The organism is Trichocoleus sp. FACHB-40 (assembly GCF_014695915.1).
In the GTDB taxonomy this organism is placed as follows: Bacteria; Cyanobacteriota; Cyanobacteriia; order Cyanobacteriales; family FACHB-T130; genus Funiculus; species Funiculus sociatus.
This window is the reverse complement of sequence record NZ_JACJPF010000048.1, coordinates 1-57,671: the sequence shown is the minus strand read 5'-3', so window position 1 is coordinate 57,671 and position 57,671 is coordinate 1. Positions and strand designations below refer to the sequence as shown.

Below are 57,671 nucleotides of genomic sequence, written 5' to 3'. Positions count from 1 at the left end.
TTCGCAAGGCTTCAGTGTAATCTTTTATTGCATCTTGGTAAGCTCCCAGGATATGACGAGCATAACCCCGGTTGTAGTATGACTCTACATCGTTGGGAGCAAGACGGATAGATTCGTCAAAATCTGTGATCGCGCCTTTGAAGTCACCTGCATCTAGTTTGTCAACGCCCCGATTATAGAAATCGACAGCACTCATTTGAGTCTGGGCGATCTCATTGACATTCAGTAACTGACTAGAGGGATTGGCACGGACAGCAGAGGGAAGCCCACCGATTAGTGTTGAGATTAAGAGAATGGCGATATTTCTGCAAATGGATTTCATAGCTTGATCTTCTCGCCCAACTAAAAAGAACTGAGTGTTGAATAGAAGTTTTGAGTTATTAATTAGTTCCTCGTTACTCCTGAATCAACATTCAGAACTATTTTAAGTTGCAGCTGGCTGAACTTCTTGATCTACCAACTGCCGAAACTGGATCACATCTTGCCGAGGATCGGAGTGGCTGACACTAACGGACAAGCGATCGCCCAATTTCACCGACTTGGTGAAACGCATTGCCAACTCTAAGCCCAAATCCTCTAACAAAATTAATCCCAACCTGTCGTCTTCTCGCAGCCAGCGCAACATCAACGCCTGCCAAACCTGATCGGCGTGACGGCGCAGATACTCCAGACCCCAATAACGATTTGTCTGGCGTTCCACTAATCTTGCTTCTTGGGCCGCAGTGCCGATACCCAGCATGACTTCTTGCAACTCTTGGGCTGAAAATGGGGTTGGTTCGCCGCGCAGGTGTGCCTTAAGCTGGAAGTGAGCCAGCAAGTCGCTGTAGCGGCGAATTGGCGATGTCACCTGAGTGTAGGTTTCCAATCCCAAACCTGCGTGTCTTCCTGGCGTGGTACTCATTTCACTGCGAGGCATACGCCCGCGCATGGCACAATACCGGACTGGGCCTGCTGGCAGTTGCAACAATTCCTCTTCTGAGGGAAGTTCCGGTTGGGGTTGACTCCGGAAAGGCAGGGGAATATCGTGAGCCTTGGCGTACTTAGCTGCAACTTCCCCGGTGAGAATCATCATCTCTGCCACGAGTTGCCGTGCTGGGGAGTCTTCCAGAATGTCAATGGTGATTTCGTCACCATTAACTTTAATCATCGCCTCTGGCATATGGATGTTAATCGCCCCTTGAGACTGTCGCCATAACTGGCGCAGTTTAGCCCACTTAGCGATCGCTGCTATCTCCGGTTCTCCCTGGATACCCAGTTGCAGCATCTCATCCACGTCTTCATAAGTCAGGCGATAAGTCGGCTTGATTATACTGGCTTGGATGCCATATTCTTGTACTGCACCGACTTCATCCAAAATCACCCCAAACGAGAGCGCACTACAAATTTTTCCCTGAACCAAACTCATTGGCCCAGTTGCCAGTTCCGGCGGGAACATCGGAATCATCCCCGTCGGTAAATACACCGTAGTGGTGCGCCGCCTGGCTTCCAAATCTAATTCGTCGCCTGGAGAAACCAAACGCGAGGGGTCTGCGATGTGTATCCAAAGCTTTTGACGACCATCTTCGAGGTATTCAACACTCAAACCGTCGTCTATTTCTTTGGTACTTTCATCATCAATCGTATAAACCTTCAAATGAGTCAGATCCAGTCGGTTGTCTTCCAGATCGCTCGGCGTTTCTTTAGCATATTGCTTCGCCACGTCTAACACCTTATCGGAAAAGTGAACTGGGATCTGACTGCGCCGCACATACAGGTTTTCGTGCGGACTCCACAATCCCAAATCTACCAGCAGTTGAAAAGCAGCTTGAGGAGTTCCGGGTCGTCCTAGATCGTTCATGGTTTCTAGAACGGGGGCTGGCGGGGGATAGGCGCGGTTCAGAGATTCTTGATTTAAGCCAGCACGAAGCATATCTGCTAGCACTGCGGCATACTTTTCTATTGCTTCTAGGCGTTGGCGATCGCGGCGATCCCACTCCACCTGCTCGCCTGCGATCGCTTTCGTTAAGCGTGCCATAAATTCTTGCCGCGAGGTGCGCCGCTCTTGCTCGACTTCTACTTGATGCTTTAGGTCGGCTACTTGAGTTGCGCTCCGAGGCTCATAGCGATCGCCCTTTTGCTTGAAATACAGTTTATCTTCAGACAGCAAACAGTGAGCCGCGTACACCAGTGGCGGACTTTGGTCGGAAAACAGCACTGATGCCATTTCCATTGGAGTAACGGTCGTCCCATCCTCTACCAACAGTTCCCATGCTACTTCTATACTTGTTGGGTCTAGATAGCGCTGCACCTCTTGCAGGAAACTGGAAATCTGTGCAGGCTTATAGCTTTGACCTGCCACCTCATAGGTAATTTGTCGGGGATGGATGGTGTGGGATTGATTTTTGTCGTCTACCACAATCCAGTGCGTTTTCCCCTCTGGACGTTCTGTGACAGCAAGACGCCGCTCTCCATGCAGCCTAAACTCTATTAACGTTCCCTTCTCCACAAGTTTTTTGGCTTACCCTGTAATCGTTCATCGGACAGCCTATCTTCGATTTTAGCGGCGTAGCGATTTTAGATTTTGTGGGGGCGAAGCAGTTTCTCCGCCTCCGATGATTTTAGATTCATTCAATCCAAAATCCAAAATCCTTGTATCCTAAATTTATTTACCCTTCGGCGTTGATAAAAGGTAACAAAGCTAGAATGCGAGCGCGTTTGATAGCCACAGTCAGGTCTCTTTGTTGCTTTGACGTTAGACCTGTAATGCGACGTGGCAGAATTTTACCCCGTTCGGTGATAAATTTCCGCAACAGTTCGACATCTTTGTAGTCAATTGGATCGTCAGGTTTAATGGGGGAAAGGCGGCGACGGAAGTAAGTCATCGGTAATTTTATTTGTTAGTGGTCAGTTGAAATCAAGGATTGTTTTCTTCCGATTAGCCAAGGATTACTTGATTTCCTTGTGAATCGTGTGTGTGTTGCAGTGGGTGCAGAACTTCTTCAGTTCCAGTCTTGCCGTGGTGTTACGGCGGTTCTTCGTGGTTGTGTAGCGGGAAACACCTGGCGATCGCTTCGCTTGGTTTGTGCGACACTCGGTGCATTCCAACGTCACAATCAGTCGAACCCCCTTCTTACTTGCCATAATGCTATTTCTACAAGATCCAGAGTTTGAACAAATTTAACCACAAATTACTATTATTTCATACGATTCGTCACTTTAGCAACTATTTTTTTTAGTCGGATATCTAGTGAGAAACCTCGACGTGTCTGCACTATGCAGGTTCGCGCTACCCGGTCATGGAATGCCTGTTGCCACTCGGCATCAGCAACAGCCACCCCAAAATCGACTGCTAGGGGAGTAACCAAGAGCAGCAAAGATAGTCCGTTAGTTACGCCAATGCTCAGTCCAATCATAGCCAAAAGACTAGCAAGTCCCAGAATGCCTTCCCGCTTGGTTAGCTCAAAAAGTCCGGGTGTCTTACGGAATTTGGGGTCGAGAACTTTCATATCCATTGCCCAACGTCCCAAACTCTGCCCTTTATTTTTGGCTGGCAGAAGCACCCGCAGACCCAACCATGCCACAATAAAAACTACTATCTGTGCGATCGGGACTAGGCCGGGAGTGTTTCCGCCGAAGGGCAAACTAATCAGCCAAATAGCCACAAAATCAATCGCGTAGGCAGCACACCGTCGCTCAATCGGAACTTTGGGTAATCGGCTGGTGGCTAGTTCGTTTGGCATGAAAAGAAGTGCTGACTGCTGAGAAGGGGACAAAGCAAGCAGTTCATGCTGGCTATTTCTATATTAAGCTTTTGTCCGTTGTGCTTCCTAGACAACTAATCCATTATGGCAATGCTGTCGGTTAAACAAGCAGAGACAATAATTTTCCATTTAGTGCAACCTCTGGATAGAGAGATGGATACTGAGGTTGTAGATTTATTAGCTGCTAATGGTCGCATTTTAGCGGCGGCGGTAACGAGCGAGTTGGATTTTCCCCACTGGGACAATTCGGCGATGGATGGGTATGCGGTGCGATATGCTGATGTCGCTGGTTGTAGCGCCGAACAGCCAGCCTTGCTGGAAATTGTAGAGGAAATTCCGGCTGGATATCAACCACAGCGATCGCTCGAACCCAGACAAGCTGCCCGAATTTTGACCGGGGCGGTTATGCCTGACGGTGCTGATACAGTGGTAATGCAGGAAGTGACACGGCGAGAGGAAAACCGAGTCTTTATTTTAGCTTCCCCAGAACCGCAAGCTTTTGTGCGTCATCGCGCATCTTTTTACCAGGCGGGAACGCCGCTTTTAACAGCGGGAATAATTCTCAACGCTCCAGAAATCGCTATTCTAGCAGCTGCTCAATGTTCTGAGTTGCCAGTTTTCCGGCGCCCTCGTGTGGCAATTTTGTCCACTGGTGACGAGTTGGTGACACCAGACCAACCCCTGAAACCCGGTCAAATTGTAGACTCAAATCAGTATGCCTTGGCTGCTTTGGTAGCGCAGAGTGGCGGAGAACCGCTGATGCTGGGAATTGTACCGGATGAGCCAGAAGTTCTTAAGGATGCGATCGCCCAAGCTGTCTCTAGTGCTGACATGGTACTATCTTCCGGCGGTGTATCGGTGGGCGATTATGATTATGTGGATGAAATTCTCGCTCAACTGGGTGCAGAGATTCATCTTCGTGCTGTTGCAGTTAAACCTGGTAAACCGTTAACTGTCGCGACGTTTTCTAATAACCAACATCCGATTTTGTACTTTGGTTTACCGGGAAATCCCGTGTCATCTTTGGTGAGTTTTTGGCGGTTTGTACAACCTGCCATCAAGAAACTTGCAGGTTTAGCCGCAGGATGGGAACCTGTATTTATGGAAGCGCGATCGCGTCAGGACTTGCATTCAGACGGCAAGCGAGAAACCTACCTTTGGGGCAAACTACATTTAGTAAACGGTGCCTACGAATTCCAGAAAGCAGGTGGTAGCCACAGTTCTGGTAATTTAATTAACCTAGCTCAAACCAACGGTCTTGCAGTTCTAAGAGTAGGTCAAGCTTCCATAAAAGCTGGAGAGCCAGTGCAAGTTTTACAAATTAACTAAACTGACATTGTGTAACTTTATTTGAGCAGTCAGGAGGCGGTCGCCTCCAGCTTATTGCGAATAGTGCAAAATATCAGTTTACCAAAACCCTCGTTTCCCACTCGGTAGCACTGTTGCCCAATTCGTCTTCGCCTGCGCCAGCTGCTCCTCGGTAATTTTTGCCCCGGTGAGATTAGCACCGCATAGATTTGCCCCTCGGAGATTAGCATGGTTGAGATAAGCAAAGCTCAAATCTGCGCCACGCAGGTCAGCTCCTTCCAAATTAGCAGTGCTAAAGTAAGCCCTGCCTAAATTTGCCTCCTTCAGAATTGCCCCAGTTAAACTCGCCCTACCAAAATCAGCATTAGACAGGTCAGCTCCCTGAAGGTTGGTTTTATTCAACTTTGCCTGATGAAAAATCGCTCCCGATAGATTGACCCGCTGAAGATTAAGCAAGCTCAAATCTTGCGAAGCAAAGTCTCTTCTACCTTTTGTGTAGTAATTTAGTACGCTGACTGCATCCAGCTTCGCCGGAAGTTTTGCCTTAGAACCACCAGTAGCATCGCTGTTTTTCAGCGTAGTTGTATAACCATTACCAGGCAAAGCCCGACTATGAATACCGCCCCCCGTTTGCTGGTCATTCGCTTCTAACCTGGCTCGACGCGCTTTAATTGCCATAGCCAGACGTTCTGAGGTTGACGTACCAGCCGAAGGGGATGAGGAGTAAGTCGGAGAGCTTAAATCTCCGGTGTTGAAGCGGCCGCCTGGTTGTCGCTGCGGGGTAGCTTTACCTGTTGTCAAGCCTTGAGCCAAAGTGTCAAGATAAGGTTCAAGGTCAAGCGCTCTCAAGACTTCTTCGGAAGACTGATAGCGATGACGAACTGAAACCTCCAGCATTTTCTTGAGGACGTCGGTGAAATGAGGGCTGATATGAACGTGCTTTTGCCAGAGCATTTCGCCCGTTGTCGGATTGTAGTCTAAGTCTTTTGGCGATTTTCCGGTCAGCAGATAAATGCAGGTGACACCCAAAGCATACAAATCGCTGGCATAAACTGGGCGCATCGCCATCTGTTCTGGTGGCGCAAATCCAGGTGTGCCAATTGCGTAAGCTGTTAAAGCTGTTTGCTCAGAACTGCTTGCTGCCTGGTTGACTTGGTTTTTCACCGCTCCAAAGTCAATCAGAACCAGTTTGCGGTCTTGTTCGCGGCGAATCAAGTTAGCTGGTTTGATGTCTCGGTGAATTACCTGCTGGCTATGGATATATTGCATCACAGGCAGGATTTCGCTCAAGAATTGCTTGACCCCAGCTTCGCTCAAGGGGCCAGATCCTTTCACTTCCTGCTGTAGAGTTAAGCCGCTAATATACTCCTGTACCAGATAAAACTGCTGATTGTCTTCAAAGTAGTCCAATAGGCGAGGTACCTGGGGATGATTGCCAATCTTTCCCAGGGTTCGTGCCTCTCTTTCAAATAGCTCGCGTGCCATTTGTAAGACTTGGGCTACGGTAGTTGCTGGTCTCAGTTGCTTGATGACGCAACTTGGCTCACCAGGCAGAGACTCATCATGAGCTAAGAAGGTAGCTCCAAAACCTCCTTGCCCTAAGGCGTCCAGCACTCGATAGCGCTTTCTCAGCAGGAGTTTGGAACCACACGCCCGACAGATTTCGGCGTGTTTGATGTTTTGAGGACTAGGACAAGCGGGATTAAGGCAGTAGCTCATTCAGACTCACCGGGATGCTGCAACCGGATATTGCTACCCTAACTTAAATTATCCAGGCATTAAAGGACAATAAGAATGTTGATTATACGGACAATTCTTTAAAGAGTGCCTGAAGATGGTTTATCTTCCTATAAAGAATTTGCTAAGCGGGGGTAGCTGCAAATTTCAGGATGTTTTTCCATCATTGCAGAAGAGGAGGTATAAAAATGTAATCAAACCAACGGGCTAATAAAGGTTAGGGTGCATGGCAACAAGAACTGTTTCCATTTCTTTGATAGCACATCCGGAAGCAGTCTTAGGTGAATGGTTTTACCCTTCAAACTTAATCAAGATAAGGTAATGAGGGTAGTTATAGGGTTGAGCGGTAAAATGATCGGGGTGAACTAGGTAAAAACATAGAGTAAATGCGTATCTCTCTCAACTGGCTGCGAGAATTAGTTGATTTGACGATGACCCCAACCCAGTTGGCGGACACGCTGACTATGGCTGGGTTTGAGGTGGAAGACATTGAAGACCGCCGGACTTGGGCTGATGGGGTGGTGGTGGGGAAAATTGTGGAGATTCAACCCCACCCGAATGCGGATAAGCTCCGGGTCTGTACTGTGGATGTGGGGGCAGCGTCTCCTTTGAATATCGTCTGCGGGGCATCGAATGCGCGGGTTGATATTTATGTGCCTGTGGCAACTGTGGGGACTTATCTGCCTGCTGTTGAGTTGAAGATTAAACCGGCTAAACTCCGAGGTGTGCCTTCGGCTGGGATGATCTGCTCTTTGGCGGAGTTGGGTTTGGCGAAGGAATCGGCTGGGATTCATATTTTTGAGCTGGAGAATCCGCAGTTGGGTAGCGATGTGCGATCGCTTCTCGGTTTAGATGATGTAATTTTAGACTTGACTTCTACAGCGAATCGTGCTGATGCTCTGAGTATGGTGGGCGTGGCGCGGGAGGTGGCGGCGCTGACTGGTGCGGCTCTCCGACTACCAGAAGTTAGCTCTGTGTCTATCCCAGAGGGAAGTGCAGGTTTAAGTGTGCGAATTTCGGAGCGGCAAGCTTGCCCCGCCTATATTGGGACGGTAATTGAAAAGGTAAAAATTGCGCCTTCTCCGGCGTGGTTGCAGCAGCGATTACAAGCGGCTGGGGTGCGCCCGATTAACAATGTGGTGGATATTACTAACTACATTTTGCTGGAATGGGGGCAGCCGCTACACGCTTTCGATCGCGATCGCTTACAACAGATTGCAGGGGGCGACACCTTGACTATCGGCGTGCGCTTTGCCAATGGCGGAGAATCCCTGAAAACGCTGGATGGACAAACTCGCACCTTGCAACCCCAAAATCTGCTGATTACTGCCAATGACAAGCCTGTGGCTTTGGCGGGGGTGATGGGCGGTGAGGAAACAGAAGTTTATCAGGGTACTGAGAATTTAGTTTTAGAAGCGGCTTTGTTTGACCCGGTAGCAATTCGACGATCTGCTCGCAACCAGAATTTAAGGACGGAAGCCTCTGGACGCTACGAACGGGGGGTGAATCAGGCAGAATTGGGGGTGGCTTGTCAGAGGGCGATCGCGCTTTTGACCCAGTTCGCTAGTGGCACTCCTGTGGCTCAGGAAGTTGCCGATACTCGTCCTGACCCTTCCGCTTGGATGCGTTCGATTGAGCTGCGTCTTGACCGGATAAACCAGGTTCTAGGGCCTGTAGAGTTGGGAGATGCTACTGGTGAAATTCAACCGGAAGATGTGCAGCGGATCTTGACTGCGCTGGGATGTGAACTAACGCTGGGGACTGGGGACAAGGGACTGGGGACTGGGGACAAGGGACTGGGGACTGGGGAAGGGAGACACGGGAGTCCCAATCCCCAATCCCCAATTCCCAATTCCCAATCCCCAATCCCCAATTCCCAATCCCCAATCCCCAATTCCCAATCCCCAGTCTGGATGGTGAAAGTACCACCCTATCGTTACCGAGACTTAGAGCGGGAAATTGACTTGATTGAAGAAATCGCCCGTCTTTACGGCTACGATAATTTCTGCGACACTCTACCAGATAAAACTGAACCTGGGTATCTTTCCTCCGACCAAATGCTGACGCGCAAGCTGAGGGAAGCTTTGCGGGGAGCAGGATTGACAGAAGTAATGCACTACTCTTACTCTGTGGCGAAGACAGAGGACGATCGAGACGTAGCGATCGCTAATCCGATGTTCGCAGAATACTCATCGCTGCGAACTGAGTTGGTATCTGCCTTAATTAATGCTTTCCAGTACAATTTGGAGCAAGGCAACGGTTCCTTGAACGCCTTTGAGATTGGTCGGGTATTCTGGCGGGAAGAGGACGGACTAATAGAAGCTGACTCGGTGGCGGGAATTATCGGCGGCGACCCCACTCAAGGTACTTGGACGCGGGGAGGCGCATTACAACCGATAACTTGGTTTGAAGCTAAGGGAGTGCTGGAAAGTTTGTTTGCACGGCTGGGAATGCCTGTAGAATATCAACCAGACCGACGCGATCCGCGCCTGCATCCGGGACGCACAGCTTCTTTGTGGTTGCAGGGTGATCGTTTGGGTACGTTTGGGCAACTGCATCCCCAGATGAGGCAACAGCGGGGTTTGCCAGATGCTGTCTACGTTTTTGAGATGGATTTGGATGTGGTCTTAGACTACCTGGATCGGGATGAAAACCTGATACCTGTGTTCAAACCTTTCTCGACTTTCCCTGGTGCTAACCGGGATTTGGCTTTATTTGCCTCGACTAAAATTTCTGTAGCGGAAATTAAACGAGCGATCGCGTCTGCTGGCGGTGCTTTACTGGAATCGGTGGAATTGTTTGATGAATATCGCGGTCAAAATGTCCCAGAGGGACAGCGAAGTTTGGCGTTTCGGTTAGTTTACCGCGCCAGCGATCGCACTCTCACCGATGAAGATGTCGAACCAGTACATCAAAAAATTCGAGAAGCCCTGGTCGAGAAATTTAGTGTCAGTCTGAGAAGTTAAGTTTTGCTAATGGCTAATTATTTATATTAGCCATTAGCAATTAACCATTAGCCATTAGCCATTAGCCATTAGCCATGACTAAATATGTGATGTGGGGAAGTTATTGCGAGGATGTTTTAGAGAAGCGATCGCCTTATCGCCAAGCACATCTAGATGGTCTTGCAGCCCAAAAAGAATCCGGTGTTTTAATTACCATTGGCCCTACTAAGGATCTCACCAAAGTCTTTGGTATCTACGAAGCCGAAGACGAAGCCACTGTCCGTCAGTTAATCGAAGCCGATCCTTACTGGCAAAACGGCATTTGGACAGAATACGATGTCCGCGAATGGATTCAAGCTTTTTAAATACAGGACTTACGCAGTTAATTAGTGAATGCCTGATTCTGTTGTAAGGGCATCGCAATGCCCTTACAGCGTGTTGACGTGCGTAAACCCTAAAATAGTCTTTCGTTAGTGCGTTTACCCTCCGATGGTGGCGCTACGCGAACAAAGCTTGCTTTACGCAGGCTTTCAAGGTTTTAATCCGCGCAGGCGGACGAAAGTTTCTGTAGCCGCAAATTACATTCACAGGAGCTTATTTTAATAAAATTTTATTTAAACGCTGCAATATTTTGGGCAATTGATGTTAGTTCACCCAAATACACAATTATTTCTAAAACTAAGTTCCTATACCATAGCTTTACCATTTCTGAACACTGCCTTAAGGCAGATATACAAAAAAGGACATAACTCGTTAAATTTAAAAAACGTCTATCGAAAGGCTAGACTCTTACTCTTACAGTACCACTAAAATTTATGGTATCAACTCCTCCATCTCAAGCTTCATCAAGTCAATATGAAGTTACCGATCCAACAGCAGAAGTTGAAGTTATAGTCTCGGAAACTAAACCGGACAGCGAAATAGATTTAGAATTTCTTTATACCAGAGATATTGAATTTCGCCAAGAAACCATTTATTTCATCGTTGTAGACCGCTTTTATGACGGTGATCCTGACAACAGCGAAGGCCCAAATCCTGAACTTTTCGACCCAGAATCAAAGGATTGGGGAAAATATTGGGGTGGAGATTTACAGGGAATTATTGATAAACTCGATTATTTAAAAGATATGGGAGTTACAGCACTTTGGCTGACTCCCTTATTCGAGCAAGTTGAAGCATTATTTGTTGAACAAGCCGCAATTCATGGCTACTGGACAAAAGATTTTAAACGCATCAACCCTCGCTTTATTGGCAAAGATGAAGAACCTTCACTCAACAAGACCCAAGAAACTAGAAATACAATTTTTGATAAATTAGTTGCTGAATTACACCTCCGGAAAATGAAACTGGTGCTGGATATTGTGTGTAACCACAGCAACCCAGACTTCAGCGGTAAGAAGGGTGAACTTTACGACGATGGAGTGAAAATTGCTGATTTTAATGATGACAAAAATGGCTGGTATCACCACTATGGTGAAGTAAAAAACTGGGAAGATGAGTGGCAAGTTCAAAACTGTGAACTGTCTGGTTTAGCCACCTTCAACGAAAATAATGTCGAGTACCGAAACTACATTAAATCAGCAATTAAACAATGGTTAGACCGGGGAGTTGATGCTTTGCGGGTGGATACCGTTAAGCATATGCCTATCTGGTTTTGGCAAGAATTTAACGCTGATATTGTAACCCACAAGCCGGATGTTTTCATCTTTGGCGAGTGGATTTTTAGCGACCCTCGAAGTGAACTTTCGGTGGAATTTGCCAATGAGTCTGGGATGACAATTCTAGACTTTGGTCTTTGTTTAGCAATTCGAGCAGCTTTGGCGCAAGGCGCTGAAGGTGGATTTCACCTGATGCAGGATGTTCTAGATTTGGATCATCGCTATTACGGGGCGACTGAGTTGATTACATTTATTGATAATCACGATATGCCCCGATTCCAGTCTTTGAATCCCCATCCAGAGATGCTCAGGGTAGCGATCGCTTTCATTATGACCTCTCGCGGCATTCCCTGCATCTATTACGGCACAGAACAGTATCTCCACGACGATACAAACGGCGGTAATGACCCCTACAATCGCCCCATGATGACTCAGTGGGATACCAATTCACCCCTTTATCGAGATATCCGGTTACTCTCAGGTTTGCGACGACTAAATCCTGCGGTATCTATGGGGAGTCAGTGGCAAAAATATCTGACACCTGATGTTTATTGTTACGTTCGTCGTTACCGAGATTCTATACTTTTTGTGGCGATGAATCGTGGTGAAGCTGTTAAGCTGGAATCAGTTGATACAGAATTACCAGAAGGAGAACATACCGATATTTTGTCGCGGCGCAAATTTGAAGTTAAAGACGGAGAGTTACAAAACTTAGAACTAGAAGCACAGGATGTAATTGTCATCAGTCACGTTGGGGAACGCATCAAAGGGCAAACCATTGTGCGCGTACAACTCAATGCTGTAGAAACAAAGCCTGGAGAAACTGTTGTGGTAATGGGAGATTGTCCGGAGTTAGGTAATTGGGATATATCCAAAGCTTACCCTCTGGAATACATCAACACTAACACTTGGTTTGGGGAAATTCCCTTTAACGAAAGTGCTGGAAAGTTGATTACTTATAAATACGCGCTGTGGCGTGAAGGTCAGTCACCATTACGCGAAAATAACGTCGGTCGTCGTTGGGTTATTGCCAACGAAGGGACGGTAAAATGGCGCGACAAATGGGCGACAGGACGCGAGTCTTAACAAGATAAAGAGTAAGAGGCAAAAAGGCAAAAAAAGGTACATTTGCTACTTAGAACGATTACCTTAGCATACCTTTTCTCCTTCTCAGGCTGTGGCCTGGGAACGCATGAATAAAGCTCTGTCTCTCGTTTCCAATCCAAACAGATTTCAGCTCAAGAGGAGGCTCCAGCCTCCTCTTTACATTTCCAGTTCTGGGAATGAGAGAGTAAGTAGAATAAAACCCTATTCCCTCAGCCTTAGCATCATAGCTTAACAGCTTTGCCGATATAGCATACAGAAGTGTCATCGTTAATTTGGATGTTAAATAACTCTGCCCTGTCCCCATGTCTGCGACTATTTAACCCTTTAAATACCATATTTCTCAGCGTTTTAAAATTAGTGCCATCAGTCAGATCAAACCCCTTAATTTCAAGATTTTTGAAACCAGTTGTTTCCATTAAATCAATTAATTCATTGGGTTTAATAAATTTATTCCAGTCGTGAAGCCCTCGCGGTATTTGCTTTAAAATATCCTCCAAAAGCCAAATCATTATCACTTTTGACTTAAAAGTTCTGTTGATTGTATCAAATAAAAACATTCCATTTTTCTTTAATACTCTGTAAGCTTCTGAGATAACTTTTTCCAAATCGGCGATATGCTCTAAAACATCAAAACACACAACGGCATCAAATGTATTTTCCTCATAAGGGAGGTCTTCAGCAGTTCCCCATTTGTAGTCAATTAGTAGGTCGCTCTTTTGGGCGTGTTCTTGTGCTGCTTTAATTGAGGTGAAAGATAAATCTATACCAGATACATTAGCTCCTCGCTTGGCTAGGAATTCGCAGGCTAATCCACCTCCGCAACCCACATCCAAAACTTTGAGTCCTTTCCAATTGGGGACATAGCTATTAAAAAATTCAAACCTAGATTTGTTTAAATGGTCAGGCAGATATAATACCTCATCTTCCTTCCACCATTTATCAGCATTCAAGTTATAGTATTCCAAATCATTTTTAATCATGGTCTATCCCCTGTTCTAACTCAATTTCTCAATCTACAGCTCTAATCAAAGCGGTTAGCTGTAGATTGTTAATTGTTATGCTGATGAAAACGCAACGCTTTGCGATCGCGTTTCCAGCACTGCCCTAACAAACACTTTGTTTATATAATTTCAAGTTAGCTACTAATGTTGGTGGCTTGCTTGTACCTGAAGAGTTGATTTATTGTTAAATCAGTCGGTTACAAGTTATACACGCTGCTGGTATTTGGTTTGTAAAGATAAAGACATACGCAGTGAAGGCAGGGTTGGCTAATGCAGAATAAGTATTTTTTCTTAGTAATAACTACCCTTTATAAAATTTTTTAGCTTCTTTACCTAACAGACAGAAGCTTTTCTTTATCTTCAGAAACTCCCTTCAGGGAAAGGCGCGATCGCACCTTTATTAAAAAGGCAAACAAAAAACAACGCAGAGAAATATTTAACTCTGCGTCCCTTTACGTACCGAGAGCGTTTTAATCCAAAATGGCTAATAGTTCCAGAAAAACTGCATTTGTCCAACCAAAACCAATTTCATTGGAACTGTAGCCGAAGTGGATTTCATCAGAAACATCGGCTGAACAGTTATAAACGTCGTATTTCTCTAGGAGTGTTCCAGTTCTTTCAAACTCTTGAACTAACAAAGATATAAAGTTTCGCGCTAAACGTTTAGCATCTTCTTCGTAACCATATCGCAGCAATCCTTGAACTGCAATTAATTGTAATGGCGCCCAACCAAAGGGAGCATCCCATTGACTTCCGGTGACGCGGGTACTGGTGAGTAATCCTCCGGGGGCCTCAAAGTCGGGCAAATTTTCTACAACTCTTTTTGCTTGTTCTTCGGATGCGATACCTGCCCACAAAGGATAAAATGTTGTGGCAAATTCATAGTTGCGACGTTTGCCAGTGTGAAAGTTGTAATCAAAGTAAAGTCCGGCTTCTTCATCCCAGAGAAATTTGTCAATTAATTGGCGGCGGGATGCAGCGCGATCGCGCCATTGATGGGCAATTTCTTTGTATCCTAAAATATCGTTAATTTCTGCTATATCTTCCTCCATTTTGTAAATCAAAACGTTCAGGCAAACGGGAGCATAATGAATAATATCTACATTGAAAGGGCCAAAACGATAAGATGGGTCGAAACCAGACTCTCGCATTGTCCTATCGCCTTTGTAGAATAAATCAGTTAAGCGATCGCTCTCTCGGTCGTAATACAAACTAACATCATAAGCTTCGACTTCAAATTTACGATAATATTCTCGTACCCGGTCATAATGAGTTCTTCCCTCCTCATCCCGTTCGGAAATAAGCACTTCTGGGGCTGGCCCTTCACCTAAAGCAAAATAGCGAGAAAGTCCTGTCGCCTGATTCAAGTGTGGTGGCAAAGTCCAGTAGTAATAAAAACTTTCTGTTGCTGACAATACAGATTGCAGCCACTCCTTATCCTGAGTGTGTTGATAGAGTGCCAGAATCATTGGTGTTAATACAGGTGGTTGCGATCGCGTCAGCATATACGTCCGATTTGCATTTAAAATCGTCCCGTAATGCACAATTTCATATATTAACTGTTCCACCAAACTTTTCGCTAATTCTAGTTCTCCATCCCGTAGTAATCCTAATTGGATGAAATAACTATCCCAGCCATACATTTCATTAAAGCGACCGCCAGGAACTACATATTCATGAGGTAAATAGAGCAACCCATGTTCTTCAATTTGCTCAACTTCGGCTGGTAAAGTTCTAATTTCGATTTGATTAAATTCTTCCTGACTGAGGACTTTTCGTAGAGATGCTTCTATTTGCGATCGCTCTTCTTTTTGCGATATATATATAGGCCACTTTTTTCCTGGAAAATGGTCAATTTTTGGATCGCGGGCAGCATCTAAAATATGTTCGTGAGAACGAGATAGTGTCTTCCAAGTTTCCTTGATATAGGCTCTCACTGCCTTAATTTTTTCTGGAGCTAGAAAAGCTTCTTTTTGAGTTAAATCTTGACTATTCACGGTTTATCCTTAACTTTTAATATTTCTTGTAGCGTGGGCATTCTGTCCGCCCTGCGGCGGAAGTCTACTCACTTTCGAGCTAGTACAAAGAAAGTTGTAATATCATTCCATATTCCTTGGTCTGTTGCTAACACCTCAACTTCTGCCATGTATTCCGGCTCAAATTGTTTTAATTTTTGGGGTTCCATCTGCAATACCGGATTACCGCCAGGAGTCTTCCAGTTTTCTTTCCATGCCTTTTCCACATGACTGCGATTAAGATATCCACCAAACTGCTCAATTTTGACTTCAATATCTACAAATCCTGCCTCGTGTAACATTTTGTGACACTTACCAGGGCTACCAAGCGGTTCTTTCACATCTGAAATAAAAATGCCATATTTTTGAGCTATTTTTTTAATCAGTGCATATGTAGTAAAGGATGTGTCAGAAAAAGTAGAGAATACTACTACCCCACCTTTTTTTAGAAAGCGATGCCATAAGCGCAAAACACTAGGTATGTCAGTAAACCATACTATCGCTGAAGAACATAATATCGCATCAAAGCTATTATTACTGAAGTTTAACTTGTCGGCATCTGCTTCAATAAGTTCTATATTCTGCAAACCTTCGGCATCAATTTTTTGTTGCGCTTGGCTGAGCATTCCTGTGGAAATATCTACCCCAATTACTTTGCCTTCAGGAGCAACGATTTTTGCAGCAGGGATGGCAACTAAACCAGTACCAGTTGCCACATCCAGTATCTTTTGCCCCCTGTGTAGCTGGGAAATTTCAAGCAGTCGATTAGCAAGACGAGGGTGAAAATCACTTTCTTTATCGTAGTTAGTTCTCCCATTGAAGAAAGCAGCCAATTGCTGCTTGAAATTATCTTTTTCCGCCAGACTGAGCATTTAAGATATTCTCCTCAATTTGGTTGAGAAACTGTTTTTTTTGTACTCAGTTGTTGCGTGGCTAATAAGTAAAGCCACAGGAAAATATTTCTAGGTTTCCCAAACTAACAACGTAGCATTAGCTCTGAGTGATTTGGATGCTCGCATCATCTAAAGGGTGGTTAAATGCTCCTAATCAAAGGCTGTAGGCCAATCTGGATGTCGAGAATACTCGAAGACTTTGGCTATCTGAGTAGGTGTAACGCGACTGAGAGATAACTCTGGAATTTCGTTTTCAGCAAAGAATGCCACGTCACTTGTCTCTATACTCAATGATGGAGAGCCGCTCAATAGCTCGCACTGAAAAAAGAGTTTGTAAACATACTCTGGAATGGGTGGATGCGGGTGTCTGTTTCTGTCATAGACAGCTAATAATTTGACAGCGCGAGTATGAAATCCAGATTCTTCATACACTTCTTTTTCAATACACTCACTGGGACTTTCGCCCACATCAGCCCATCCACCAGGTAGCGTCCAACCACCATCCGAGCGTTCTTTCACCAGCAAGAGAGTATTATCGCGAAATACGGCTCCTCGTACATCAACTTTAGGAGTGGCATATCCTACTTCGCCTGCAAAAAGATTGAGGACATATTGTGGATTCCCCTCTGAATAAGTAGCCACTATCTCAGCAGCAATCTCGCGGATTAACTTGTACCGCTCAATGTCAAAAGGGTTTGTAGTGTATGTCAGACCCGTTTGAGCGATCGCTTGTAGTTTCTTTGCCCATTCAAGCCACTTCAGATCCACAATATTTTTCCTTTTTATTTTTTACGATTGTACGATTGCTTTAGTTAAGAAGTAATGCCACAGGAAAGTATTTCAAGGCATCACCAATTAACACTGTACCATTAGCTTTGATGGATTGGGATGCGATCGCATCTTTCCACTCAGACGGCATTCCTTGCGCCAACTTAATCCGGGTATCATCCCATTGTTCGCCAAGCGGATATTCTCCTTGCTTGACAACACTTGTCAAAAATCGTGGCGCAATAGTAATTGCCACACTATTTTCATACTTCCTCGCAAAAGCAACAATACAATCTTTAAACTTTCCAACTACCTCTAGAGGCAAATAATCCCCTTCTTTGAAGAGTTCAAAATTTTGTTTTCTCGCCTCTAGGATTCTAGCGGTTAGGAAAAGCTTAACCCTGCCATCTTCCTTATTGGCTAATAATTCCTCAATCAACTTTAAGATATCTGTCTGCGCTCTTTGTTTGATGTCTTTCAAAAACTCTAACCGCCGCTCAAAATCAACCGGACGACGGTTATCAGGGTCTACCAAACTCAGCTCCCATAATTCCGTTCCCTGATAAAAATCAGGTACGCCAGAAGCCGTTACTTTCAGGAGTGTTTGTGAGAGTGAATTGAATATTCCATAATAAGATATCAACTTTTGAAAAGGCAGAAATTCCTGCAAAAATTGGTTATCTTTCGACGGTTTCATCGCCTCTTCAATAAAGGCAACAAAACCATTTTCATAATCGGTGTCTGGCCTGAGCCAAGCTGTATGGACTTTAGCTTCTCTGACAGCCTTAATCGCATACTCTTTCACCCGATCCACAAATTCTGGAAGTTCGCTCTCCTCAAACGGAAAAGCTCCAACAAGCGTCTGATAAAACAAGTATTCATCATTCTTCTCAGGAACAGTCCGAGTATCCAATTTCCGCTTTTTCGAGGCGTTAATCTCGCTCCAAGTTTTTACCTGTTTTTCCCACACTTCGGGAATTTCTGAAATTACATTAATTCGTGTCCTGACATCTTCACCGCGTTTGGTGTCGTGAGTTGCGGTAGCATTCATTTTATAAGGCCAGCGTTCTTGCTGTCTTTTATTAAACTCGTGAAAGTCTGCAACTGTAATTCCAAATTGGCTAGGATCGCCGCCTACTTCATTGAGCGATATCAGGCGATTATACACATATAAAAGTGTATCCTCAATTCCTTTCGCCATCAGCGGCCCAGTTAACTGCTGAAGCCGCATTACAAAGTGACGCTGTAACTCTTTTTGTTCTGGGGTTACAAACTCTTCATCTTCCAGAAGAAGTAACTTTTCGATATAATTAAGTTCCTTTAAAAGCAATGGGACTTGCTCTTTGGCTTTTTGGATAACTTCCTTGACGTAGGAGCGATCGCTTTCTCTCAAACCCTCTTGATTGATGTAAGTTCGGTACACTGGGAAGAGCGTTAGCACCTCCGTCAAGGCTCTTTGTAGACCGTGCTGGGTAAAATCACTCCCTACTCTGGAATGACCTGATACTCTTTTCAAAAGGTAAGCTAAATTATCTACATCCCCTGCCATATTTCTCTCTACAATCAGCTTCTTTTTATCCCGAAAAAGCTGTTCATAGGGAGCCTCAAAACCCGTCAATCTGGAATAAATTTCTTTTAGCTGCTGTTCGCTTTCAGTTTTACAGAAAATACCGTTAACGTAGTTTAAGAAATCATAGCCACTGGTTCCCTCAATCGGCCAGTAATCAGGCAAATCTTCTTTATGTTCCAAGATTTTCTCGACCGTGATGTAAACATCTCCGGTTTTGTCTCTGAGTCTTTGCAGATACTCGGTTGGATCGTAGAGTCCGTCTATGTGGTCAATTCTGAGTCCGGTTATCTTTCCTGATTCAATTAATTGACCGATTAAAGTATGAGTTTTATGGAAAACTTTTAGTTCTTCAACTTTGACAGAAATCAACTCATTAACAGTAAAAAATCTTCTGTAGTTAAGTTCTTCCGCTCCTACTTTCCAGAAAGAAAGACGATAAAACTGTTCTGAAAGTAAACTATCTAAAGGATTAAAACTTTCAGGCTTGCCCTTTTCTCCATTAAAAAACTCTATGTTGCTGTCAATAAATTCTTTGACTTCCGGATTTTGTGTATAAAGTTCCCAAAGCAGTCCTTTAACAAAAGCTATCTGGTCGTATCTTTCTTTCCCTCTTGGTTCCTCAGAAGGATTTTTAAGCAGATAAAGAATACCAAGTAGCTTTACGAAATCTGGATGATACCTTCCCAACGCTTTAGTTAATTTACCCAAATTAAGAGTGACAAACTTAGCATAAGATTCTATTTTTACGGGTAGTCTCAGGCTATAGTAATTAACGCTTAGTCCAGAGTGATCATACTTTAGTTGAATTTCGCCATTTTCCAAGCAATCTCCATAATAATTTCCTAGTAGAGGCGTAAGCACTCTTCCTCTGATAGCTTCATAAGGGTGATTCCATTCAATGTCGAAGTAGTCGAAAGATTCGGAATTAGAACCATTTTCCATCACGTCCATTAACAACTGGTTTTGGCTATCATAAGCCATATGATTAGGCACAATATCTTGCACCCATCCCATGTCGTAATGCTGTACTTCATTCACCAGCGCTTCAAAGTTTTCTTGTGTTCCTAGTTCAGGATTTATTTGGTTATGATCAACGACATCATAGCCGTGAGTGCTGCCTTGTCTGGCTTTAAAAATAGGCGAAGCATAAAGATCAGAAATTCCTAATTCAGCCAGATAAGCAATAATTTTTTTTGCTTCTTCAAATTTGAAACCAGAATTGAATTGAAGTCTATATGTTGCTGTTGGAATCCGCATGATTTAGTTTTTACTCCTAAATAACCTGTTCGATTAATCCTCGTTACCAGGCTCAGCCTAGTAACGAGAACAGTAGAGACTCTGCCTCCCAACTGCATTCCCAGGCGACTGCCCCGAAGAATTGCGTTATCCTGCTATTTCGTAGAGGGCGAGACTTTGGGGTTTGATTGTCAATTCTCTCTCTAGTGTGAGTTTATCAGGTAATGTGGAACCAGAACCCATCCACTTTGTATCAGCAGAATCTAAAATCTTTTGCCAGTTGCCACTCGGCGCAGGAGGCGTAAAAGCGACATCTTTATCGTTAAAATTCATAATGCAAAATATCTGATTATCATCATTCCATCGCCGTAGGAACAGGATTTTATCCGATTCTACGCTGGATACTTCTAGACTTTTCTTATCCAGCTTTCTTAATGCTGGAATTGTCCGACGTAGCTGAAGTAGTTGTTGATAAAATTCCCACAAAATTTTGTGTTTTCCTTCTTTTCGTTGTTCCCAGTTAAGCTGGCACTTATGGAAGGTGTCAGGACTCTGGGGGTCTTGCATCTCGCCTCGTCCGGCAAATACTTTAAATTCTTCTTCTTTACTCTTGCGGATGGCTTCAATTAAGTCTTGGTCTGAGTGACTGACAAAGTAGAAAAAAGGTGCTTCTTCACCGTATTCTTCCCCCATAAAAAGAAAGGGAATGAAGGGAGAAAAAAAGACAGCACCAGCAGCAAGCTTTAGCCCTTCAAGAGAAACAAGCTTAGATAATCTTTCCGCCAGAACGCGATTTCCTATCTGGTCGTGAGTCTGGGAAAAGACAATGAATCGATATCCGGGTTCCTCTTTAGAATTACTACCATAACGGCGTTTTCTATGAGGGGCGTATTGTCCGGAATAAACGAAGCCTTCGCGGAAGGATTTTTCTAGTTGTTCAATCTTGCCAAAATCTTGATAATACCTGTCATTTTCCCCTGTTAGTAAGGTGTGTAGTGCGTGATGGAAATCGTCATTCCACTGGGCATCTATTCCACATCCACCTAATTCTTTGGGTCGAATTACTCGAACATCATTTAAATCGCTTTCGGCTGTTATATAACATTTACGGCCATTAGCTTGAGAGAATTCATCAACTAATTCTGCTAGTTCCTGTAAAAAGTGTTTAGCACCCAAATCGTAGATGCCTTGGATTGCATCTAATCTCAAGGCATCTACGTGATATTCTCTAAGCCAGAAAAGGGCGTTTTCTAGACAAAAATTCCTCACCCCGTCGCTATATTTATCATCCAAATTCAAAGCGTCTCCCCAATGACCATGATATTTGGATGTGAAGTAGGGGCCAAATTCAGATAGGTAATTGCCTTCGGGGCCAAGGTGGTTATAGACGACATCAAGAATTACTGAGATCCCATGTTGGTGACAGGCATTGACGAGTTTTTTGAATCCTTCCGGCCCACCATAAGAATCCTGTGCAGCAAAGAGATAAACGCCATCGTATCCCCAGTTTCTTTCACCTGGAAATTGGGCAATTGGCATAATTTCAATGGCATTAACTCCCAAATCTCGCAAGGTACTAAGTCGGGGAATCATTGCCTCAAAGGTGCCTTCCGTGGTGAAGGTGCCAACGTGCAATTCATAGATTATCGTTTCATCTAGGGGTATGCCAGACCAATTAGTATCATCCCAGGCGAAAGTATTGGTATCAATTACTTGAGAAGGGCCATGTACTCCCTGTGGTTGAAATTTTGAGGCAGGGTCTGGTCTATCTTTGTTTCCTTCAAGTTTATAGAAGTAAAGCGTTCCTGGTTCAATGCCTGATGCTTTTACTTTCCAATAGCCTTCCTCATCTTGTTGCATGGGAATGAGACGTTGTTCCGGAGCAACAATTTGTACGGCTACTTCTTTGAGAGTGGGAGACCAAACGGTAAATTCACAATTTCCGTTGCCCAAGTAACAAGCGCCAATTCTCACTTTAAATTAGCCTCACTGTTAATAAACACCTGGCTTTTTAAGAAAATGCACTGGCATTATTCAAGCCTAATTTTATAGGTAAATTGAATAATACCAGTACCCACAATTTTTCCTGTGACAGTTATTAGATTATTCAGAATTTAGCCTTTTACATATCAGATTTTTTAAGATTATTCTGAATTATGGCTTCTGGCTCTTAACTACTGAAGTTTTAAATAATAACCGTTCCAAGGATATATTTAATTTTGGTTACGCAGACCTGCCATAAGGTGTATTTTTTTGCTCTTAGCAAGGTGCAACAGATCCTTTTACCAGCTGCCGCCTGCCCCGCCGCCGCCACTACTCCCGCCGCCGCCACTACTGCCACTGCTGCTACCGCCGCTGCTGCTACCTCCACTGCTAGGGGGTGGCGGTGGCGGAAGGCGAGGGATAATTTCTTCTTCCTCCCGATGATCGGAACAATATTGGCAGTCGTAAGTAATCAGGCGTATACCATCAGAAAAAGTTGTAGCGTGCCTAAGAGTTTTTTCGTTGCGGATGACTGTGTATTCTTGACACTTGGGGCAATTGCTAAATTCACCTAAGTTGTTAATATCGGCGCGGATATGAAAAGCTGGTTCGCTGAGAGTTTTACTACAGGTTGGACACTGCCAAGCTTCAAATTGGATGCTGCCAATATTTTGTGCAACTTGCTCACCTTTACTCAAATAAGGTAACAATAAATCTGGCTTTAAGTGTTGCAACGGTTGTTTGCAATTAGCACAATGAAAACGTCCTGGAAACCAACTGTCACTTTGCGATCGCCCTTTCGGTTCGATGTACACTGGACGGCGAGATAGGGTATACGCGATCGCGCCTATACCGCCTATACCGCCTATCCCCGCTAACAACCAACCGGGTGTACCAGCGTTATCGTTATCAGTCAGTGCATCAGCGTTATAAGCTGTTTCGGGTACGTTCGTGTTAGGAGAAGTTGTAGACGGTTCATTTGTTTGCAAAGCTACAATTATCGCTTTGGTTCCAGCCAGCGTACCGCCATCAAAATTGTTTTCTTTGAATCTTGGGGTGATTTCTTGTTGGATAATGCTACCCGCTTTTGCATCCGGCAATAGGGATTCTACGCCGTATCCAGTTTCAATTTCTACTCGGCGATCGCCCTTAGAAATTAACAACAACACGCCGTTATCTTTTCCCTTTTTCCCAATTTTCCAGCGATTAAACAGGGATGTAGCAAATTCTTTGGGCGTAGCAGAAGGTGCTGTTTCTGCCACTGTCACAAGGACAATTTCACTGCCATTGTCAGCTTCTAATTTGGAGATAATTTCGTTGACTTGTGCTTCCGTCTGGGGAGTCAGCACCTGCGCCATATCTGTCACCCAACCGCCATTTACTTGTCGGGGGTTGGGAACTTCTTCTACCGTTATGGCTAAACTCGACGGTGCGAAACCCAGAACTGCGACACTCAAGCCGCACGCGCACAAACTTTGCTTTAGTTTAAGTGCTACCCATTGCATAACTGCTTTCTTTTTACGCCTGTTGTTAGGTATGCTTTTCTCCCCCGACTACCTCATTGTATCAACTCCTCTCCTCTACTTGTCCTTCCTTTCCGTCGTTGCAGTTCATTCTTTTTTTTAGTATATCTTTAGATAGTAGAGAATAGGTAAAATAGCATTTAACACTAAAAATGTTGAAAAAAAATTAACTGCCAAGGCGCACTAGCTCTCGCCATGCGCGTTAGGGTTATAGAACGTTAAGGAAGAGAAGAAGTTTTAAGTTAATTATATTTATGTAAATTTATGAACCAATCAAACCCTAATATTCCTGAAGAAATTGCACCGGAAGTTTTGGAAATTGCTTCTCGCTTGTATGCAGAGAAAAATCAAAGTTATTCGATGCAGGAATTAAAGGAGGCGGGTGCAGAGGTAGACATTCCACCAGAGTTTATTGAACAAGCGGTACAAGAGGTACGCCAAAGAAAGATACAAGAAGAAAAGCGGCAAAAAAGGGTGAAGATAATTGGCGCTGCTGTGGCGGGCGCGATCGCACTCTGGGGAATCGTGACTTACAATATTCTTTCCGGTGCTGAATCTAGAGTAGATGCAGCCCAGGCGCAATTAGAAAATCAGCTTTCTCGACGTGCCGATTTAATTCCTAATTTAGTGACCATTACTCAAGCTTACGCTAAACAAGAATATCAACTTGCAGATTTACTGACAAAATCTCGACAAAACTATCTACAAGCTGATACCTCCACCGAAAAAGCCGCAGCGGCGGCAGAAGTTTCTCAAGCTATAGAACGTTTCCGAAGTTATGCGGCTAAAAATCCTCAGTTGCAATCTTCTCAAGCTTTTATTAATTTACAATATGAGATAGCAGGAACAGAAAATCGCATTGCTGTTGAAAGGATGCGTTATAACCAAACTGTGCAAAATTACAATCAGAAAGTTAACCAATTTCCTAATGTTTTGTTAGCCCCGATTTTTGGGTTTAAGACAAAGCAATTTTTTCCAGCAAAAGCTACCTAACAATTCAATGATTGGGTGTAATACATCTGTAGGGACATGGCAATACCATGTCCTTCCCAAGGTAGCGCGAACGTCAGAACCGCGATATATTCACCCAACTTGAGAAACGCTATAGCAATCCTAAATGATTCGTGAACCTCTGTTGGGACACGGCACTGCCCCGTGTCCCTATACCAGGGCGAATACTCGTTCACAACTTAAATAGGGTTGCTATATAATACTCGATTTGTAGCCGCACCTTTTAGGGTATCGGCTACACAAATTATCGTCCAGATGGTGTGCGGACTTTATTAAGACTTTCCCTTGACAAGTTTTGTTTGTGTAGCCACAGACTTAATGTGGGGATTTCCTTAGAGATGATTAGGATAGAAATAAGTATAGGTAAACATAAGAAATATGAACTTTTGCAGCGATAATGTCAGCGGAGTTTCGCCGGAAATCATGGAAGCAGTAGTTGCTGCCAACGAAGGTGCAGCTATGCCCTATGGTGATGATGAATATACTCAGCGCTTGTCAACACAGTTACAGGAATTATTTGAGACAGATTTAATTGTTTTTCCCGTAGAAACGGGTTCTGCTGCTAATGCCCTCGCATTGTCTGTAATGACACCACCTTTTGGGGCAATTTACTGCCACAGCCAATCCCATATTAATGTCGATGAATGCGGCGCACCAGAATTCTATACTGGGGGTGCGAAATTGGTGACACTTCCAGGCGCAGATGGCAAAATTTACGCTGCTGACTTGGCAAATGTGCTAAATAAAGCTGGTGCTGGCGTTGTGCATCACGTACAACCTGCCGCTGTCAGTTTGACTCAGGCAACTGAAGCGGGATGTGTGTATAAACCAGAGGAAATTTCTCAAATTGCCGAGATTGCCCGTACCCATAATTTAGGATTACAAATGGATGGGGCGCGTTTCGCTAATGCTGTGGCAAGTTTGGGTTGTTCTCCTGCCGATATTACTTGGCGAGTTGGGGTAGATGTGCTGTCGTTTGGGGCAACTAAAAATGGCGCGATCGCAGCGGAAGCAGTGATATTTTTTAATCAAGAATTGGCAAAAACTTTCGGCTATCGTCGTAAACGCAGCGGTCATTTATTTTCCAAGATGCGTTTTTTGTCAGCACAGTTAGAAGCTTATATTAAAGATAATTTGTGGTTGAGAAATGCTGCCCACGCTAATAATATGGCTCAAAAATTAGCACATAGTTTATCAGATTTGCCAGGGGTGAGATTGTGTCACCCAGTTGAGGCAAATGAAATTTTTATCGAGCTGCCAGAGTTAGTTACTCAAGGGCTTATTGCTGAGGGTTTTCGGTTTTACCGTTGGGAGGAAGAATCTAAATCTACGGTGCGGTTGGTGACTGCTTTTAATACGAAAGAGGAGGATATCTCTGCTTTTATTGAGGCAGCACGGAGGTATTGTGAGAACGCGAAAGAAGGAGTTTATGGATCTTGAAGATGTAGGGCAATATTTTAGGTAGCCTATCATATCTATAGCAATCCTAACTTATTTATGAACTTCTCCCTTTCCTCCTAAGCCTTGGTGAAAGCTTTTACAAATACCAGTTGACAGATAATATTGCTATTACTCCCGGTATTATTTGGCTCACCGCACCGAATCACAACGAAAACAATTTAAACATTGTTCTTGGCACCATCCGAACTACCTTTAATTTCTAAACTAAAACCTCCTTCAGCTTCTCTACAATCCACGGGCGAACCTCCTGGTGAACTTCTTCGGCAACTTCATCAAGACCATGATCGGCACCATCGTAGAGGATGAGGTGCTTGGGTTCGCGGCTGAGGCTGTAGATGTACTGTGAACAGGACGGTGAAAGTACCTTGTCGCGTTTACCGTGAATCAGCAAGATTGAGCATCGTGGTGCTAACTGGGAAGCAGGCGCAGCACCGTAGCTTTGGCTGGCGAGTGTCACGATGCTGCGAACAGCTTGGGAGAGGAAAGCCGCTTGAATAACGACAGCACCGCCAAAGGAGTGACCTATCAAAGCAACGGTATCAATACCTTCGCTTTCTAGATAGCTGATGCCTGCTAGAACGTCGAGAACTGATTCCGCAAGTATTGTGGGGTGCCGGAATCGCACTCTTAAAGAAGCGATCGCTTCACCGGTGAGTTCTTGGCACAACTGGGGATACAGCCCCTTGGCTGGTGTATCCCAACCACCGCCAACACCGCCGACGTAAATCGCACCGCACTTCGCACCATCCACTGGGTAGTAGCGACACTCTACCTTGCCACGGCTTGTCACCAGTGCGATTGGGTAATAGTCTTCTTGAATCGCTCCCACTTCCAGACCACTAACTACCATCTCGAAGGGATCGTCTTCATCGTCTTTCACATCATTCTTTGTGTGTAGCATCAATTATTATATTCCCTAAAGCTTTTATGGAAAGTAAAGCACCCTTTTCTATTCCATTTCACTAATTAATACAGCTTGACTCCTTCTATCCCTAGGCTGGCATTTTAAATGGCGCATTTGAGTGAGCTGTTATACATTAGACTCCCAGACAAAGATGTCTGCACTTCGTACAAGCAATTTAAAAAATTAGGATGATACCCTAACTTTTAACTACTAACTATTAATTAATCGCCAGATTCAGAATCAATTGATTCTGTGGGTATGGGCATCACTAGCACTTTATCAACTCGGTTGCCATCCATATCCATTACTTCAAAGCGGAAGCTGCCTAATTCAAAATGGTCGGCAGCAGTAGGAATTTTCCCTAGATGCGTCATTACGAAGCCGCCCATTGTGTGATAGTTACCCTTTTGTTCTCCAGGCAACTCCTCGATGTCTAACAGTTCAAACAATTCTTGCACAGGCAACATCCCATCCACCAACCACGAACCATCCTCACGTTGTACGATTGGGGGATCTTCTGCCTCATCGGCTGAGGGAACGTCACCAACGATTTCTACAAAGATGTCGTTGAGAGTGAGCAATCCCTGAGTGACACCGTATTCGTCTACAACTAGCGCCATGTGAGTGCCAGTTTGCTTGAACAACTCTAGGACTTTCAATCCTCCCATGCTTTCTGGCACAAAAACGGGCTGTTGCAAGGAAACTGTCAGGTCAAGCGGTTGTCCCGATAGACTGCGGGCTAATAAGTCTGAGACTGGAATCACTCCCAGAACGTGGTCAAGGCTATCCTGGCAGACTGGAAATCGAGAATAGGTACTATTTATAATCTTTTGTTGGTTTTCGTCCGGGGAGTCTTCCAAATCGAGCCAGGTAATATCCGGTCGTGGTGTCATCAAGGCGCTTACGGGTTTGTCTCCTAAGCCAAAAACTCGCTCTACCATGTCTTGTTCGGCTTCCTCAAAGGTTCCCGCTTCGGTGCCTTGCTCGATCAAGTCTGTGATATCTCTTTCTGTAACCAATGGCTCTGTGGAGGGTTTGATGCCCAACATCCGCACCACCATATCAGTAGAAGCGCTCAATACATAAACGATCGGGGAAGCAATGGCAGCTAACATCCGCATTGGGATAGCAACGGCAGATGCAATACGTTCTGGGTAGTTTAACGCCAAGCGCTTCGGCACCAGTTCGCCAATAATCAGCGTTAGATAGGTAATGATCAAAATGGCGACCGCGGATGCGATCGCTTCTTTATATGGTGCTAACCAGGGGATTAAACCTAACGCAGGTACCAGTCTTCTGGCGATCGTTCCTTCGCCAAAAGCACCGGACAGAATGACAATCAGCGTAATCCCCACCTGAACGATAGCTAAAAATTGATTCGGAGCATTAGCTAGTTCCAACGCAGCGCGAGCTTTGACATCTCCCCGATCGGCCAGCTGTTGCAGTCGTATTTTCCGTGCGGAGACGATCGCCAACTCTGACATAACAAAGATGCCATTGAGGATGGTAAGCAGGAAAATAATTAGAATTTCGGTAGTTGGGGACATTTGTATTTGTAATGCCAGTAGTATTGGCTAACGGTGCCTAAGATGGACGCCAGCTTTGTATGGGAACATCGGTTCCCCGAAAAAAACGGTGGCTATAGAGAAATTAGCAGATTCGGTAGAGCAGAAATCTGCCTGTAGACCAGTCTCGATTTGATCTGCCTTCTAAAATGATGAAGGTAGGGAGATATACTCCTGCTGTTTTGTCAGAACGAATTAAGTATTTCCTCCAACTAATGGCATTTTCTTCTATTATTCGTGCCTTGGGGCGATCGCCTCTCACTACAGAACTGGTCTCTAAGCTAAACCGTCAGCGCTATCTCCAGCTCAACGGTATTCCTCGCCTGCCAAAAAATTTAGTGGCATCCGCCCTGGCACAAGCCTCTGGGCAAAATTTGTTTGTGGTGTGTGCCACCCTTGAGGAAGCTAGCCGTTGTTGCGCGGCTCTGGAAGCGATGGGCTTCGCGACGGTTCATTTTTATCCAACTTCGGAAGCGTCACCCTACGAGCCTTTTGACCCAGAATCCGAGATGATTTGGGGGCAGATGCAGGTGTTGGCAGATTTGGTCAACGGTCAGCCGTCAGTGCCAACGAACAACGGACAGCTGGCAACTGACAACGGACGATTAGCAATTGTAGCAACGGAACGCGCCCTACAACCGCATTTACCGCCCCCTGAAGCTTTTAAGCCTTACTGCGTAACGATCTCCGCCAACTCCCCCTTAATAAGGGGGGATCAAGAGGGGATCGGGGATTTGGGAGCGTTCAGTAAGAAGGTGGCGACTCTGGGTTATGCGCGGGTTCCTTTGGTGGAAATGGAGGGGCAATGGAGTCGGCGCGGGGATATTATTGATGTGTTCCCGGTTTCGGCTGAGTTGCCTGTGCGTCTGGAGTGGTTCGGGGATGAGTTAGACCAGATGCGGGAGTTCGATCCGGCTACTCAGCGATCGCTTGATAAGATTGAGCGTCTGGTTTTGACTCCTACTGATTTTAGTCCGATTGTGCAGGCGGCTTTGGAAGGGAAAAACCACTCTTTAGACGCGGGGGAAGACCAGAGGAGTACGCGGCGGTTGCTGGGGGTAGCTTTTGAGCAACCTGCTTCTTTGTTGGATTATTTGCCTGAGAATACTTTAGTTGCGATTGATGAACCGGATCAGTGTCGCGCTCATAGCGATCGCTGGGTGGAACATGCTCAGGAACAGTGGAAATTGGCTGAGGAAGATTCTTCCCCATTACCAAAAATTCACCGTTCTTTTGATGAATCTCTGGCGGCGACAGAAGCTTTTCAGCGGTTGTATTTATCGGAGTTGGTTGAGGAAGGTCAGGGGTTAAATCTTGCTAGTCGTCCAGTTCCGGTGACTCCTCATCAGTTTGCGAAAATTGCTGAAACTATGCGTCAGGAACGCGATCGCGGTTTTGCGGTTTGGATTGTTTCTGCTCAACCTTCGCGTTCTGTGGCTTTGCTGCAAGAACACGATTGTCCGGCGCAGTTTGTCCCTAATCCTCGCGATTTCCCGGCAATTGATAAGTTGCAAATTCACAAGACTCCCATTGCACTTAAGTATTCTGGGGTTGCGGAACTCGAAGGTTTCATTCTGCCAACTTTCCGGTTGGTCGTGGTGACGGATCGGGAGTTTTTTGGACAGCATTCTCTGACAACTCCCAGTTATATCAGAAAGCGTCGCCGCGCTGCTTCTAAGCAAATTGACCCCAACAAACTGCGTCCTGGCGATTATGTGGTTCACAGAAATCACGGCGTTGGCAAGTTTGTCAAGTTGGAAAGTATGACTGTCAGCAACGAAACCCGCGAATATTTGGTGGTGCAGTATGCTGATGGTTTGCTGCGAGTCGTGGCGGATCAGCTGGGTTCTCTATCCCGGTTTCGCGCCACGGATGGGAAAGCGCCGGAACTTAATAAAATGTCCGGTAAGGCTTGGGAAAATACTAAGAATAAAGTCCGCAAGGCGATTAAAAAACTCGCGGTTGATTTGCTGAAATTGTATGCTCAAAGAGCGCAACAGCAAGGTTTCACTTATCCAGCTGATTCGCCTTGGCAAGAGGAAATGGAGGATTCTTTCCCCTATCAACCAACGCCGGATCAGTTGAAGGCGACTCAAGATGTGAAGCGGGAAATGGAAAGCGATCGCCCAATGGATCGTTTGGTGTGCGGTGATGTCGGTTTTGGTAAAACGGAAGTCGCTATTAGAGCAATTTTTAAAGCTGTTACCGCCGGAAAGCAAGTTGCCTTTCTCGCCCCTACTACTATCCTGACTCAGCAACACTACCATACTTTAAAAGAGCGTTTCGCTCCTTACCCGATCGAAGTTGGCTTGCTTAACCGTTTCCGCAGCGCTGAGGAACGTCGCAACATTATTAAGCGGCTGGCGACGGGTGAACTAGATATAGTCGTTGGTACTCACCAGCTACTTAGTAAGGATATTCAGGTGCGAGATTTAGGGTTGTTGGTGGTGGACGAAGAACAGCGTTTCGGCGTTAATCAAAAGGAGAAAATAAAGTCTCTCAGAACTCAAGTTGATGTGCTAACTCTCAGCGCCACTCCGATTCCCCGCACACTTTATATGGCACTTTCGGGAATTCGGGAAATGAGTTTAATTACCACGCCGCCGCCTTCTCGTCGTCCGATTAAAACTCACCTAGCTGGATACGATCCTGATGCGGTACGCACTGCAATTCGCCAAGAACTTGACAGAGGGGGACAAGTGTTTTACGTGGTTCCGCGAGTTGAGGGAATTGAAGAAACTGCCACCGCTTTGCGGGAAATGGTGCCGGGAGTTAAACTAGCGATCGCGCACGGTCAGCTAGACGAATCTGAACTAGAAGCGACGATGCTTGCTTTCAGTGCTGGCGAAGCAGATATCCTCCTGTGTACCACCATCATTGAATCCGGTTTGGATATCCCCAGAGTCAACACAATTTTAATAGAAGACGCGCAGAAATTTGGTTTATCGCAACTTTACCAATTGCGAGGAAGAGTTGGACGTGCGGGAATCCAAGCTCACGCATGGTTATTTTATCCCAAACACAAGGCCCTATCTGATGCCGCCCGGCAACGCTTACGAGCAATTCAGGAGTTTACTCAGTTGGGTTCTGGTTATCAACTGGCGATGCGGGATATGGAAATTCGCGGTGTCGGGAACTTGTTGGGTGCAGAACAATCTGGTCAAATGGATGCAATTGGTTTCGACCTTTACATGGAAATGTTGGAAGAATCCATTAAAGAAATTCGCGGACAGGAAATTCCCCAAGTTGATGATACTCAGATTGACTTGGCTCTGACTGCATTCATCCCCGCTGACTACATCACAGATTTGGATCAAAAGATGAGTGCCTACCGCTCTGTTGCTGCGGCTCGTTCTAAGGAAGAATTAGTAAGTATTGCCGCAGAGTGGAGCGATCGCTATGGTAACATCCCTAAATCTGCTACTCAGTTGTTGCGGGTAATGGAACTTAAACAAATAGCCAAGTCTCTAGGCTTCAGTCGCATCAAACCCGAAGGCAAACAACACGTTATCTTAGAGACACCAATGGAGGAACCCGCCTGGAACCTTATCCGAGCAAATCTGCCAGAACACCTGAAAACTCGTTTTGTCTATACCCCTGGTAAAGTCACTGTTCGCGGTTTAGGTGCCTTAAGCGCCGATCAACAGATGGAAAGTCTGATAACTTGGTTGGGTAAAATGCAGGGAGCATTGCCAGAACCCGCACTCGTTTAAATTTAACCCAAATAGTACATTCTGTAGGTTGGCTTGAGGAACCTCACCCAACCTACAATAGAGTGTTATAGTTATCTAGTAAAAATTGACTTTCCTAATAATTGTCGGTAATTTCTAGAGAATTGTAGCTTTGGATACAGCTATCAATCTTTAGTCATAAAATGCACCAATTGAGGTAAAAAAAATTACTCCGTTGGGTACTTATGATTTCGCGGCTTGCCACGTTTGAATAAACTTATAGACGCAATAAATAAAAGCTAGTGGCTAACTGAGGTTAAATAAGTGTCTTCTCAACTCTCATTTAACTGACGCTAATTTTAACGTAGCTATAAATAGCGCTTATCAATATTAACCACTCCTGAAAATAAAAGCAGAAATTTGCTAGGAAAAGCTTGCCTTAGCTATTTTTATGTGTCATATTGAATTTCTGGTTACTTCATTAAAACTTTATGAAATTATCAGAAACTTTGTTCAGACTTTTACCACACTATTCTTTAAGGTTTGTACCGTGGTAAATAGAGATGAGCAAATCACTCAACTAACCGGATATCAACAAGGTGAACTTATGAGTAGGATATGCACGAAAGAAGAACCTAGCGCTCTACAAGCTTTAGCAATAGCTTCAGCACAAAGCGTACACGCCGCTAAGCCGGCGAAATTACAAAAGCGACAATTTGATATCTTGCAACCATTGCGTCAATGGCTGGATGGGATAGAGATTCGTACCCCTAAGATGGCTCATTTCCTCGCCAAGGCTATTCCTGCACAGTGTCCTTTTGAACGCGATATCAAGATTTTTGGTCGCATAATCGCGCATATTCCCCCACTGTGCAAGCTGAATCCACTTTACGAGCAACTAGTAGGCTTGCGTTTTCGCGCTCTGTGCTATTTAGTAGATCGGTGTGGGCTGGATATTCAGTCGTATTGCTAAATAGAATTTGCTACTTTTAAGAAGGCAAAAGTTGGATTATACGACTTGAGGGCTTTTTTGGCTAGAATGTCTTGCACCTAGAAGATTCAACAGAAATATTTGCAAGCATTATCTAAGCAATCGAATAATTTATGGCAGTAGCGATCGCTTATCGGGTTAACAAGAGTAAGATGTGGTGGATGCGATCGCTTACAATAAATTTCACCCAGCTAATGCTGCCAACTGCGATTCAATTTCAACTTGATTGAGTTTTTGACCAATAAAGACTAACTGAGTTTGCCGATTCTCTTCTGGTTGCCAAGGTCTATCGTAAAATTGATCAAATCTTGTTCCCACACCTTGCAATACTAAGCGCATCGCTTTATTGGGAACAGCAACAAAACCCTTGATTCTGTAAATTTCCTGTTGTTGCACCAGTGCTTCTAATTGTTTTTGCAACTGCTGGGGATCAAAAGCACGGTTTAAAATAACGTGAGCAGAAGAAATTTCCTCATCGTGGTCGTGGTCTTCTTCCGTGTCGTGATGACTGGGACGCGCATCTAAGTTGTCTTCTACAGCCGCTTGCAAGCCAAGAATAACAGAGGGATCGAGTTGCGATCTATTGCTTTCCACAATCTTAACAGCTCTCGACAACTCTCCTTTAATCAAATCCACCACCCCAGCTTGCTGCGTAGCATCCACCAAATCAGTTTTATTCAACACCACCAAATCTGCACACGCCAGCTGATCTTCAAACAATTCTTGCAAAGGCGTTTCGTGTTCCAAATTCGGATCTGCTTGACGCTGTACATTTACCGCATCTGGATCACTAGCAAAAGTTCCAGCAGCCACGGCCTCACAATCAACGACTGTAATTACAGCATCCACAGTAGCCGCATTGCGAATTTCCGGCCAGCGAAACGCCTTCACCAACGGCTTTGGTAACGCCAGTCCCGATGTTTCAATTAAGATGCAATCGAGTTTATCTCGCCGCTTCAGCAACTCTAGCATCGTCGGCAAAAATTCTTCCTGCACCGTGCAGCACAGACAACCATTCGTCAATTCAACAATATTACTGCTGCTGTCCCCATCTTCTGGACAGTAGCCACAAGAACGCAGTAATTCGCCATCAATACCTAATTCACCAAATTCATTCACCAAAACGGCAATGCGTCGTCCTTGGTTATTTTGTAGTAGATGGCGAATCAAAGTTGTTTTGCCACTGCCTAGAAAGCCAGTGATTACTGTTACGGGGAGTTTTGTAGCCATTTTTTGAAAAAGTTTAAATTAGTAACTTGTAATCAATAGCTTTCTAAATTAGCACAATTGGGATTATTAACACAAGCTTAAAATACTGTCTGATCAATTAAGGCGGGCCAAAAGCCCACCTTAGAGTTCGGTGTATTTACTTTTACCTACTTAGGCTTTCCTATGGAAGGCTAATTAAGCTTGCTCCCACATTTCGCCAATTTCACCGGGTAGAAAGCTAGCAACTTCCTGCATACGTTCAGGAGATAACTCTTCTTTTGTAGCAGAAAATATTGCTTTAATAATTTTTTCTGCGTCAGCTCCTGGTAAATTTCCTTCTTGTCTCAGTCTTACTAAAAAGTTTTCTGGCTTAATTTTTAACTGGGGTCTAATTTTGCTCAAAAAATTGACGATGGGGTTAGTATCTTCCCAAAGCTCTTCTACTTCATCGGAGGCTGGATTTTTATCCAGTTCTTCTTCTACTCGCTCTACTGCTTCATTGGTCATTACATCGCGCATGGTGCGAAACAGTACCTCTGTGGCACGGCGAGCTTCATCCAGATCCTTCAAATCAGCCTTTTGTCTGACTTTTTCTAAGAAAGGGTGATGTGACTCCATGAGAAACTCCTCCAAGTAAAACTAATAAAGTTGGTTTGCTGAGTAAGAAAACTTCAGCTTTAGTTACTTTAAAAAATAAATTTTTGTTGTGCTTCTCTCCGCAGAGGGAAATATTTTATACTAAGTTTTGGGATGAACTCAAGAGATAATACTGCTGTCAGTTGCTTCGATAATTAGTATCTGATAGAGTGTATATTCTTAAATTACAGGTAGGTTGTGGCTTTTTTGGGTGTAGAAGTTTTGATACAGTGGTTGCTGAGGTCGGACGTTGCTATTGTCTTGCTTGCAGTACCTACAATTGTTGTATGCCCCTCGAAAAGTCCATCAGCTGTGATGCAAGAAAAATGAATACTCATCGTTCTGTTCAAAATCGCTTGAAACCAACTAATTGGCGAATTGAGCAATTGCCTGGAATAAGTTCTGAAGATCAAGCTCGACTGATAGAGTGTGGAATTACAACTACATTGCAACTATTACAGCAATGCCATAACCAAGAGCAAAAACACGCCTTATCAGAGAAGTTACAAGTTCATATTCACCACGTTTCTAAATGGGTGGCTCTGTCCGATTTATCCCGCATTCCTAGTGTAGGTTGTCAATATTGCGGGTTACTGCTTCATGCTGGCATTGCTTCCACCGCGCAACTAGCTCAAATGCACATCCACAAGGTACATCAACAAATTTTGCGCCTGCAAGTGGCAACAATGCAACGCCGGGATTTATGCCCATCAAGAGGCGAAATAGTGCAATGGATTCAACAAGCACGTCTTCTAAGCACTTAAAAATGTCAAGTTGTCGCTCTGTTGAAGCATTTGTTGAGTTTCACTGTCCTTTAACCCAACCTACAATTATTGAATTAAAGCAGACAATCCTGAAAACTTGATGATAATGGCACCACCATCACCAAGTTTTCAGGATTGTTTGAAAAAATGAGATATTGTCTATAAATCAGAACTCAATTCAGAAGTAAAGGCTATTTGGAAGAAAGAATAAATTCCTTCATTCCTGATGCTTTATCCTTCGGAAGTTGCTAGTTCCGTGCTACCGCGAGTGCGACGGCGTGTAATTGAGTTAAACAGCATTTGACCAACTGCTTTGATCAAGTTGCCATTCAGTTCTTGGAACATTTTCATGTTCATGGCAAAAGCAGCATTGGCTTCGTCCACAATTTTATCTGCGGTGGCATCATCAATCGGCAGGTCGTTCATCGCTTGGCGATAGGTTGCTTTGAACTCCTTCTCATCGGGAATGTCGTTGAACTCATAGAAAGCGGTGCCTTGCCCTTCGCTGAGGTTCATCCCCCGTTGAGCAATTCCCTTGAGAATTTGACCGCCGGATAAGTCGCCCAGGTAGCGGGTGTAGGAGTGGGCGATTAATAATTCTGGCGAGTTAGCAGATACTTCCCGAATCCGGCTGACGTATTCTTCTGCGGCTGGTGAGGCAGAGACTTGCTCGCGCCAGTTGGTTCCGTAGTAGTAGCTGAGGTCTTGTTCCAGGCTCTTTTTCCGGTTCAGCTCTTGGAAGTAAATCTTGGAGAGAAGCGGGTGCTGGCGATGCCGTTCCATCTCTTCTTCCATTGCTGAATAGACAAAGTAGAGGTTGCCTACTAGATTCCGGTAGGAGTTCTTTTCAACTACTCCTTTTAAAAAGCACTTGACAAAACCAACGTTTTCTGCCATTGTGTGAGATTTTTTGGTTCCCACACGCAATTTTGTTGCTAAATTGCTGCTCATGCTAAATTTTTGTCCCTAATGTCTACTGAGGAGCGTAACTTTTTTTCAAAAGGCTGAAAAAGCACCTAAAACGTTACAGTAGACCGATTTCATGAGAAATGGTGTTAAGAATTCTTACAAGGGACAGCCAAAAAGGGCGGGCATTGCCCACCCTTCAAGAGTTTGATGAATTTAGTGACAAAGCGTCAAGCGATCGCTTACTGTGCCGTCTTGGGAGCGTCAAGACCTGCTTGCACATCGGGAGGCAGAATTACCTTGTCAACGACGTGGATAATGCCGTTGCTGGCTGGGATATTTGGCTGGATCACCTTGGCATTGTTCACCGTGATCTCATTGGTGGAACTATCAATCGCGACGGTGACGGGAGTGCCTTCAACTGTTTTCACTTCTCCAGCTTTCAGTTCGCTAGAAGAGACTTTCCCAGGCACCACATGGTAGCTCAGAAGCTCCACTAGCGCTGGTTTGTTTTCTGGCAGCAGTAGCTTGTCTAAAACCCCTGCTGGTAAGGCGGCGAAAGCTGCATCAGTCGGAGCAAATACTGTGTAAGGAGTGGTACCAGTCAGGTTTTCAGTCAAGCCTGCTGCTTGCACTGCTTTGGTTAGCGTCGTGAAGGAACCAGCACTAGCTGCTGATTGTGCAAGTTCTCCGAGGTTTTTGTCTTCAGTTGTAGCTGCGGGTGATTCTGTAGCTGTAGGAGCTTCCGCAATTGGTGATTCTGTAGTTACGGGAGCTTCTGCAACGGGAGACTCGCTAGTAGGAGCTGTGGCTGTTGTCTCTGGGTTGCCGCAGGCAGACAGAGCTACAAGGCTACCAACACCAAGAACACTGAACAAAAGTTTTCCTAAAATCTGTTTGCTTGCTTTCATGGATTACCTGTGGTTGTAAAGATAAGTTAAATAGCTTGTTAACAAAACTTAATAGATAAATTGAGTAATGTACTCAGCCAAAAGAGAGAGAGTTAAAAGTTCGTCTCTCGTTCCCAGTCTCCGACTGGCAATGCCTTGAATGAGGTTCTACCTCGTTTAAGCCTTATTTTTCTGCCCCAAGAAGGGGCAGAGTAGGACAGAATCCATTCATTCCCAGTTGGGGGCTGGGAACGAGATTTACCACGCTAGAGCCAAACCATCAGCACGAGGTTCGGAGGCGGCGACAAGTACCCCGCCTCGCCGTAAAATAATCTGACCTTTACCAAACATTCCAGATTCCGCGCTAATTTGCACATTGTGACCGCACTCAGCCAAAGCCAGTGCTATATTCCGGGATATCGCTTGCTCTAAAAGCACCGTATTTCCGGCGATAAACCGCCATCTAGGGGCATCGAGTGCGGCTTGGGGGTTCATTCCATAGTCCACCAAGTTAGCCACGACTTGTAGATGTCCCTGCGGTTGCATCGGTGCGCCCATGACACCAAATGGGCCGAGGGGTTGGTTGTCTTGCGTCAAAAAGCCGGGAATAATGGTGTGAAAGGGACGTTTAGCTGCTGCTACTTGATTTGGGTGTCCCGCCTCTAAGGTGAATCCCGATGCTCGGTTTTGCAGGGCGATGCCTGTACCGGGGATGAGGATGCCGCTGCCAAAGCCACTATAGTTGGATTGGATGAAGGAAACCATCAGTTCTGAGTCAGCGGCGGCAAGATATACGGTTCCGCCTTTGGGTAGCCCAGGTTCGGCTAGCGCGATCGCATTTTTCCCAATTAAACTTCGACGTTGACCCGCATAAGCTTTATCTAAAAGGTGTTCGACAGGCATATCCATAAAGTTAGAATCTGCAACGTAGCGGTGGATATCGGCAAAAGCTAACTTCATCGCTTCAATTTGCCGATGGTAGCTAGAAGCTGATTCGCGGGGATACTGGGATAAGTCGTAACCTTCAAGGATATTTAAAGCAATTAATGTGGCGATACCTTGAGTGTTGGGGGGAATTTCCCAGACGGTAACGCCGCGATAATTGGTAGAAATTGGCTGCACCCAGTCGGCTTGATGGGCGGCTAAGTCAGATTTTGACACAATGCCACCTGTGTTGGCGGCGAAGGACGCGATCGCTTCTGCTAGTTCGCCGCGATAGAAACTTTCGCCGCCAGTTTGCGCGATCGCTTTCAGCGTTTTGGCATGAACTTGACTGCGCCAAATTTCTCCAGCCGCAGGTGCGCGACCGGAAGGGAAAAATACCTCTTTAAACGGTTGAAATTCTGGCGCAGTTAGAGGTAGATAAATATCAGCCGCCCGTTTCCAAGCTCGTGCCGTCTCCGGCGACACCGGAAAACCTTCTTCGGCATAGCGAATTGCTGGTGCAAATAATTGCTCAAAAGGTAACTTTCCCCAACGTTCCGATAATTTCCGCCAAGCTGACACAGCACCAGGCACAGTTACAGTCAACCAACCCAAAGAAGGAATTTGCGGCATCCCAGCAAAATGTTCCGGCGACAAGGTTTGGGGACTTTTACCAGAAGCATTCAAACCGTGTAATTGCCCATCCCAGACTAAAGCAAAGGCATCGGAACCAATGCCATTGGAAGTAGGTTCGACAACTGTAAGTGCGATCGCCATCGCTACAGCCGCATCGACCGCATTTCCCCCAGCCAACAGCATTTCCATCCCTGCGATCGCCGCTTGAGGCTGGCTAGTGGCCACAGCGCCCCGCTGCCCCATTACGACTCGTCGGGCAGAAGAATAAGGATAATCAGTCAAATTTTCTAACATCACCTCACACCCTTTTGCTTGGAACATTAGCAATAAGCCAATAGCTAATTGCTATTGGCAACGATAAGATCGCATTTGTAGCTTCCTCATAATCAACGAAATTTACGAATGAACTTCTTTACTTACCTTTTACACCTAGCTGGTTCCAGCGCCAGCGCTTATATTGGTGCCAGCCAGATCCGCGATCCGCTGACGCGCCCCAACGTTATCGCTGGATTTCAACTAGCTGAATCTGGTTCAGTTCCGTTTCTGCAAGCTTTAAGCGATCGCGCCGCCGCAGAAGGCGATACTTGGTTAGCTGAAAAACTTGCCCGTCACGCCTCCGACGAAAAGCGTCACGGTCAAATTTTCGCCCAGGCCCTGAAGCGAATCAACAAGCAAGTCATCGACTTTAAGAGTATTCCCAAAACCACAACCGAAGGAAAGCCAGACGAACGTCGTCGCAGTCCCTTCTTCGAGGCTTACTTTCAGGGATATCCGCCAGAAGCCATAAAACCAGAAAATATTGACTGGACGGTGTTCATGGCAAGCACTTATATCCTAGAACTAGATGCCAGCAAAGACTTCGTTCGCATGGCTAACGTATTGCCAGAGGATGACTCGAACAGTGTCGCCTTGAAAAAGGGACTTCTCAGCATCGCCGACGACGAAACCGGACACGCAGCTTATCTTTACGAGGCGTTAAAGCGTCGTTTCCCAGAGGCGACTGTGCAACAGATTGTGGATGAATGGCGGACTCGTAAGGTAAACGCGCTGCTGGCAATGGTGAGTAATATGATGCAGAAAAGCGGAAAGATGTCTTCACTGGTTCAGGATGGCGTTCCTACAGAAGAGTCTGAGGAAGAGTCAGAACTAGCCGCAGCTTAGCCCTGGCGATTGAAATCGCGGCTACACGAACTAAGCTTAGCCCTGGCGATTGAAATCGCGGCTACACGAACTAAGCTTAGCCCTGGCGATTGAAATCGCGGCTACACGAACAAAGTCCGCCTACGCGGACTTATGTAGAGACGTGAAATTTCGTGTCTTTACAACCTGCGAAGGCAGGTTTTGTCTGTGTAGCCGCGATTACGAACATCGCCTGGTGCTAAAAAATAAGTCTCAAGATGCTGTAGCGCTGTCAATTTTTGCTACTTCCTCATCAGATAGTTGCACATCGACAGCACGCACCGAGTCTTCAATGCTGGAAACTTTACTCGCGCCCGGAATAGGTACAACAACTGGAGACTTTGCTCGCAACCACGCCAAGACAATACAGTAAACTGATACGCCTTTTTCTTGGGATAAGGTAGCGATCGCTTTTATATCTTCCAAATTCCCCACCCGCCGACTACCACCAAGCGGACTCCAAGGCAAAAACGTCAGCTTTTCCTTCTCGCAATATTCCAGCACACCATCAAACTCTGGCTGACGATACCAAGGATTGTACTGATTCTGCACCGAGACAATATCAACAACCTCACGGGCGCGTTTAATTTGTTCGACCGAAAAGTTGGAAACGCCGACAAACCGGATTAAACCTTCATCCACAGCTTCTTTTGCTGGCTTTAGCGACTCTTCAATGGTATAATCTGTGTCTGGTGCGTGATACTGCCAAACATCAATCGGCTTCTTGCCACCCAAAGCTTCAAAACTAATCTTAATCGTCTCCCGCAAATGTTTCGGGTCGCCGTTGCGAGTCCAGCTACCATCCGGGCGCATCAGTCCCCCTTTAGTAGCAACGATGACATTACTGTTATCGCCATAAGATGAAAGCGCTTTACTAATTAGTCGTTCGTTGTGGTGTTTGTCTGATTCATCTTTGCAGTAAGAATCAGCAGTATCAATCATTGTGACACCCAAATCGAGGGCGCGATGGATAACTTTGATTGATTCTGATTCCGGCGGTCTGCTACTTAAAGACATTGGCATTCCACCGAGTGCGATCGCGCTTATTTTTACACCAGTATTTCCCAGTTCTTTCGTTTGCATCGTTAAACCTTGCTTTCGTCTTCTACCCTTCAATTGATTGAAGATCCGCGGATAGAAATCGTCTGTCTGACGGTTAGTTCTCAACACGCGATCGCAAATTCTGTCTATCAATACCCTGTAGAGACACGGTATTGTTGTGTTTCTACGTCTAAGAGGGCAATTCTAACTCGAAGCACTGGTATAAAAACGCAACGCAAACCGCCACAAAAAATGCGAAGCAACTAACAGCACCAACGCCAACACACCTGCACTTACTATCCAACTAAGTTCGCCACGTCCTAGCATCGTCTCCGCTGGTATAGTTGTTAAAAATGCTACTGGCACTATAAAGGTAAAAAAGAAACGATAAGCAGTAGGATAAGCAACCATCGGAAACCGCCCAGCTTCCAGAAAACCTCTCAGTACCTCAGTAACATTGTAGATTTTCACAAACCAGATGCTAGTCGCACCTAGCATAAACCACAAACTATAGAGAATTGCAAAACCAAATAGTAGCGGAACTGCACTTAGAAAATAGTCGCCACTATGCAAACCTAACTTGAAACCAGCATAAGCAATTACAATAATTCCAAATAATAAATCCGGCAAACCCCAAGGGGAAATTGTGCGAGTAGAAAGCCAAAATTGGCTGCTAATTGGCTTTAAAAGTACAAAATCTAAAGTTCCTTGCTGAACCAGATCCACAATGCGGTTTAAATTAGGAACTAGGAAAGTAGCCGAAAAGCCTTGTAAAAGTGTAAAAATTCCCAACACCACCAAAGCTTCTTCCCAACTCCATCCGTCAAAAGTGTAACCGTTGCTGTAGAACAAGGACAACCCGAACATACTCCCGGCGAGGTTTCCCAAACTGCTGAATGCTGCCAAGACAAAGTTTACTCGATATTCAAGTTCAGCAGCGATCGCTGTATTCCAAAATAACCCCAGTACCCTCAAATATCGTTGCATCTTCTTAAGTTGTTAAAATCTGCCATTTTGAAGATAACGCGATCGCATCCTCACCACCATCGCGCGATCGCACTCCTCTGCGCCTCTGTGGTTCGTTTACCCATAAACTACAACAGAAGCGATCGCATCTACTCTTATGCCAAAAGCCGCAGATATCAGTAGCAAACGTTTAATTAGTCTCGCACCAGAAATCTGGGTGAAATGGGCAACACAGATTCCTGACATAATAGCCGGAGAGATTCTTAACTCCGAATTCCAGTGGATAAGCCGCGAGAATGACGCGCTAATCAAAGCAAAAAGTGTCGAGTATGGCGACTTCTTGGTACTTAACGAGATACAACTGCGTTACAAGCCTACTATGCCCAAACGAATGCGGGCTTATGCAGCACTGGCAGAAGAAAAATACAACCTACCCACCTATCCCGTACTGGTTAATATCATAAAAGAAGGTGACGTTGAAATTCCCACTCGCTACGAGTCAGAATTTGCAGGCTTGCAGGCACGTCAAGACTACCGCGTAATAAATCTTTGGGAAGTCGATGCTGAAGTAGCATTTACCGAACCATCTTTACCTCTCATCCCCTTTGTACCCGTACTGAAGAATGGTTCAGACGAATCCACAATACAAAGAGCATTACAAGTTTTACGTGCCGATGAGCGATTGAGCGATTTTGAAACAGTCATGGCATTTTTTGCTACTTTCGTATTAGGAAGTAGTTTAGTCCAGCAAATAATGAGGTGGGATATGGCAGTATTACAAGAATCTCCTTGGTATCAAGAAATTTTACAACAGGGCGAGCAAAAGGGGATACGCCAAGACCGGCTAGCAAGTATTGAACTCGGTTTAGAGGTAAAATTCGGCACTGAGGGGTTACAGCTAATGCCAGAAATATCTCAGATTTCGGACTTAGAGTTATTAAAAGCAATTCAGCGGGGAGTGATGAGTGTGAACACTATAGATGAATTGCGGCAAATCTATCAGTCAATTGGGTCAATAGATAGGCAACTCCATTGAGTAAACGCGATCGCACTATTCCCTCTCTTCCTCTGCGCCCTCTGCGCCTCTGCGGTTTAATAACTACAGCAGAAGTAATCTCTACCCAACTATGACAAAGCCTCAGATATCAACAGCAAACGATTAATTAAGTCTCTCACCCAACACTTAGGCGAAATGGGCAACACAGATTCTCGACATAGTAGTCGGAGAAATTATCAACTCTCAAATTAGATAAATCATCTTTATTTTGCATTTTGCCTTCCTACGCCCCCATCCCCGAATACTGCTTCAAACCTTGCTTCCACATCCAACGATTCCACACAAAAAATAGCAAACTCCAACCAAACATTGCCAACAAACCCCGCCCTAAATCCACTGGTAAACCCACCAACAATGCCGCCGGGAAATGAATCAAATACGGGAACGGTGTCCACAGCACCACTTCGCGCACAGCTGGCGGAAAAACTTCTAGGGGTGCAACAATACCAGAGAGAAATAGATACAGCAGAAACCAGAATTGTTCAATCGCGCTAGCGCGTTCCGTCCAAAAGGCGAACAGAGCAAAAGTGTATTGTATGAGAAAGCGAAGAGTGAAAGCGATCGCTACCACCACAAAAAACAACAAAATTCTCCCCACACCAGGAAACCACAAAGCCTTCGGGTAAAGCGTGAAAAATAATATCACCAGCCCCACAATAAACGGCAACCGGGCAAAGCGTTCGGAAATATGGGCAGCAACGTGATGCCACACCGGATCTAAAGGTTGCAAAAGTCGCGGCGACAACTTCCCCTGCACCACCTCCTTTTCAAACTCCCAAATCACCCAAACTACCGTAAATTGCCTAACAAGAAAAGCCGCAATAAAATAGCGGGCAAAATCCACAGGTGACAGCCCAAACCTCCCCCCTTGTGCCGCTTCCATCCAGATACCCATCAAGATAAAAGGTACAGAACCCGACAGCGCCCACAAAAATAACTCCGCCCGGTACTCCACCATATGAGCGTAGTACGTCAAGAGCAAAACTTGAGATTTTCTGACAAATGAACTCATCATATTTCTTATTTCTTAGTGCGCGGCTTTATTTATTTGTATAGCCGCACTTATTTCTTAACCCGCGCAGGCGGGCTTTGTTTGTTTAGCCACGACTAAGCGAAAAGAGCGCAGGCTCCGCCAACAGTCGTCGGGTATTTTATACAACCTCTCCCGCCCGAAACACTTGACCAATAACTTCTTCGATAGGCGGTTCAGTCACCGTCAAATCCAGCACCTCCAATTCTGCCAACATCTTTGCCACCGTGCGAGTCAGCAACTCCCGACGCACCAAGAAACGCACAGATTGACCATTCAAAGCTTTGATTTCGCCATAAGGCAATTCAGATTCAGGTAGAGGATGCGCCAATTCCACCTTAACCTCGCGACAGGGTGCAAAACGTTCCAGCAGTCCATCCAAACTACCATCGTAAATCAGCTGTCCTTGGTGAATTAACAGCACCCGCTGGCAAAGTGCTGTAATATCTGCCATGTAATGGCTGGTTAAAAGTACAGTAGCCTGATATCGCTGATTGTACTCGCGTAAAAATTCCCGCACCCCCACCTGTGCATTCACATCCAATCCCAGCGTCGGCTCATCTAAAAACAGTACCTTGGGTTGGTGCAAAAGTGCTGCCATTAACTCAGCCTTCATCCGTTCCCCCAAGGAAAGTTTCCGCACAGGTTGAGTCAGCTTCCCTTCTAGCGAAAGCATCTCGGTCAGTTCTCCCAAGATACGCCGAAACTGTTTATCGGGGATGTCATAAACAGCAGCATTTATTCTCAATGAGTCCATCGCTGGCAAGTCCCAAAGTAGCTGCTGCTTTTGCCCCATAACCAAGGTTATTTGTTGTAAAAAAGGCGCTTGACGGCGAAAGGGAACGTGTCCAGCTACTCTCACAACACCCGCCGAGGGATGAATCAACCCTGTGAGCATTTTCAGTGTAGTAGTCTTTCCCGCACCATTGGCACCCAAAAACCCCACCACTTCTCCTGTTTCAATGTGGAAGGAAACATCTTGCACAGCTTTAACTTGGCGGTAAGTGCGGCGCACAAAGTGCTGTAACGTTCCCTTGAGTCCAGGTTCTTTTACAGCTACGGGATAGACTTTGCTCAGGTTTTCAACCGAGACTATGGGCATTGCAATTACTTAGGCTCTATGGGTCTACCTTAATGATTGCAGAGACAGTTAGTTGTGGCTATCCAACTATGGCAAGACTTCTATTATTCAGGGTTCCAGTAATTTGTAGGTAGCGATTACCGTTTGGAAACCCAAAAACTTGCTCTTGTTTACGGGATATTAAGTTTCGTTCCAAGGGCGATTCCCTACGTTCTGCTGATGTTACTTTTCTCGCCAACAAGCAGGTGAGATAATTGTTGCCTCATCATCTAAATAAAAATTAAAAGTCGATTCTCCTGATTTTTCGTACCGCAATGGCTCAAGTAGCTTAGTAAAAGGATTCCACAATAAAAAAGGAAATCATTCCCTGGCGATTTGCAAATACGGGATGCTCCCGATTTAGCGGGATCTTTAACCTGTAACGCAGAAGTGTTGAATGCTGATACAAAACTTTACATAGTTAGTTATACTAAGTCTAAAAAGCATAAATTAGTCAACATAACATCATCTCCTCAAACCAATGGACATAACTAATTTTTTGACACATACAACATTGCAAATAGCGGAATTTATCTAATAGTGTATGACCCCATTTTTCGGGAATAGATAAAAGCTGTAAAATTAGATAAGCTATCAAACTAACGTAAATTTGTATAGTAATACCATTGAGGTTTTTAGTAATTAATTTATCAAGTTTTAAGTGCATCTTTAAAAATTTCCATAATAATTCAACCCCCCAACGGAGTCGATAAATATCCCTAATGTCATTATCACTAACTGCTGCATCTCCTGCTGCTGGTAAATTAGTCACTAACCGGAATTCACTTCGGGTTTCCAGAGCACAAAAACTAATCACTCTATATGCTTGAGCATCGTTAGCTGCACCAATTTTCACTAATTCATTTGACTCGTGAAATTCTAGCTTCCAATTGTTTTTTATCCGCAAAACAAAGTATTTATTTTCTTGTACTAAATCTTGAATGAATTTTAATCCTGCAAATCCCCTATCCATTATGCCAACAGCATTTGTTGGTAAACTGGACATCATTTTTGCACCAAAATTATAATCATGCTTATGCCCAAAATTGATGAAGTTATTTTCAAGACTCCCTGTAGATAAATTCAGAGAACTAAAAAGTTTAACCTGATTATGACCCAGGAACCACAACAATTTACTTGTTAAAGTAATAATTGTTGAATCAATTGGACAAATAGCATATTCACCATGTATTTTTTTATAGGGTTTCTTCTGCACTAATTTATTCAATTTCTGATAAATTTCTTGAAAATGTTCCTGGTTCCGGTGAGAACTCGCCTTAGAAAATGTAGAAATATCTACTTCAAACCCTGTGTTATTTAATCTTTTAAATAAATCCCGCATACTCGTTAAGCTGTTATCCAGGGCAGAAGATAGCCAACACTCAAAGAACAGACGACTGTTCAACACTGGATAATCATTTTTTGGTAGTCCTCTCAGGATACCTTTGACAATCTTCGGGAATGAATTTATAATCATTATCAACAGATATACTTAGATTTATACCCCAACATATAACAAATCTTGGGGTATTTTTGTTGAGACTTTCTTAACATTCAACATTTCTGCCTGTAACGTTAGAGAAAACACTTTTCAAACATCCTCTAAGTAGAGTAAGGCTGGCTTTTGGGGAGTTGCTGTGGTTATCAGATGAATTGTATCAATGAAATAGGGCAGGGAAATTCCCTGCCCTATTTCTGAAGGTTCTGTTTAACTCAACTACTTGCTACCCGTAAACTCGACCGTTAATGTAGTAGTCTCGCGTACCTTTGGCGTTGATGGCTTCTCCCAATCTGTTTAAGGCATGGACATAAGCGGCTGTTCGCATTGAAATGGCTAATGTTTGAGAAATTGCCCAAATTTGCTCAGTTTCTTTGACAATTTTCTCTTTTAATTGTTGATTTACTGCCTCTAGTGTCCAATAGAGTCCGCTGCGATTTTGCACCCATTCAAAGTAGCTGACCGTGACCCCGCCTGCATTGACTAAAATATCAGGAAACACATGGATTCCCCGTTGTTCGAGAATTTTATCAGCTACTGAGTTAATTGGGCCGTTAGCAAGTTCAAAGATATATTTGGCTTTGATGTCCTGCACGTTGGCTTCAGTAATTTGATTTTCCAAAGCTGCGGGAATCAGAATGTCAACATCTAACGCCAAAAGTTCCTCATTGGTGATTACTTCGTGTTCGTGGATGTTGCAAACTGTGCCTTTGCAGTAGATGGCTTTGATTCCTTGGCTGGATCTTTTGTATTGTCTGATGCTGGGAATATCTAATCCTTGTTTGGTATAGATGCCACCTTGAGAATCACTCACTGCAACGATTTTATAACCTGCTTTGGAGAGTAATTCGGCTATTTCTGCGCCAGCATTGCCAAATCCTTGAACGGCTACTGTTGTTTCTTGGGGTGGGCGATTAAGTTTGCTCATAATGCTTTCTATTACAAAGAAAGCACCTGTGGCTGTGGCGGCATCTCTACCCAAACTACCGCCCATTGATAGGGGTTTTCCGGTGACAACGGCGGGGGTAATTTGACGGCGGATGATATTGTATTGATCCATCATCCAACCCATAATCATTGGGTTGGTGTAAACGTCGGGTGCGGGAATGTCTATGTCAGGGCCAATAAAATCTGCGATCGCATCCACATAACCTCGACTTAACCTTTCTAATTCCATTTTCGAGAGTTCTTTGGGATTTAGCGTTATTCCCCCTTTCGCACCGCCAAAAGGTAGATTCAGCACTGCACATTTAAAGGTCATCCAAAACGCTAATGATTGCACTTCATCCATTGATACATTGGGATGATAACGCACGCCTCCTTTGGTTGGCCCTCTAGTATCGTCGTACCGAACCCGATAACCTTGAAAAATTCTCAAAGTGCCATTGTCCATCCGGACGGGAATTGAAACGGCTAAACTTGCTTTAGGATATTTTAGGTGTTCCGTTGCATCGTCGGAAAGAGAAACATATTTCAAGGCTTGTTCCAATCTTTGACTAGCATCAGCAAATAATGAATCTGACATCCCACTATTTCTCCTCTTGTACGATTGGGTTGGTATGCAGATGCAAATTTAACTTCCTTCCTAAGTAGATTCACGGAAGTAGAAATGAATTGCTTTGGCTATGGTCGTTAATAAATAGGTGAAAAACATACAAAAATTCTCCCAACCCGTTTCTTCTTTTGGCCAGTACGCGGGTTTCTCAGGTTTGGGGATATTTTGGGAATATTTTGACGACCTACTTATTAAGCGATGCTGCGTTAGCAGCCGCTTTGCTATGCTTCACACGTATCGCAATCAATTCCTTATCTTGGGATTTTACATCTCCTATCACTCATTAAAACACGAGATTCGCTGTAGCATAAGTAACAAATTAACAAAAAGCTACAAAAATCGGAATGGGGGAGAAAGCCCCCTTATGCGATCGCAATCCATACAATATCTTGGAGATTAGTGGCTGTTCTTAATGCAGGAGTGTGACACTAGAAGCATAGAGACTCCCTAAAAGCGAGTCCTAAAGTCAAGCAATAAGTTTCCCTTCCTCGGCTGAAGTGTCTTATGGTTGAAATCCTCGCCGCGCTCTCTGCTTCGTCGGCGGCAGGGATGAGAATAGCTCTGCCCCTGCTAGTCATTGGCATATTGCCGAACACCAGTCTCTGGGCTAGCGTACCAATTTTGTCACGCTTTCCTCCCCCGGTGGTAATCGGAGTGCTTACCAGCTGGTCGTTATTTGAGCTTTTTGCCTCTAAAAAGCTTCTGGGACAGCGCGTATTGCAAGTTATGCAGCTAGTCTTTAGCCCAATTGTCGGAGCAATTCTGGGCATCGCCGTTGCTCAAATTACTGGCACTTCAACATGGTTACTCTGGATAGTTGCTGTGGTCGGTGGCTTATTAGCTTTCGTACTCCAGCTAGTTCAGGTTGGTTGGTTCTATCGTTTGCGTGGTTTACCCTTGTGGGCTGTCTTTATCGAAGATGCTTTGTGCATTTTCCTAGTCATCTTCGCCTTTGACGCGCCTGAGCAGGGAGGATTAATTGCTTTAATTTTGTTATGGCTAGCCCTTCGCAGTTCTAAGGACTGGTATCGCTGGTATCGAGGACGAAAACCTTCTAGAAAGGGCTATCAGGAACCAGACTAAAAAGTAAGGAGTAAACAGTTTTGAATTAATAACTGCTCACTCCTTACTCTCAAATTCCTCTACAGCAGTCCCACAAAGTGCAGAGGGCCGTGACCGCTAATTAACTCTAATATCAAGGCAAGAAAGCCAAGCATTGCCAGCCGCCCATTCCAGACTTCTGCGGTTGTGGTCATGCCCCACTCCCAACTTTCTTGTGGGTACATTTTGACTTTTTTCTTGAGTTGTGTAACCTGAGACAGCTTTAAACTGGGGGCATTCAGGGCATCAACGACTAGATCCGCCAAGGCTTCAATGAATACTGGATGCGTATTTAAAGCTGGTACGCGGTTAAAGTTGTGGATACCAGCTTCTTCTGCTATTTCTCGATATTCGATGTCAATTTCTTCTAAAGTTTCGATATGCTCAGAGACAAAGCTAACTGGCACTACGAGCAAATTTTCGATTCCTGAGGCTCCCAATTCTTTGATAGCATCTTCGGTGTAGGGCTTGAGCCATTCCACCGGGCCTACACGACTCTGATAAGCTAAGGTGTGAGGATTTGGTCGATTGAGAGTCTGCATAATCAGGGCTGTGCAATCCTCGATTTCTTTTTGATAAGGATCGCCAGCTTCTTCAACGTAGCTTACGGGGACACCGTGGGCGCTAAAGAAGATATGAACTTGGTCGGGATTCGGTAAAGAGTCGAGTTCTTGGGCAATCAGCTGAGCCATTGCCTGGAGGTATCCTGGTTGTTGATACCAAGATGGAATAACAGTGTATTCAATTTTGTTGAGTGCTGGATCTTCTTGCCAGAGTCTTTCCAAAAGGCGGAAGCTGGAACCGCTGGTGCTGATAGAGAATTGGGGATACAGGGGTAGAATTACCAGACGATCTATGGCATCGCGTTTGAGGCGAGCGATCGCTTCTTCTGTAAAAGGATGCCAATAACGCATCCCTATGTAAATCCTAGCGTCTTCTCCTTTTGAGTTTAATTGTTCTTGTAGTGCTTGACCCTGCGCTTCTGTAATTCGTCGTAGAGGCGAGCCGCCGCCAATTTGCCGATAGTTCTCTTGAGATTTTTTTGTTCGCAGCGTGGAAATCAGCCACGCCAAGGGTTTTTGTAAACCGCGAAAGGGTATGCGAATAATTTCTGGGTCAGAAAATAAATTAAACAAAAACGGCCCAACATCGTCTAATTCATCCGGCCCACCCAGATTTAGCAGCAAAACTCCTACACGACCCATAGCGGTTTCTGTTTCCCAATCTTTCATTTTCGTTACTGATTTTAACAATAATATGCTTTCAACGGTTTAGGTCTGCAACAAGGGATACACATCTTAATTCGAGGTGGAGCAATGGCTACTATTTTAAGAACGTGGAGTTATCAGTATCAGTGGTTGTATGATGCGATCGCGCGTCTTGCTGCTGTGAGTGTAGGTGGAGAGGCAAGATTTCGCCAACTGCCTTTGAAAGGTTTAACCATTGACTCAGAAACCAAAGTTCTAGACCTCTGTTGTGGCAGCGGTCAGGCAACTCAATTTTTAGTGCAATATTCCCAGGATGTCACAGGTTTGGATATCTCACCAGTTTCTCTCGCTAGAGCGCAGAACAACGTCCCCCTAGCGAAATATGTAGAAGCTTTGGCTGAAGAAATGCCGTTTCCAGATCATCAGTTTGACATAGTACATACCAGTGTGGCAATGCACGAAATGGAACCCGAACAACTAAGGAAAATTTTCCGAGAAGTGTACCGAGTGCTGAAACCGGGCGGTATCTTCGCCTTAGTTGATTTTCATCGTCCCACGAATCCCCTATTTTTGCCTGGTGTGTCTATATTTCTATGGTTGTTTGAAACACATACATCTTGGCAGTTGCTACAAACTGATTTACCTGGGTTGCTAGAGGCGGTCGGTTTTCAGGCGTGCAAACCAGAATTGTATGCTGGTGGAAGTCTCCAGGTGATTCAGGCTCAAAAATGAAGGGATTGGGGAGGAGGGAAAAAAGAGGACTTGACGTTTTATCCTTTGCCTCCCAACTACAAATTGCCAATCCCAGGTAAAAGTTTTTTGTGAAACTTAGTTAATTACGGGAAAATACTCTTGTGGTAGGCTTTAGCTTAAAGTTATGATCTACCACTAGGAAACGAGTAAATATTTATGAACAATAAAATCATTTTACCATTCTTCCTAACAACTGTGTTAGTAGGTGGATATTTAGCAATTGATGCCTTTCAACAAAGTCAACCGACTCAAGCAGCTCAGTCGATATGGAAACAGTTTTCTTCAAGTAAAGGTAACTTTAAAGTATTGATGCCTGGTCAAACAAGCCAATTGAAGCGGATTGTAAACACTGAAGCGGGAAAAATTACTGTGTATGGGTTTCGATCTATCCGACCGAACGAAGCAGTGTATGGGGTTACTTACTCTGATGTACCTAGTAAAATTATAAAAACTCCTAAGGATGTCAATGATTTATTTAACGGAACCATTCAGGGTTTTGCACAGAGCGTTCAAGGTAGTGTGGTAAGTCAACGAAATATTAAGTTGGGTACTTATCCGGGAAGAGAAATAAAAGTTCAGATATTCGGAGGTGCTACTGCTAAAAGTCGGATGTATTTGGTCAAGCAACGGCTTTATCAGACATTAGCGGTAACAAAAAAAGAAGAAAGTTTATCTAAAAGTATTAATGGTTTTTTAAATTCATTCCAAGTGATTAATAAACCAGCAGCATCGCCAAAGAGCCGCAAAGTTAAGAAACCTACAGTTTCGCCCAAGGTTGTCCAAGAACAGCTTAACGCCAAGCTGAAACAAGCAGTTTGCAATCAAAATTGGTCGCAAGCCGTGACAACAGTTAACCAAATGATAAATATGGCACCTAAGTCAGGAGGAGTGCGGGAGCAATTGGTAACGTATCGGGGACGATTACAAAATATGGCTAGAAATAAAGAAGTTATCCCTGCGGGAACGCTTACTGGTTGCTCTCCTGTTGCTGGAAGTGGAGGTCAATAAAAGAGTTTTGCAGAGCCACAGGCGAAGCGTCTCCGGAGTGTTGAGTTACTTGGTGTTGCTCAAAATAAAAGTTATTTCAATTGGGTATAACCTATTAAGTCAAATCTCAAAACTCAAGTCTCAAAACTCAAGTATCCTCCGTCTCAGTTTTCTGTTCATCGACAACTTTTTGCTGCTTATCTTCTTTCCATCTTCCCTGCTTACGCGCTGCTTCTGTCAAAAGATATTCAATTTGGCCATTCACGCTCCTCAACTCGTCAGCAGACCATTTCTCAAGGATTTCGTAAAGTTTGTTGTCTAAACGCAGCAAAAACCGCTTTTTCTGGGTCATGTGTTAGGTGTAAAGGCTGCCAGTGTTAATTACAGGCTGGGCGTTCTGATCTGAGGTTAAAATTACCAACAGATTGTTTATCATAGCGGCTTTGCGTTCTTCGTCCAATTCAACAATTTGCTGTTGGCTTAGCCGCTTTAACGCTTCATCAACCATTCCCACTGCACTTTCAACAATTTGTCGTCGCGCATCAATAATCGCTTTGGCTTGTTGGCGACGCAGCATTACTTGGGCAATTTCGGGAGCATAGGCTAGGTGGGAGAGTCTGGCTTCTAACACTTCGATTCCAGCAACTTCTAATCGACTTTGCAATTCTTTCTGGAGTGCGTTGGCGATTTCGTCAGGAATTCCTCGCAGGGAAGGAATAGACGATTCATCAGGCGCGTCATAAGGGTAGCGAATTGCTAAGGCTCGAATGGCTGTCTCGCTTTGGATAGCGATAAATTCTTCGTAGTCATCAACATCAAATTGAGACTTGGCTGAGTCTACTACTTGCCAAACTACTACAGCACCAATCTCAATTGGACTGCCTTGGGCATCATTGACTTTGAGTTGCTTGCTGTTAAAGTTGCGAACTCGTAAAGAAATCTTCCGTTTACTGGCAAAGGGGTTACTCCACCAAAACCCCGCTTCTCGAACAGTACCGACGTAACGCCCTAAAAAGACTAGCACTACTGCTTGGTTTGGCTCAACTGTAAAGAAGCCAGACACGGAGGGAATTACTACTGCTATTAGTGTTGCTCCTAAAGTTGCGCCGACTTCTGCGGTTATATCGTCTCCGAAAAAATCTCCTACTCTAAGGCTTCTGCCTAATATTTCTGCTAATCCCTGTATGCTATGCCACGCTTCCCATACGCCAAATATGGCTAAGGCTAGAAGGACGATAAGAACCGCGAAGCCGTTGACTTTAAACGCCGGAACTTCTCTGATCCGCTCCATATTTACTCCTAGGATTTTGCTTCGGTTGATATTGCGATGATATCACGCAAATATCAAAACGCCAGGATAGGTGCGTTAGGCGATCGCTAACACACCCTATGGTTGCGGTTTGTGGTTTATGGTCTTTGGGTAGCGATCGCTAACTTGGCACCGGGAATTTGACGCAACTGATCCATGACGGCGACGACTTGACCGTGATCGACTGCTGCATCAGCATTCACAATTACTAGCGCTTCTTGATTTTGTGGAATTAGTTGTCGCACCTCACCCTGCAACGCCTCGACGGGAATTAAGTTGCGGTTGAGTGCAATTTGTCCTTGGGGGCTAATCGTTACGGTAATTTGAGTTGAAGGTTGAGCTTTAGCGGTTGTTGCTTGGGGTAAGTTCACAGGCAACCCTTGAGAACGGGTGAGAAACAGGGTTGACATGATGAAAAAAGTCAAGATTGCAAAGATCACATCGATCATCGGTACGATGTTGATCTGAGCTGGGATATCTGGTTCATCGGGTAGGCGCATACTGAGATATTCCTTTTTCATATCGACGACGGTAGAGCAGTTCTAGCTGACCACCGTACTCTTGAATTAATGCTATCTGTCGCAGATAGAATCCCCGAAAGGCATTGGCAAACAAAAGTGTAAAAATAGCAACAACTAATCCGGCGGCGGTGGAAACCAACGCTTCACTGATACCAGCTGTAACGTTAGTAGTTTGAGTACCCCCGACATCACCCAAGCGTAGTGAGGCAAAGGAATTAATCAAGCCTAAAACTGTTCCCAGCAAACCCAGCAGGGGGGAAAGGCTGATAATTGTGTCAAAGACGGTATTGAACCGCTTGAGTACAGGTATTTCTGCCTGAGATTCACTTTCTAGGGCTAATCTAAATTCTTCTGGGGTGGGTTCCTCCAGTTCCATTGCTGCTAAAAAGATTCGCGCAATGGGTAGATCCGCATTGGCTTTGAGCTTTTGCAAAGCTGCTGCTGTGTCGTGCTGATACAGAGATAGGACATCGCGCACCACACGGCGTTGCCGTTGATTGATGCGAAACCAGAAGGCAGTACGTTCTGCAACTAACGCGATCGCAGCCACAGAAAACGCCAGCAACGGCCACATTACCACGCCGCCCGCCGCAAAAATTTTATTAATTTCCATTACTTTTACTGTCTCTAAGGCAATAAAGGAAGCAGCGAAAGTCTATCAGCGTCCTTGACTGGCAAAACTGATATAAGTTCTCAAAAAAAAATAAGGCTAATGACAATTAATGTCAAGCAATCTTAGCCTATACTTAGCAAAAAAAGTTTTATTAACCAATATTAAATGGGCGGAAAGCCCCACGGAGCCTAACTTATGAGGCTTGTTAAGTGAAGCGGGCAAAATCCTATCTTTGGACTTTTCACTTGACATTTGCTACTTGGCATCTTACTTTACTCAATCAAGTGCTAATTGTTCGCAATAAAACGTATGGGGTTGTCCAGCATCGCTGTGGAGCAACGAGAAAGAGAAGACGAAACTAGGCGGTCTTTTCTCACTTACAGCCTGATTGGTTCGCTGGCGCTGCATATTGCGGTGCTGATTTTCGGCAGTTTTGCGGTGGAACCGCCTGGACTGGCAGATGAATCGATTGAAGTGATAGTTGTTGAACCGTCTAGCGTCGAGCTAGAAAAACCAAAAGAGCCGGCTCCAGCCAAAAGCGTGTCAGAAGCTGGAGGTGGTGGCGGCGGTGGTAGTGGCGGTGGTGGCAGTTCTGCGTCAGAAGTGATCGCGCTATCGCCGCCATCGGTTAGTTCTAAAACATTCCGTAAGTCGGTTCAACCAGTAGCAACGCCGGAACCGATCCCGACACCTGTGGCTAGTGTACCGCCGTCACCAGTAGCAACACCGGAACCGATCCCGACACCTGTGGCTAGTGTACCGCCGTCACCAGTAGCAACACCGGAACCGATCCCGACACCTGTCCCGATGCCGCCAGAGCCAGTCGAGACACCGGAAGTCAGCAAAACTCTGCCTCCGGTTCCTACCGTTCCTCGTCTAGCGACGGAACCAGTGGCAACCCCAGCACCAACCCCAACACCAACGCCAACGCCAACTCCAACACCAGTTGGGGGTATACCGCCAAAACCAGCTACTACGCCGCCGCCGAGGATTGCACAGCAGCCACCTTTGCCAGCTAGTACGCCATCATCTACGACCCCACCAAGGCAAGTGCCAACACCACCACCTTCTAGTGGAGGATCGGTTTCGGATAGAGTTAGAGATTTTTTCCAAAGACCAAGAAACTCCAGCAATAATCAAGAAATTGCCAAAAATGACGCTGGAGGAGCGAGTAATAGCAGTAGAGGAAGCGATCGCTCACCTACGGGCGGTTCGGGAAACGCAGCAGGTAGTAAAGCTCCTTCAGGTAATGGCTCTGGTACTGGCAAGCAACCAGGAAGCGGTTCTGGTTCGGGAAGCGGTTCTGGTACAGGGCGTGGTTCTGGTTCGGGAAGCGGTTCTGGTACAGGGCGTGGTTCTGGTACAGGAAGTGGCTCTGGTTCAGGAAGTGGCTCTGGTTCAGGCACAGGTTCGCAAGTAGCGACTGCTCCAAGTCCACCCATACCAAAACCAAATCCTCAGTCTGGTTCAGGATGGAACCGTGTCAATTGTCGCAAATGTCCCAATCCCAACCTTCCCCGCAGGGCGAGAAGTTTGGAAGGCACGGTAAAGGTTGTATTTGATGCCGACCGTGACGGAAATGTGAGCAATGTCAGGGTTGACAGCTCTAGCGGTCACGATATTATCGATCAAGCTGTTAAACAAGCAGTAGACAATTGGAAATTAGCGTCATCAGAAGCTGGATGGAATGGCATCTCCCAAACATTTACCTTTGCTAAGCAAGGCTCCGATTTGGAGCGTCAAGCCCGCGAACGACGCCAACAGCAAGAACGCGAACGTCAAGCTCGCGATCGCGAACAGCAACTGAGGGAACTTGCTGAACAGCAAGAACGCGAACGCCAAGCTAGGGAAGCCCAACAGCAAGAACGAGAACGTCAAGCTAGGGAACAAAGAGAACGGGAACAGCGGCAAACACCTACGCCCTTGCCTACAATCGAACCTACACCGTTGCCACCAGTAGAAGAACCTACACCGTTGCCACCTATAGAAGAACCTACACCCCCGCCTGCACCTCCCGAATAGTTGCCACCTTCCAGGCTGGCATTGCTTCCTTAAGAGCGCAAAATTATCAACTTCATTCAGGCTTCTCAATTTCCGAGGAAGTCTGGATAAGATTTTTGCGTTTGACAAGGCAAGACAGTACAGTTTCCAGAAAAAATCTCTATCTATTGAAATACATTTTCCTTTAAGTTTATGCCGCTATCTTTAGCAGGGTTACTTTACGACAAAAGACTCCCAATTGTTTTGGCGTTACAAGATGTCTAAGCTGTTGTGCATTTAAATTGTGATAAAAGCATTACCTTTGTTTTTGAGCTTTCGTCCCCACTTAATAACCAGCTCTCCTTCATTTAAAAGCCGATGTAATAAATACTCTAGCTCCTCAACTGATTTGAATAGTCGATTAGCCACATATTCTTTTGTAGAATGCCATACCAATTCAATTAAGTTATAATCCGGGCTATATTCCGGAAGAAATTCTAAATGAAGATTCGGCATCTCTGCTTCAATCTTCTTGATATACTCAGGGAGCATCCCGGTTTTGCGCTTTTGAGCATCAAACGGATATTGATCCGTTAAGGTAGGCGCACCGAAGCTTAAGCATTTGATTAACATTTTTCATCAACCACTGCGCTCCTGAAATTTTCAACCTTCTATCAATTTGTTTTACTGCCGACTCTACA

The 57,671-nt window shown here is 44.9% G+C and carries 47 protein-coding genes and 3 pseudogenes (1 of these 50 running past the window's edge); 17 read left to right on the top strand and 33 right to left on the bottom strand.

The features are described 5' to 3' along the window. The 5 genes from H6F63_RS10275 to H6F63_RS10255 all read right to left on the bottom strand — a co-directional run. Positions 1-322, bottom strand: the 5' end (the start) of a protein-coding gene (locus H6F63_RS10275; RefSeq protein WP_190637049.1) for a tetratricopeptide repeat protein. Its footprint begins 479 nt before the window's first position; the window shows 322 of its 801 coding nt (coding positions 1-322); the start codon lies at positions 320-322; the stop codon falls past the left edge of the window. Positions 323-424: 102 nt separating this feature from the next. Then, a complete protein-coding gene (locus tag H6F63_RS10270; RefSeq protein WP_190637047.1) occupies positions 425-2,485 on the bottom strand; it encodes an RNB domain-containing ribonuclease in 2,061 nt (686 codons plus the stop codon). A gap of 160 nt (positions 2,486-2,645) precedes the next feature. After that, the gene (gene rpsR, locus H6F63_RS10265) at positions 2,646-2,861 is read right to left on the bottom strand and encodes a 30S ribosomal protein S18 (protein ID WP_190417864.1); all 216 of its coding nucleotides are present in this window, start codon (positions 2,859-2,861) and stop codon (positions 2,646-2,648) included. Positions 2,862-2,925: 64 nt separating this feature from the next. Then, positions 2,926-3,120, bottom strand: a complete 195-nt coding sequence (gene rpmG / locus H6F63_RS10260) for a 50S ribosomal protein L33 (RefSeq protein ID WP_190435516.1) — start codon at positions 3,118-3,120, stop codon at positions 2,926-2,928. 53 nt (positions 3,121-3,173) lie between these two features. Next, a complete protein-coding gene (locus H6F63_RS10255; RefSeq protein WP_190637046.1) occupies positions 3,174-3,719 on the bottom strand; it encodes an RDD family protein in 546 nt (181 codons plus the stop codon). Positions 3,720-3,830: 111 nt separating this feature from the next. Here H6F63_RS10255 and glp point away from each other — a divergent pair, with 111 nt between their 5' ends. Further along, positions 3,831-5,069 carry a gephyrin-like molybdotransferase Glp gene (gene glp, locus H6F63_RS10250; protein WP_190637063.1) on the top strand — a complete coding sequence of 413 codons (1,239 nt, stop codon included), beginning with the start codon at positions 3,831-3,833 and terminating at the stop codon, positions 5,067-5,069. Positions 5,070-5,147: 78 nt separating this feature from the next. On the opposite strand, the gene H6F63_RS10245 is transcribed toward glp, so the two are convergent. Further along, the gene (locus tag H6F63_RS10245) at positions 5,148-6,767 is read right to left on the bottom strand and encodes a serine/threonine-protein kinase (protein ID WP_190435522.1); all 1,620 of its coding nucleotides are present in this window, start codon (positions 6,765-6,767) and stop codon (positions 5,148-5,150) included. A 404-nt stretch (positions 6,768-7,171) separates the two neighbouring features. On the opposite strand from H6F63_RS10245, the gene pheT reads away from it, so the two are divergent. The 3 genes from pheT to H6F63_RS10230 all read left to right on the top strand — a co-directional run bounded on the left by pheT (position 7,172) and on the right by H6F63_RS10230 (position 12,474). Beyond that, positions 7,172-9,751 carry a phenylalanine--tRNA ligase subunit beta gene (gene pheT / locus H6F63_RS10240; protein WP_190637044.1) on the top strand — a complete coding sequence of 860 codons (2,580 nt, stop codon included), beginning with the start codon at positions 7,172-7,174 and terminating at the stop codon, positions 9,749-9,751. 74 nt (positions 9,752-9,825) lie between these two features. After that, complete coding sequence (locus H6F63_RS10235) at positions 9,826-10,095, top strand: YciI family protein (protein WP_190420048.1); 270 nt, start codon at positions 9,826-9,828, stop codon at positions 10,093-10,095. 450 nt (positions 10,096-10,545) lie between these two features. After that, entirely contained in the window at positions 10,546-12,474 is a 1,929-nt protein-coding gene (locus tag H6F63_RS10230; RefSeq protein WP_190637041.1) for an alpha-amylase family glycosyl hydrolase, read from the top strand. Positions 12,475-12,716: 242 nt separating this feature from the next. Here the strand turns inward: H6F63_RS10230 and ubiG are convergent, their stop codons facing one another. The 7 genes from ubiG to H6F63_RS10195 all read right to left on the bottom strand — a co-directional run bounded on the left by ubiG (position 12,717) and on the right by H6F63_RS10195 (position 23,466). Further along, positions 12,717-13,475 (bottom strand): bifunctional 2-polyprenyl-6-hydroxyphenol methylase/3-demethylubiquinol 3-O-methyltransferase UbiG, encoded by a 759-nt coding sequence (ubiG, locus tag H6F63_RS10225; protein WP_190637038.1) that lies wholly within the window; start codon positions 13,473-13,475, stop codon positions 12,717-12,719. Positions 13,476-13,966: 491 nt separating this feature from the next. Further along, positions 13,967-15,493, bottom strand: coding sequence for a trehalase family glycosidase (locus tag H6F63_RS10220; protein ID WP_190637036.1), 1,527 nt, complete (start codon positions 15,491-15,493; stop codon positions 13,967-13,969). 68 nt (positions 15,494-15,561) lie between these two features. Then, the gene (locus H6F63_RS10215; RefSeq protein WP_190637034.1) at positions 15,562-16,383 is read right to left on the bottom strand and encodes a class I SAM-dependent methyltransferase; all 822 of its coding nucleotides are present in this window, start codon (positions 16,381-16,383) and stop codon (positions 15,562-15,564) included. A 171-nt stretch (positions 16,384-16,554) separates the two neighbouring features. Continuing rightward, positions 16,555-17,172, bottom strand: coding sequence for an NUDIX hydrolase N-terminal domain-containing protein (locus H6F63_RS10210; RefSeq protein ID WP_190637032.1), 618 nt, complete (start codon positions 17,170-17,172; stop codon positions 16,555-16,557). A gap of 40 nt (positions 17,173-17,212) precedes the next feature. Continuing rightward, positions 17,213-19,999, bottom strand: coding sequence for a malto-oligosyltrehalose synthase (treY, locus tag H6F63_RS10205; RefSeq protein ID WP_190637030.1), 2,787 nt, complete (start codon positions 19,997-19,999; stop codon positions 17,213-17,215). 126 nt (positions 20,000-20,125) lie between these two features. Continuing rightward, positions 20,126-21,952 (bottom strand): malto-oligosyltrehalose trehalohydrolase, encoded by a 1,827-nt coding sequence (treZ, locus tag H6F63_RS10200; protein ID WP_190637028.1) that lies wholly within the window; start codon positions 21,950-21,952, stop codon positions 20,126-20,128. A 308-nt stretch (positions 21,953-22,260) separates the two neighbouring features. Beyond that, positions 22,261-23,466, bottom strand: a complete 1,206-nt coding sequence (locus tag H6F63_RS10195) for a TPM domain-containing protein (RefSeq protein WP_190637026.1) — start codon at positions 23,464-23,466, stop codon at positions 22,261-22,263. Positions 23,467-23,748: 282 nt separating this feature from the next. On the opposite strand from H6F63_RS10195, the gene H6F63_RS10190 reads away from it, so the two are divergent. The 3 genes and pseudogenes from H6F63_RS10190 to H6F63_RS10180 form a co-directional block, all read left to right on the top strand. Further along, on the top strand, positions 23,749-24,477 hold the full coding sequence (locus H6F63_RS10190) for a LemA family protein (protein ID WP_190637024.1): 729 nt from the start codon (positions 23,749-23,751) through the stop codon (positions 24,475-24,477). A gap of 396 nt (positions 24,478-24,873) precedes the next feature. Beyond that, a complete protein-coding gene (locus tag H6F63_RS10185) occupies positions 24,874-25,935 on the top strand; it encodes a low specificity L-threonine aldolase (protein WP_190637022.1) in 1,062 nt (353 codons plus the stop codon). Between the two features lie 89 nt (positions 25,936-26,024). Next, positions 26,025-26,159 (top strand): annotated as a pseudogene (locus H6F63_RS10180) (carbohydrate porin); the annotation flags it as partial. Here H6F63_RS10180 and H6F63_RS10175 read toward each other — a convergent pair. Together H6F63_RS10175 and H6F63_RS10170 are read right to left on the bottom strand one after the other, a co-directional pair. Next, the gene (locus tag H6F63_RS10175; protein WP_199297927.1) at positions 26,156-26,857 is read right to left on the bottom strand and encodes a dienelactone hydrolase family protein; all 702 of its coding nucleotides are present in this window, start codon (positions 26,855-26,857) and stop codon (positions 26,156-26,158) included. The pseudogene H6F63_RS10180 and the gene H6F63_RS10175 overlap by 4 nt on opposite strands. A gap of 224 nt (positions 26,858-27,081) precedes the next feature. Next, a complete protein-coding gene (locus H6F63_RS10170) occupies positions 27,082-28,407 on the bottom strand; it encodes a hemolysin family protein (protein ID WP_190637020.1) in 1,326 nt (441 codons plus the stop codon). A 233-nt stretch (positions 28,408-28,640) separates the two neighbouring features. Between H6F63_RS10170 and mfd the strand changes: the two genes are divergently transcribed. Both mfd and H6F63_RS10160 read left to right on the top strand, forming a co-directional pair. Beyond that, on the top strand, positions 28,641-32,138 hold the full coding sequence (gene mfd, locus H6F63_RS10165) for a transcription-repair coupling factor (RefSeq protein WP_190637018.1): 3,498 nt from the start codon (positions 28,641-28,643) through the stop codon (positions 32,136-32,138). A 565-nt stretch (positions 32,139-32,703) separates the two neighbouring features. Then, positions 32,704-33,069, top strand: coding sequence for a Mo-dependent nitrogenase C-terminal domain-containing protein (locus H6F63_RS10160; RefSeq protein ID WP_190637016.1), 366 nt, complete (start codon positions 32,704-32,706; stop codon positions 33,067-33,069). Positions 33,070-33,270: 201 nt separating this feature from the next. On the opposite strand, the gene cobW is transcribed toward H6F63_RS10160, so the two are convergent. Both cobW and H6F63_RS10150 read right to left on the bottom strand, forming a co-directional pair. Beyond that, positions 33,271-34,317 (bottom strand): cobalamin biosynthesis protein CobW, encoded by a 1,047-nt coding sequence (gene cobW / locus H6F63_RS10155; RefSeq protein WP_190637014.1) that lies wholly within the window; start codon positions 34,315-34,317, stop codon positions 33,271-33,273. Between the two features lie 174 nt (positions 34,318-34,491). Then, a complete protein-coding gene (locus tag H6F63_RS10150; RefSeq protein ID WP_190420080.1) occupies positions 34,492-34,914 on the bottom strand; it encodes a DUF2267 domain-containing protein in 423 nt (140 codons plus the stop codon). A 344-nt stretch (positions 34,915-35,258) separates the two neighbouring features. On the opposite strand from H6F63_RS10150, the gene H6F63_RS10145 reads away from it, so the two are divergent. Further along, positions 35,259-35,696 (top strand): DUF4332 domain-containing protein, encoded by a 438-nt coding sequence (locus tag H6F63_RS10145; protein WP_190637012.1) that lies wholly within the window; start codon positions 35,259-35,261, stop codon positions 35,694-35,696. A 231-nt stretch (positions 35,697-35,927) separates the two neighbouring features. On the opposite strand, the gene H6F63_RS10140 is transcribed toward H6F63_RS10145, so the two are convergent. The 3 genes from H6F63_RS10140 to H6F63_RS10130 form a co-directional block, all read right to left on the bottom strand. Beyond that, entirely contained in the window at positions 35,928-36,647 is a 720-nt protein-coding gene (locus H6F63_RS10140; RefSeq protein WP_190435580.1) for a heme oxygenase (biliverdin-producing), read from the bottom strand. 197 nt (positions 36,648-36,844) lie between these two features. Then, entirely contained in the window at positions 36,845-37,513 is a 669-nt protein-coding gene (locus tag H6F63_RS10135; RefSeq protein ID WP_190637010.1) for a fasciclin domain-containing protein, read from the bottom strand. A gap of 237 nt (positions 37,514-37,750) precedes the next feature. Then, positions 37,751-39,346 carry a gamma-glutamyltransferase gene (locus tag H6F63_RS10130; RefSeq protein WP_190637058.1) on the bottom strand — a complete coding sequence of 532 codons (1,596 nt, stop codon included), beginning with the start codon at positions 39,344-39,346 and terminating at the stop codon, positions 37,751-37,753. A gap of 108 nt (positions 39,347-39,454) precedes the next feature. Between H6F63_RS10130 and H6F63_RS10125 the strand changes: the two genes are divergently transcribed. After that, the gene (locus tag H6F63_RS10125) at positions 39,455-40,213 is read left to right on the top strand and encodes a ferritin-like domain-containing protein (RefSeq protein WP_190637007.1); all 759 of its coding nucleotides are present in this window, start codon (positions 39,455-39,457) and stop codon (positions 40,211-40,213) included. Between the two features lie 231 nt (positions 40,214-40,444). Here the strand turns inward: H6F63_RS10125 and H6F63_RS10120 are convergent, their stop codons facing one another. Further along, positions 40,445-41,314, bottom strand: coding sequence for an aldo/keto reductase (locus tag H6F63_RS10120; protein WP_190637006.1), 870 nt, complete (start codon positions 41,312-41,314; stop codon positions 40,445-40,447). Between the two features lie 162 nt (positions 41,315-41,476). Next, positions 41,477-42,259: an ABC transporter permease gene (locus H6F63_RS10115; RefSeq protein WP_190435593.1), complete on the bottom strand. Its 783-nt coding sequence runs from the start codon at positions 42,257-42,259 to the stop codon at positions 41,477-41,479. A 9-nt stretch (positions 42,260-42,268) separates the two neighbouring features. Here H6F63_RS10115 and H6F63_RS10110 point away from each other — a divergent pair, with 9 nt between their 5' ends. Together H6F63_RS10110 and H6F63_RS10105 are read left to right on the top strand one after the other, a co-directional pair. Next, positions 42,269-42,421, top strand: coding sequence for a hypothetical protein (locus H6F63_RS10110; protein WP_190637004.1), 153 nt, complete (start codon positions 42,269-42,271; stop codon positions 42,419-42,421). Beyond that, positions 42,396-43,274: an Rpn family recombination-promoting nuclease/putative transposase gene (locus H6F63_RS10105; RefSeq protein WP_190637002.1), complete on the top strand. Its 879-nt coding sequence runs from the start codon at positions 42,396-42,398 to the stop codon at positions 43,272-43,274. The genes H6F63_RS10110 and H6F63_RS10105 overlap by 26 nt, the downstream gene beginning before the upstream one ends. A 244-nt stretch (positions 43,275-43,518) precedes the next feature. Here the strand turns inward: H6F63_RS10105 and H6F63_RS10100 are convergent, their stop codons facing one another. The 4 genes from H6F63_RS10100 to H6F63_RS10085 form a co-directional block, all read right to left on the bottom strand. Further along, positions 43,519-44,307 carry an ABC-2 family transporter protein gene (locus tag H6F63_RS10100; protein ID WP_190637056.1) on the bottom strand — a complete coding sequence of 263 codons (789 nt, stop codon included), beginning with the start codon at positions 44,305-44,307 and terminating at the stop codon, positions 43,519-43,521. Between the two features lie 139 nt (positions 44,308-44,446). Continuing rightward, the gene (locus tag H6F63_RS10095; RefSeq protein WP_190637000.1) at positions 44,447-45,427 is read right to left on the bottom strand and encodes an ATP-binding cassette domain-containing protein; all 981 of its coding nucleotides are present in this window, start codon (positions 45,425-45,427) and stop codon (positions 44,447-44,449) included. Positions 45,428-45,899: 472 nt separating this feature from the next. Further along, entirely contained in the window at positions 45,900-46,922 is a 1,023-nt protein-coding gene (locus tag H6F63_RS10090; protein WP_190636998.1) for an IS4 family transposase, read from the bottom strand. Between the two features lie 247 nt (positions 46,923-47,169). Continuing rightward, positions 47,170-48,468, bottom strand: coding sequence for a Glu/Leu/Phe/Val dehydrogenase (locus tag H6F63_RS10085; protein ID WP_190636996.1), 1,299 nt, complete (start codon positions 48,466-48,468; stop codon positions 47,170-47,172). Positions 48,469-49,002: 534 nt separating this feature from the next. On the opposite strand from H6F63_RS10085, the gene H6F63_RS10080 reads away from it, so the two are divergent. Beyond that, positions 49,003-49,581 carry a DUF4126 domain-containing protein gene (locus H6F63_RS10080; protein WP_190636994.1) on the top strand — a complete coding sequence of 193 codons (579 nt, stop codon included), beginning with the start codon at positions 49,003-49,005 and terminating at the stop codon, positions 49,579-49,581. Between the two features lie 59 nt (positions 49,582-49,640). Here the strand turns inward: H6F63_RS10080 and hemH are convergent, their stop codons facing one another. Next, the gene (gene hemH, locus H6F63_RS10075) at positions 49,641-50,804 is read right to left on the bottom strand and encodes a ferrochelatase (protein WP_190420153.1); all 1,164 of its coding nucleotides are present in this window, start codon (positions 50,802-50,804) and stop codon (positions 49,641-49,643) included. Between the two features lie 111 nt (positions 50,805-50,915). Between hemH and H6F63_RS10070 the strand changes: the two genes are divergently transcribed. Together H6F63_RS10070 and H6F63_RS10065 are read left to right on the top strand one after the other, a co-directional pair. After that, positions 50,916-51,539, top strand: a complete 624-nt coding sequence (locus H6F63_RS10070; protein WP_190636992.1) for a class I SAM-dependent methyltransferase — start codon at positions 50,916-50,918, stop codon at positions 51,537-51,539. Positions 51,540-51,716: 177 nt separating this feature from the next. Further along, a complete protein-coding gene (locus tag H6F63_RS10065; protein ID WP_190636990.1) occupies positions 51,717-52,568 on the top strand; it encodes a hypothetical protein in 852 nt (283 codons plus the stop codon). A gap of 127 nt (positions 52,569-52,695) precedes the next feature. On the opposite strand, the gene H6F63_RS10060 is transcribed toward H6F63_RS10065, so the two are convergent. The 4 genes from H6F63_RS10060 to H6F63_RS10045 all read right to left on the bottom strand — a co-directional run bounded on the left by H6F63_RS10060 (position 52,696) and on the right by H6F63_RS10045 (position 54,990). Next, positions 52,696-52,899, bottom strand: a complete 204-nt coding sequence (locus H6F63_RS10060; protein ID WP_190636988.1) for a hypothetical protein — start codon at positions 52,897-52,899, stop codon at positions 52,696-52,698. Between the two features lie 3 nt (positions 52,900-52,902). Continuing rightward, positions 52,903-53,838 carry an SPFH domain-containing protein gene (locus tag H6F63_RS10055; protein WP_190636986.1) on the bottom strand — a complete coding sequence of 312 codons (936 nt, stop codon included), beginning with the start codon at positions 53,836-53,838 and terminating at the stop codon, positions 52,903-52,905. 116 nt (positions 53,839-53,954) lie between these two features. Beyond that, on the bottom strand, positions 53,955-54,356 hold the full coding sequence (locus tag H6F63_RS10050) for a biopolymer transporter ExbD (RefSeq protein ID WP_190636984.1): 402 nt from the start codon (positions 54,354-54,356) through the stop codon (positions 53,955-53,957). After that, complete coding sequence (locus H6F63_RS10045) at positions 54,340-54,990, bottom strand: MotA/TolQ/ExbB proton channel family protein (RefSeq protein ID WP_190636982.1); 651 nt, start codon at positions 54,988-54,990, stop codon at positions 54,340-54,342. Before H6F63_RS10045 ends, H6F63_RS10050 begins: the two co-directional genes overlap by 17 nt. A gap of 309 nt (positions 54,991-55,299) precedes the next feature. Here H6F63_RS10045 and H6F63_RS10040 point away from each other — a divergent pair, with 309 nt between their 5' ends. Continuing rightward, positions 55,300-57,012 carry an energy transducer TonB gene (locus tag H6F63_RS10040; RefSeq protein ID WP_190636981.1) on the top strand — a complete coding sequence of 571 codons (1,713 nt, stop codon included), beginning with the start codon at positions 55,300-55,302 and terminating at the stop codon, positions 57,010-57,012. A 255-nt stretch (positions 57,013-57,267) separates the two neighbouring features. On the opposite strand, the pseudogene H6F63_RS10035 reads toward H6F63_RS10040, so the two are convergent. Continuing rightward, positions 57,268-57,501, bottom strand: a pseudogene (locus tag H6F63_RS10035) (transposase); the annotation flags it as partial. Between the two features lie 43 nt (positions 57,502-57,544). Next, positions 57,545-57,671: pseudogene (locus H6F63_RS10030) on the bottom strand (ISKra4 family transposase); the annotation flags it as partial.

Coding starts and splice junctions, on each gene's coding strand:
- H6F63_RS10085 (WP_190636996.1), bottom strand. CDS start 48,468: ATGTCAGATTCATTATTTGCTGATGCTAGTCAAAGATTGGAACAAGCC.
- H6F63_RS10135 (WP_190637010.1), bottom strand. CDS start 37,513: ATGAAAGCAAGCAAACAGATTTTAGGAAAACTTTTGTTCAGTGTTCTT.
- treY (WP_190637030.1), bottom strand. CDS start 19,999: ATGCGGATTCCAACAGCAACATATAGACTTCAATTCAATTCTGGTTTC.
- H6F63_RS10060 (WP_190636988.1), bottom strand. CDS start 52,899: ATGACCCAGAAAAAGCGGTTTTTGCTGCGTTTAGACAACAAACTTTAC.
- H6F63_RS10170 (WP_190637020.1), bottom strand. CDS start 28,407: ATGTCCCCAACTACCGAAATTCTAATTATTTTCCTGCTTACCATCCTC.
- H6F63_RS10105 (WP_190637002.1), top strand. CDS start 42,396: ATGCCAAAAGCCGCAGATATCAGTAGCAAACGTTTAATTAGTCTCGCA.
- H6F63_RS10115 (WP_190435593.1), bottom strand. CDS start 42,259: ATGCAACGATATTTGAGGGTACTGGGGTTATTTTGGAATACAGCGATC.
- H6F63_RS10245 (WP_190435522.1), bottom strand. CDS start 6,767: ATGAGCTACTGCCTTAATCCCGCTTGTCCTAGTCCTCAAAACATCAAA.
- H6F63_RS10185 (WP_190637022.1), top strand. CDS start 24,874: ATGAACTTTTGCAGCGATAATGTCAGCGGAGTTTCGCCGGAAATCATG.
- H6F63_RS10070 (WP_190636992.1), top strand. CDS start 50,916: ATGGCTACTATTTTAAGAACGTGGAGTTATCAGTATCAGTGGTTGTAT.
- H6F63_RS10195 (WP_190637026.1), bottom strand. CDS start 23,466: ATGCAATGGGTAGCACTTAAACTAAAGCAAAGTTTGTGCGCGTGCGGC.
- glp (WP_190637063.1), top strand. CDS start 3,831: ATGCTGTCGGTTAAACAAGCAGAGACAATAATTTTCCATTTAGTGCAA.
- H6F63_RS10160 (WP_190637016.1), top strand. CDS start 32,704: ATGAGTAGGATATGCACGAAAGAAGAACCTAGCGCTCTACAAGCTTTA.
- pheT (WP_190637044.1), top strand. CDS start 7,172: ATGCGTATCTCTCTCAACTGGCTGCGAGAATTAGTTGATTTGACGATG.
- H6F63_RS10045 (WP_190636982.1), bottom strand. CDS start 54,990: ATGGAAATTAATAAAATTTTTGCGGCGGGCGGCGTGGTAATGTGGCCG.
- H6F63_RS10120 (WP_190637006.1), bottom strand. CDS start 41,314: ATGCAAACGAAAGAACTGGGAAATACTGGTGTAAAAATAAGCGCGATC.
- mfd (WP_190637018.1), top strand. CDS start 28,641: ATGGCATTTTCTTCTATTATTCGTGCCTTGGGGCGATCGCCTCTCACT.
- H6F63_RS10230 (WP_190637041.1), top strand. CDS start 10,546: ATGGTATCAACTCCTCCATCTCAAGCTTCATCAAGTCAATATGAAGTT.
- H6F63_RS10190 (WP_190637024.1), top strand. CDS start 23,749: ATGAACCAATCAAACCCTAATATTCCTGAAGAAATTGCACCGGAAGTT.
- H6F63_RS10095 (WP_190637000.1), bottom strand. CDS start 45,427: ATGCCCATAGTCTCGGTTGAAAACCTGAGCAAAGTCTATCCCGTAGCT.
- H6F63_RS10040 (WP_190636981.1), top strand. CDS start 55,300: ATGGGGTTGTCCAGCATCGCTGTGGAGCAACGAGAAAGAGAAGACGAA.
- H6F63_RS10130 (WP_190637058.1), bottom strand. CDS start 39,346: ATGTTAGAAAATTTGACTGATTATCCTTATTCTTCTGCCCGACGAGTC.
- H6F63_RS10055 (WP_190636986.1), bottom strand. CDS start 53,838: ATGGAGCGGATCAGAGAAGTTCCGGCGTTTAAAGTCAACGGCTTCGCG.
- hemH (WP_190420153.1), bottom strand. CDS start 50,804: ATGGGTCGTGTAGGAGTTTTGCTGCTAAATCTGGGTGGGCCGGATGAA.
- H6F63_RS10100 (WP_190637056.1), bottom strand. CDS start 44,307: ATGAGTTCATTTGTCAGAAAATCTCAAGTTTTGCTCTTGACGTACTAC.
- H6F63_RS10145 (WP_190637012.1), top strand. CDS start 35,259: ATGAATACTCATCGTTCTGTTCAAAATCGCTTGAAACCAACTAATTGG.
- H6F63_RS10150 (WP_190420080.1), bottom strand. CDS start 34,914: ATGGAGTCACATCACCCTTTCTTAGAAAAAGTCAGACAAAAGGCTGAT.
- H6F63_RS10065 (WP_190636990.1), top strand. CDS start 51,717: ATGAACAATAAAATCATTTTACCATTCTTCCTAACAACTGTGTTAGTA.
- H6F63_RS10090 (WP_190636998.1), bottom strand. CDS start 46,922: ATGATTATAAATTCATTCCCGAAGATTGTCAAAGGTATCCTGAGAGGA.
- H6F63_RS10125 (WP_190637007.1), top strand. CDS start 39,455: ATGAACTTCTTTACTTACCTTTTACACCTAGCTGGTTCCAGCGCCAGC.
- cobW (WP_190637014.1), bottom strand. CDS start 34,317: ATGGCTACAAAACTCCCCGTAACAGTAATCACTGGCTTTCTAGGCAGT.
- H6F63_RS10080 (WP_190636994.1), top strand. CDS start 49,003: ATGGTTGAAATCCTCGCCGCGCTCTCTGCTTCGTCGGCGGCAGGGATG.
- H6F63_RS10050 (WP_190636984.1), bottom strand. CDS start 54,356: ATGCGCCTACCCGATGAACCAGATATCCCAGCTCAGATCAACATCGTA.
- H6F63_RS10215 (WP_190637034.1), bottom strand. CDS start 16,383: ATGCTCAGTCTGGCGGAAAAAGATAATTTCAAGCAGCAATTGGCTGCT.
- H6F63_RS10140 (WP_190435580.1), bottom strand. CDS start 36,647: ATGAGCAGCAATTTAGCAACAAAATTGCGTGTGGGAACCAAAAAATCT.
- H6F63_RS10175 (WP_199297927.1), bottom strand. CDS start 26,857: ATGCTACACACAAAGAATGATGTGAAAGACGATGAAGACGATCCCTTC.
- rpsR (WP_190417864.1), bottom strand. CDS start 2,861: ATGACTTACTTCCGTCGCCGCCTTTCCCCCATTAAACCTGACGATCCA.
- H6F63_RS10255 (WP_190637046.1), bottom strand. CDS start 3,719: ATGCCAAACGAACTAGCCACCAGCCGATTACCCAAAGTTCCGATTGAG.
- ubiG (WP_190637038.1), bottom strand. CDS start 13,475: ATGATTAAAAATGATTTGGAATACTATAACTTGAATGCTGATAAATGG.
- H6F63_RS10235 (WP_190420048.1), top strand. CDS start 9,826: ATGACTAAATATGTGATGTGGGGAAGTTATTGCGAGGATGTTTTAGAG.
- rpmG (WP_190435516.1), bottom strand. CDS start 3,120: ATGGCAAGTAAGAAGGGGGTTCGACTGATTGTGACGTTGGAATGCACC.